The organism is Sinomonas sp. ASV322 (genome assembly GCF_030908245.1).
Classification (GTDB): Bacteria; Actinomycetota; Actinomycetes; order Actinomycetales; family Micrococcaceae; genus Sinomonas.
Window position 1 is genome coordinate 56,434 of record NZ_JAVFJJ010000003.1, and the last position, 56,559, is coordinate 112,992.

The following is a 56,559-nucleotide window of genomic DNA, read 5'->3' on the forward strand; positions in this document are numbered from 1 at the left end:
GCGGTCCGCGAGGACGTCGTCGAAACCCGGACCGAACGGCTCGAGCGGGAGCATCTCGCCAGTGAGCCGGAGGCGGACGGTCACACTCGCACCAGGGTCAATGGACGCGAAGTGCCAGCGGAACGCGGCCTTCGTGCCTGTTTCGGCCGGGTTGAGGAGCGAACGGTCTCCCCGAAGCACGGCGGCGTCGATTCCATCCTTGGGGAACGGCGAGCGGTTTTTGGGCGCCCCGAAGAGTTCGACGTCGTTGCTCTCGTTGTCGCAGAACATCACCTCGGGCGTTCCTCCGCGCAACGAGTCGGTCTGGGCGGCGAGGAGGTAGGTGCCGAGGAAGCCGTGCGTCGCTTCGACGGCGACCACGCCGCCCGGGCGCAGCTCGGGCGGCGGCACCCGCCGGATCTGCGGCACACGGTCGTCGCGGCCCCACGCCCACGTGTTGCGGAACCAGAGCTGCGCGATGAGGTCGAGCGGAGCTGGATCCGGCCCTTGGTTCGTGGCGGTGATCGTCATGCACACGTCGTCGGGGGACGCCTTGGCGTGGACGGTCTCGACGTCGAAGAACCTGTTGTCGCGCAGGGCGCCCGTGTCGGCGAGCTCGTATTCGGGGTCCGCCCTCGACAGCGAGCCGTTGACGCGTACCAGTTCCTCGTAGGGATAGGCGGCCTGCGGATACCGGTAGAGGGTCTTGGCCCAAGAATGCGTCGGCGTCGCGTCAAGCTGCCACCAGTGCTCCTTGACGTCCTCGCCGTGATTGCCTTGGCTGTTGGTGAGACCGAAGTAGCGCTCCTTGAGCCGATCGTCCTGCCCGTTCCACAGCGCGATGCCCAGGTTGAGGAAGCCGAAGCGGTCACACAGGCCCGCGATCCCGTCCTCGCCCCAGCGATAGGCCCGGCGATGGGCGTGATCGAACGGGAAGAAGTTCCACGCGTCGCCGTCGGCCGAATAGTCCTCGCGGACCGTCCCCCATTGGCGTCCGGCGACGTACGGGCCCCAGAGGCGCCAAGGGTCCGAGTCGCCGGGGGATTCTGCGAGGCGGCGGTGCTCGGCGGTGTCGGGTACGAGGGTGTCGGGTTCGAGGGTGTCCGGCATGGCGATAGTCTCCCGTCGGCAGTCAGTGGCCTCCGCATCAGCCGGTTCCCGCGGCTGATCACGCACGACCGCAAGCCTACGATGGAAGTGTGACTTCTCTCGGCTCCCTCGACGCCGCCCGCGAAGTGGTCTCCGGACTGCTTGTGGGCGGCGTCCGTCGTGTTGTCGTCTGCCCCGGCTCCCGCAGCGCGCCGCTTGCCTACGCGCTCGCCGAGGCCGAGGGCCGCGGGCTGCTCGAGCTCGTAGTGCGCATCGACGAGCGCGTGGGCGGCTTCACCGCGCTCGGCGCCGCTCTTTCCTCGGGGCGTCCGACGGCGGTGCTCACCACGAGCGGCACGGCGGTCGGGAATCTTCTGCCCGCCGTCATGGAGGCCAACCACGCCGAGGTTCCTCTCATCGTGCTCTCGGCCGACCGTCCTGAGGAACTGCACGGGACGGGCGCGAACCAGACGACCGAGCAGCTCGACCTCTTCGGCGAGCATGTGCGCTTCGCGACCTCGGTCGCGGCGGGGGAGTCGCCGTCGTCGGCCGTTCGGACCGCGCTCAGCGCAGCGTCGGGGCTCCTCCCGGGAGTCCCGTCAGGGCCCGCGCAGCTCAACGTGTGCTTCCGCGAGCCGCTCGTCCCGGCCGACGGCTGGGCGCCGCCCGCGGGTGCGTGGGAGCAGCCCCCGTCCGAGGGCTTCGCGTACCGGCGGCCGGCGGTCGCTGCGCTGGGCGGGCTCCCGCCGCGCCGCACCGTCGTCATGGCGGGGCACGGGGCCGGTCCGCTCGCCGAGGCGTTCGCGGCGGCGCACGGGCTTCCGCTTTTGGCGGAGCCGTCGTCGAACGCGCGCTTCGGTTCGCATGCGGTCGGGCCGTATCGGGTTCTCCTCGACGCACATCCGGGGGAGGGAATCGAGCGCGTCGTGCTGTTCGGGCGGCCAACGCTGAGCCGGCCCGTGACGGCCCTACTCGCCCGGGCGGACGTCGAGACCGCCCTGTTCCACCCACGGCCCGTCGCGTGGTTCGAGGAGGGGCGACGGCGAGAGCAGCTGATCGCGGACCTCGACGAGCTTTCGGAGTTCGCCGGTCGCGGCGCCGAGGGATGGCTCGACACCTGGCTCCTCGCCGGCGCTGCCGCGCAGGAGGCCATGGACCGCGTCCTCGCGGCCGCACCGCTCTCCGGCCCCCGGCTCGCGCAGCTTGTGTGGCAGAACGCGCACGGCCAACTCGTGCTCGGCTCGTCGAACGGGATCCGCGACGTCGATCTTGCGGCGTCCCCGGCCACGGAGCCCGGGTCGCGGGTCTTCGCGAACCGCGGGCTCGCGGGCATCGACGGCACCGTCTCGACCGCGACGGGACTCTGGCTCGGCAATCGGGTGGACACGACCCTCTTCCTCGGCGACCTCACGTTCCTGCACGACGCCGGGGGACTCCTGCTCGGCACGGGCGAGGCCGAGCCCTCCCTCCGGATCGTCGTGCTCAACGACGCGGGCGGCGCGATCTTCGGGCTCCTCGAGCACGGGCGAGTCGGCGGCGACGGGGCGAGCGCTGGTGCGGCGGCCGCCGTCGAACGCCTCTTCGGCACCCCGCACAAGGCCGACTTGCGGGCGCTCGCCGCGGCCTACGGCGTCCGGCACACGGTCGTGCGGACGACGGCGGAGGCAGCCGCCGCCCTTGCCGCGCCCCGCACGGGCGGCCGGGAGATCATCGAGGCGCGGGTGGACCGGGCCGGGCTGCGCGGTCTGCATGCGCGCGTCCGGGCGGCGGTCGCCGAGTCGGTCGCGCCGCAGCACCGGTTCGGGTACCGGTAGATTCCGGCGTGGCGGACGGCGCCGCGGCGCCGTCTCGCGGAAGCTTGACCCATGAAGCGGAATATCTTCGTGGGGGCACGCTTCTTCTTCGCGGCCCTCACCTTCGCAGCCGTGGGCACGCAGTTAGTCATCGGCGTGCAGCGTGGTGCTGACATCGTCAACTTCTTCAGCTACTTCACGATCCTCTCCAACGTCTTCACAGCCGTGGTGCTCGCGATCAGCGGCTACCGCGTGTTCGTGGGGCGGCGGCCGACCGAGGCCGACGACGTCATCCGGGGAACCGCGACCATCGCCATCGCGATCGTCGGGATCGTGTTCGGGCTCCTCTTGTCGAACCAGGATGTCGGCATCGTGGCGCCCTGGGTGAACGTCGTCACGCACTACGTCATGCCCGTCGTCATGGTGGCCGATTGGCTGTTTCAGCCGCCGTTGGCCCGCCTCGAGCTCCGTCACCTCTGGTGGTGGCTCCTGTACCCAGTGGCCTACCTCGTCTATTCGCTCATCCGCGGTGCCTTCGTCGGGTGGTACCCGTATTGGTTCATTGATCCGGCTCGCGCCGGCGGCTGGGGCGGCGTCGCCGTGTTCGCCCTCGGCATCGCCGTGGGCTTCCTCGTAGTGAGCCTCGCCATGCTCTGGCTCGGCAACAAACTGCATCGCAACGTCGACTACTGAGGCGCGGACCCGGCCAGGTCTTGTTGGATGCCGGTCTAGCCGACAGCGTGAACTTCGGACTCTCTGCACGGCCGCGTGTCGCGGGGACGGGCGAGCGCGGGTGCGGCGGTCGCGAGCCGGTCACGCCGCAGCACCGGTTTGGGTAGCGGTAGGGAGGGGAATGTCCGGGACCCCTTGTGAGCCCCGGACATAGAGAGCGTTATTTAGGTCCGATGAATTAGTGTTGCGATACAGCTATATTCGTCTTGGGAGACTGATTTGGTCTCGATTTCAACACGTTCACCCGCCATCAATGCCCGGTATCCAGATGATTGCTTGATGACCGAAAAGTGCCCGAAGCACTTTGTTCCGTCAGGGAGGATCAGCTCTCCCCAGCCTTCCTCGTCCTTCCAAAAGGAAACTGCGGCCGTGACCCGACCTTCATTCAACGCTTGCTCCCTTGCTTGACATGGTCGGACGGCGCCCAGCGATCAGCGGTGGTCAATGCACCATCGTACGACTGTTGGGCCCAGAATTTTGAGTGTGCATCTTCTGCAAAGTAGGGGCTGCTCGGCGACGGCGTGTTGTTGGAGGCTGCAGCCAGAGAACTGAGTAGAACTGCCGCCCGCATGATGACCACACTTGTGTCGACTGTTCCGAGACGTGGCCACGGGTTGGGCGAGAGGTGGCTACGGGTTTGATGAGAGGTGGCCACGGGTTGGTCGAGAGGTGGCCACGGGTTGGTCGAGAGGTGGCCGGGCGTGCGAAAAGAGGTGGCCACTCGTCGGGGTTCTCCCGACGGGTGGCCACCTCTCGCGTAACGCGTGGCCAGATCCGGTTGGATGCGTGGCCAGGTCTTGCCGTGTCTTCTAAGCCCGCCCTTAGAGCACCTTGCTGAGGAAGCTCTGCGTGCGCTCGTGCTGCGGGTTGGCGATGACCTCGCGCGGGTTGCCGGATTCGACGACGACGCCGCCGTCCATGAAGGTCAAGGTGTCCCCAACCTCGCGGGCGAAGCCGATCTCATGGGTCACGACGATCATGGTCATGCCTGTCCGGGCGAGGTCCTTCATGACGTTGAGGACCTCTCCTACGAGCTCTGGGTCAAGCGCGGAGGTGGGCTCGTCGAAGAGCATGAGCTCTGGGTCCATGGCCAGGGCCCGGGCGATCGCGACGCGCTGCTGCTGGCCGCCCGAGAGCTGGGCAGGGTAGTGATGCATGCGCGAACCCAAGCCCACCATCTCGAGCAGTTCGGTGGCGCGCTTCTTGGCCGCAGCCTTGTCCTCGCCCTTGACTTGAACCGGGGCCTCCATCACGTTCTCGAGGGCGGTCTTGTGCCCGAAGAGGTTGAAGCGCTGGAAGACCATGCCGATGTTGCGGCGTTGGGTTGCGATCTCCTTTGCATGCAGCTCGTGGAGTTTGCCGCTCCTCTCGCGGTAGCCGATGAGCTCGTCGTCGACCCACACGCGGCCAGCGCTGATGGTCTCGAGATGGTTGATGCAGCGCAGGAGCGTGGACTTGCCGGACCCGGATGGGCCGATCAGGACCGCGACCTCGCCCTGCTTCACGGTCATGTCGATCCCGCGCAGCACGTGGTGCTCGCCGAAGTACTTGTGGACGCCCTCGATGCGGACCAGTTCCTTGGCCGTCGGCGCGGGGGCGGCATGCCTGATGGTGGCGGGGGTGCTCATCGGCCACTCTCCTCGATGGTGTCGCCGGCGCCAGTCGGGCCGCCGGGGATGATCTCGGCACCGCCGACGCCCGCGGCCGCGGCCTTCGCCGCAGCGGGGTTGACGACGGCGATGCGCGTCGTGGTGTCGATGCCCTTGCCGTAGTACTTCTCGATGTAGTGCTGGCCGACCATGAGGATGCTCGTGACAAGCAGGTACCAGAACGCGGCCACGATGAGCAGCGGGATCGGCTGGTAGATGCGGTTCGCCAGCGCGTTCGTGGCGAACGTCAGGTCGTAGGTGAACGGGACTGCGAGGACGAGAGAGGTTGTCTTGAGCATGCCAATCGTCTCGTTGCCAGTCGGCGGCACGATCACTCGCATGGCCTGGGGCAGGATGATCCGCCACATGACCTTCGTCCCGCGCATGCCGAGGGCTTCTGCGGCTTCCATCTGACCCCTGTCCACGGACTTCAGGCCGGCGCGGAAGATCTCCGCGAGGTATGCGGATTCGTTGAGGCCCAAACCGAGGACAGCAGGTACGAAGCCCTTCGATGGGTCCGAGAGCACATACGTGAACAGCTCGGGGCCGAACGGGATCCCGAGCGAGATCGCTGGGTACAGGACCATGACGAGGCCCCAGAAGGTGAGCTGGGTGTAGACCGGGGTGCCCCGAAAGAACCACACCCAGAACCACGACGTCCAGCGGAGGATGGGGTTGTCTGACTCGCGCATGAAAGAGAGCACGACCGCGAGGACGATGGCGAGGACCATCGAGAGGACCGTGAGCGCTAGGGTCCACCCTACGCCCTGGATCACGGTGGTATCGCGGATGTACAGCGCGACGGTGCCCCAGCCGAAGCGGGGGTTCGTGGCGAGGCTCTGGATGGCCAGAGCAACGAGGATGAGGATGACGGCGGCCGTCACCCAGCGGCCGGGGTGGCGCACCGGAACAGCCTTGATGAGTTCCGGTGCGCCGCCCTGCTTCGCGGTTTCAGTAGTTTCCGCGCGATGAGTGGTCATGACAGTCACGAGGAGACGGACGGGTTGACTTCAGCCTTGGTGACGGCGCCTTCGGAGTTGTTCCACGTGTCGAGGATCTTCTTGTAGCTGCCGTCGGCGATGAGCTTCGTCACCGTCTTCTGGATGAGGTCGGCGAGAGCCGTGTCACCCTTCGCGATCGCGATGCCTTCCGGGGCGACCTCGGTCGTGTCGCCGATCTTCTCGATCCCGCCGTTCGTCTGGGTGATCGCGTAGCCGACCACGGGCGAGTCAGCGGACATGGCGTCGAGGCCGCCGTTGACGAGGCGCGTGTTGAGGTCGGTCTGCTTGTCGAGCGAGACGATGTCGACGGCCTTCTTGCCGGCCCCGGTGCACTTGTCGCTCAGCGCCTTGACCTCGTCCGCCTCGGTCGTGCCGGTCTGGACACCGATGGACTTGCCGCACACGTCGTCGACCGAGAACTTCTTCGGGTTGCCCTTCTGGACCGCCCACGAGACGCCCGCGTTGAAGTAGCTCACGAAGTTGACCGCGCCGAGGCGCTCCTTGGTGATCGTGAACGAGCTCATGCCCAGGTCGTACTTCGGGCCGAGCGCGGGCAGGATGCCCGTGAACTCCGCCGTCTCGACGTCGACCTTGAGGCCGAGCTTCGCGCCGATCGCCTTCGCGAGGTCTACGTCGTAGCCCATCGGGGTGTGGTTGTCCGAGCCGCCCAGGAACTCGGCCGGCGCGTACGTCGTATCGGAGCCGACCGTGAGAGTCCCCTTCGACTTGAGCGCGGCCGGCACCTGCGAGGCGAGCGAATCGTCCTTCTGGATCGAGCTCGGATCGAAGCTGGTGCCCGCGGAGCCGGAGGCGCTCGGCTTGGCGCCGCCGCCCGTCTCCGAGGCGTTCGTGCAGGCGGTGAGCGCAAGGGCACCGATCGCGAGGACGGCTGCGCCCTTGGCGGCGAGCTTCGCGGAGAAAGTCATATCTCTACCTTTAACTTGGTGGTGCAGGGTCGGGGATGATAAGCGACGCCCAATCTTACCCTTGCCCCCGCCAGGGTGAGATGTGCATCACAGGCAACTTATGTTTCACCATTGGACAACAATGAAGCCTCGGAATCAAGCTCGCTTGGCGATCGAACGTCTGGAATCCCAGACCTCCGGGTGAGGCCCAAGGTGGCCAGATCCCGCATGAGCGTAGCGAGCAATTGTTTCATCTGTGTCTCAAGATCGTTGAGAGTCACGAATTCTGTGGCTTGGATCACTCCGGGGGTGGTGCGATGCCCGCCGCGCTCATGCTCGGCCTGTCGCCGTCTGGCTGGCCGGACCAATCTGGGCCGGTCTGGCGGGTGAGGGTGGATACGGCGTGCTTAGCGCTCGACCCCAAGCGCCTCGAGCATCGGACGGAACTTGGCCCAGGTCTCGGCGAGTTCGGCCTCCGGGGATGACCCGTCCACGATGCCGCAGCCCGCATAGAGGCGCGCCGCCGTCGTTCCTTCGATCACGCCGCCCCTTAGCGCGATGCCGAATTCCCCGTTCCCTGCGCCGTCGAGCCATCCGACCGGCCCCGCGTACGGGCCGCGATCGAGCTCCTCGAGCTCGCGGATGAGCTCGCCCGCGACCTGCGTCGGCGTCCCGCAGACGGCGGCCGTGGGGTGGAGCGCGTTGACGAGCGCGAGCGGCGTGGGCACGTGGCCCTCGATCTCGGCGAGCTCGGCCTTGACGTCCGAGGCGAGATGGAAGACGTTCGGGAGTTCGAGGATGAACGGCTCGTCGTGGGCGTTGAGCGCCTCGGCGAACGGCTCGAGCGCGGTCGTGAGCGATTCGATCGCGATCTGGTGCTCATGCCGTTGCTTCGCCGATCCGCCGAGGACGCGCTGCGCGTAGCCGGGTCCCGCTCCGTCGGCGTCACGGCGGTCGAGCGTTCCCGCGAGCACGCGCGCCTGGGCCGTGCGGCCCTCGACCTGGATGAGCATCTCGGGTGTCGCGCCCACGAGGCCGTCGACCCCGTAGACCCAGCAGTCCCGGTAGGCCGACGCGAGGCGACGCAGCACGAGCGCGCGGGGGATCCCGCCGTCGTCCTCGACCACGATGTCGCGCGCGAGCACGAGCTTCTCGAGCTCGCCCGCGCGGATGTGCCGTACCCCGGACGCCACCGCAGCCATCCAGTGCTGCTCGCCGAGTCTCCCGGGCCGCACGGCGAGCCGGGTCCCGTTGGCTGGTGTGGGATCGCCGGGGGCGGAAAGCGGCTCCGTCCAGCGGTCGACGGCGGCGCGCAGGCTCTCGGGCGTTGGCCGGCTTCCGTCTGCCGTGAGCTGTGAGGCCCACGCGCGCCCCTCCCGGATGCCGACGACGAGCTCGGGCACGACGAGCCGCGATTCGTAGGCCGATGTCCGCGAGAAGGCGAACGAGCCGAAGGCGAGCGGGCCCGTGCCCGGGTGCCGCACCGCGTCGGTGACCTCGGCGTCGAGCGTGAGCTGCTTCCACCACGCGTCGGCTTCGATGAAGCGGTCGGGGCCCTTCGCGGTGAACCGGGCGACCTCCCCGAAGCCCAGGTGGCCCTCGCCCCGCCGGATCCAGCACAGCGTGTCGGGGTGTTCGAGGGCTCCGGTCAGTCCGACTGAGTTGACTGCGCCGCCCGGATCAACTGGGCCCAGATCGAGGGTGAGGGCGCGCAAACGGGAGCTCATGATGGATCAAGAGTACGCGCGCGCGGCACCGCATGCTGTTCAGCACTCTGGACACTGTTCAGCGAGAAATGTTTGAATGGATCAACCCCGTTCTTCAAGGAGGAAGCCCCGTGAGCCTCGCCGTCGTCGTCCATGCAGCCGGTGATCTGCGCCTCGATCCCATCGATCCGGGCGAGTCCCGGGAGCTCGGCCCGCGCGACGCGCTCGTCGCCGTCGAGTACGGCGGTATCTGCGGAAGCGACATCCATTACGCGAAGCACGGGGCCGCCGGCCTGAGCATTCTGCGCGAGCCCATGGTGCTCGGGCACGAGGTGGCCGGGCGCATCGCGGCCCTCGGGTCCGAGGTCGCGGGCTTCGAGGTGGGCCAGGCCGTCACGATCCACCCCGCGACCGTGTGCGGCGAGTGCGAGTTCTGCACGTCGGGCCGCCCCAACCTGTGCGGCTCCGTCCGCTACCTCGGCTCGGCCGCCTATCACCCGCACACAGAGGGCGCGTTCGCGGGCCTCACGGTGATCCCCGCGGGTCAGCTCCGTGCCGTGCCCGATGGCGTGAGCACGCGGCACGCGGCCGTCGCGGAACCGCTCGGCGTCGCGATCCACGCGGTCAATCGCGCTGGTGACCTCGCGGGCAAGACCGTCCTCGTCAACGGCGCCGGCCCCATCGGCGTGCTCGTGGTCGCCGCCGCCCGCAAGGCCGGCGCGGCCCACGTCGTCGCGAGCGACCTGGCCGCCGGATCGCTCGACGTCGCCCGCCGCATGGGCGCGCACGACGTCGTCAACCTCGCCGAGGGCGGCGAGCTGCCCGCGACCGACGTCGTGTTCGAGGCGTCCGGCGCCCCGCCCGCCGTCACGAGCGTCCTGCGCGCCGTCAAGCGCGGCGGCATCGTGGTCCAGGTGGGCAACCTTCCCGCGGGCAAGCTCGAGGTCTCGCTCGCCGAGCTCGTGTTCCGGGAGATCGACTACCGCGGCACGTTCCGCTTCGTCGACGAGATCTCTACCGCGCTCGACTACCTCGCCGACGGCCTCGACGTCGAGCCGATCCTCACGCACGAGTTCCCCGTCGAGGAGGCCGTCGAGGCGTTCCGCGTCGCGGGGGACCGCAGCACGGGCTCGTCGAAGGTGCTCTTGAAGTTCTGAGCCGGTGCGGCGCGAGAGCCTCGAGCGGGCGACGCAAGAAGCGGCGCGGAAGTTTGGCAGAATGGGCAGGGTGACCAGCACAGGCAAGAGGGCATCACTCGACAAGCTCCCCGCGGAAGTCGCGAGCATGTTCGACGACGTCGCGCCTCGCTACGACGTTGTCAACGACATCCTCTCGCTGGGGCAGACGCGCCGCTGGCGCAAGGTGGTGTTCGACGCCGTCGGCGCGAAGCCCGGCCAGCGCGTGCTCGACCTCGCGGCAGGAACGGGTACATCCGCGGAGCCCTACGCGGACGCGGGCATCGAGGTCGTCGCCTGCGACTTCTCGCTCGGCATGCTGCGGGTCGGCAAACGGCGTCGGCCGGACATCGACTTCGTCGCGGGCGACGCGACCAACCTCCCGTTCGCGGACGACGCGTTCGACGCCGCGACGATCTCCTTCGGCCTGCGCAACGTCGCGGACCCGCACGCCGCGCTCCGCGAGATGCTGCGCGTCACGAAGCCCGGCGGCAAGCTCGTCATCGCCGAGTTCTCGTCGCCGGTGAACCCGCTGTGGCGAACGATGTACCTCGAGTACCTCATGCGGGCCCTGCCCGAGGTCGCCCGCCGCGCGTCGTCGAACCCCGATGCGTACATCTACCTCGCCGAGTCGATCCGGGCGTGGCCGGACCAGGACCACCTCGCGGCGTGGATGGGCGGCGCCGGGTGGGACCAGGTCGCCTACCGCAACCTCTCGGGCGGTATCGTCGCCGTCCACCGCGCGACCAAGCCCGGCGCGGCGCCCGTTCCCTCGGGCCCCGACGAGAAGATCCGCCGCGCAGGCCGGGCCGCGGGCTGACGAAGCCTCGATGGATGTCCTGATCGTCGGAGCCGGCCCCGCCGGCTCGACTGCGGCACACTACCTCGCGCGGTCCGGTGTGTCCGTGACCGTGCTCGAGAAGACTCGCTTTCCGCGCGAGAAGGTGTGCGGCGACGGCCTCACGCCGCGTGCCGTCCGCGAAATCCAGCTCCTCGGCCTCCCGCATGCCGAGGCGGACGGCTGGCGTCGCAACCGAGGCCTCCGCCTCATCGCGGGAGGTCGCACGCTTGAGCTTCCGTGGCCCGCGGGCGGGGAATTTCCCGAGTACGGCCTCATCCGCACGCGGCTCGGCTTCGACGAGGCGCTCGCGCGCCACGCTGAGGGCGCCGGGGCGCGGATCCTCGAGGGCCACGGCGTGACGGACGTGCTCACGGACGACGGCGGGCGCGTCGTCGGGGCCCGCGCCCAGCTTCTCGATCGGGAAGGCAGGAAGACGGGGGAGACCCGCGAGTTTCGCGCCGACGTCGTCCTCGCCGCCGACGGCAACTCGACGCGGGCCGCGCTGTCGCGCGGCCTCGCGAAGCGCGACGACCGCCCCCTCGGCGTCGCCTACCGCACCTACTTCCGCAGCCCGCGCCACGAGGACGACTGGATGGAGGGCTGGCTCGAGCTCCCCGGCCGCGACGGCAAGCCGCTGCCCGGGTACGGCTGGGTGTTTGGCGTGGGCGACGGGACCTCGAACGTGGGGCTCGGCATCCTCAACTCGTCGAAGGAGTTCGGCAAGCTCGACTACCGCCAGGTGCTGCGCGATTGGACCGCCGCGATGCCCGAGGAATGGGGCTTCGCCGAGGCCAACCAGGTCGGTCCCGTGCGCGGTGCCGCGCTCCCCATGGGGTTCAACCGCACGCCGCACGTCGTGCCGGGGATGGCGCTCCTCGGCGATGCCGGCGGGATGGTGAGCCCCTTCAATGGCGAGGGGATCAGCTACGCGATGGAGTCCGGGCGCTACGCGGCACAGTTCCTCGTCGACCCCGCAGCGGCCCAGCGCGCGGCGGGTCGCGCGCGGCCGGCGGACGACGACGTCGACCGTCGCCTGCGTGCCTACGCCGACCACGTGCGGCAGCAGTGGGGGAGCCACTTCACGCTCGGCCGGACGTTCGCGGCGCTCATCGGGCGCCCCGCCGTCATGCGTCTCGCGCTCCGCACCGGCATGCCGATCCCGGCGCTCATGCGCGTCGTCGTCCGGCTGCTCGCGAACCTCACCGAGCCGCGCGGAGGCAGCCTCGAGGACCGCGCCATCCGCGTGCTCGAGTCGCTCACGCCGGCGACGTCCAACACAACCCATCCCCGCCCACCCCGGGCCGAAAGCTAGGCTTGACCCGTGACAAACACTGAACACAGCTGGACACGTGCGGGACACGCGAGCGCCGAAGCCGAGCCCGCCCCGACCACGACGGCCATCGCCGCCGGCATCCAGCTGCCCGCGGGCTTTGCCGCGATCGCAAGCGACCCCGAGCTGGGCCCCGCGATCACGACCAACATGGCCCGCGTCGAGAAGCGCCTCCGCGAGGCCATCGCGAACTCCGATCCGCTCGCCGACGCGACGAGCAGGCACCTCGTCGAGGCTGGCGGCAAGCGCATCCGGCCGCTCCTCACGCTCCTGTGCTCGCACCTCGGAGACTGGACGCGGCCCGAAGTCCTGCAGGCCGCAGCCGTCGTCGAGCTCACGCACCTCGCGACCCTCTATCACGACGACGTGATGGACTCGGCGCCGTACCGCCGCGGCGCCCCGACGGCGCACGAGGTGTGGGGCAACACGGTCGCGATCCTCACGGGCGACCTCATCTTCGCGCGCGCCTCGATCCTCGTCTCCGAGCTCGGCGGCCGCGCGCTCTCGATCCAGGCCCGCACGTTCGAGCGGCTATGCCTCGGGCAGCTCCACGAGACCGTGGGGCCCCGCGAGGACGAGGATCCCGTGGAGCACTACCTTTCGGTGCTCGCGGACAAGACCGGCTCGCTCATCGCCGCCTCGGGGCAGATGGGTGCAATCTTCGCGGGTGCACCGGCGGAGTACGAAGACGTTCTGGTCAAGTACGGCGAGTACGTGGGTGTCGCGTTCCAGCTCGCCGACGACGTGATCGACGTGACGGGCGGCAAGGTCACGTCCGGCAAGTCCGCCGGGACGGACCTGCGGGAGGGTGTGCCGACCCTGCCCGTGCTGTTGCTCCGGCGCGCGGCCGCTCGCGGCGATGCCTCCGCCGTCGAAGTTCTCCGGCTCGTCGACGGCGATCTGACGAGCGACGAGGCACTGGCCGAGGCCGTGGCCGCCCTCGCAGCGCACCCCGTCACGGGCGAATCGTGGGCCGTTGCCCGCGAGTGGGCCGATGCGGCCAAGTCCGCCCTCGCGCCGCTCCCGGGCGGCGTCGTCAAGGATTCGCTCTCGGCGTTCGCGGACGCCGTCGTCGACCGCCGCGCGTAGTCGGGGAGGCGCGGCAGCCAGCTCCAGCTGCATTGGCCACCGCGCTATCCACCTCGCATTGCCCCTGCTTAAACGGCTGGGCCCTGGTTTGCGGATTCCGCTCCCCAGGGCCCTCTTCCGTTCGCACCCGGATCCACTGGAGGCTGAAGTGGATCCGTCAACAAGCATATGACAAATCTGTCACATGTCCAGCAATTGCCGTCAACTTTTTTTCGGGAATCTGTTAGACATGTCCAATCTGGGCGACTGGAGCGCGAAACCCGCCAGCAGCAAAGGAAAGTCCCCTTGTCCTTCGGGAAGTTCGCTTGAAGGGGACTTCCCGAAGGACAAGGGGACTTCAACAGTCGCTCAGGTGACGTGGCGCCGTGCGGCCGAGGGCCTAGACGTGCTCTTCGTCCTCCGAGAAGACCCAGTCGAACATGTCGAACGTGAACTCGGAGAACGTGCCGTCCTCCGAGACCCACTCGCCGCGCGCGTTGTTCTTGCGGTAGACGATCGGGTCCGGGACGCGGAGGTCGCCTGAGCGGATGCCCCACGTGAACTGCTCTTCTTCGTCTTCGAGGAACATGAGGAAGCCCTCGTCGTCGACCTCGAGCTCTTCGGGGTCCCAGAAGTAGTGGTATGCCTCCATAAGTTCCGAGCCGCCAAGGGCAAGGTAGAACTCGCGCAGCGCGAGGGGGATCGTGAACGCGTGCTCTTCGAGTGCCTCGTCGAGCTCCTTCTCGGAGATCCCGTCTCCCGGCTGCCAGGATTCGCCAAGGTACTTGGGGACAAGCGCGCGGAACTTCTCCAAGAATATTTCGCTCACACGATTATCCTAGCCAATCGGCACGGCACGGGATCCCCGCCGCCGGTAGGCTCCGACTATGACCCAGCCGATCCTCGTCGCGTGCGCCCACGGAACCAGCAACTCCGAGGGCAAGGCCGCCATCCTGCGCGTCGTCGACGGGCTTCGCGTGGCCCGCCCCGAGGTGACCGTGCTCGACGCCTACGTCGACGTCCACGGCCCCGAGCTGCCCAACGTCGTCGGCGGCCTGCCCGCGGGGGCGCCCGCCGTCGTCGTCCCTTTGCTCCTGAGCGTCGGGTACCACGTCAAGGTAGACATCGGCAGGGCGGTCAAGTCCCGCGAGCGAACGACGGCGGCCGCTCCCCTCGGCCCCGATCCCCGCCTCGCGCGCGTGCTCGCCGAGCGCCTTGCGCAGGCGGGCCTCGCCGCGGAGGACGCGGTTGTGCTCGCCGCGGCGGGCTCCTCGAACCCGGCGGCGGCGGAAGACGTCGAGCGCCTCGCCGACATGCTGCGGCATCTCGTTCCCAACCGCATCCTGGCTGCGTACGGCGCGAGCGCCGAGCCGAGCGTTCCGGACGCGGTCGCCGAGCTCCGGGCCGAAGAAGTCGGCCGGGTTGTGGTCGCGAGCTATCTCCTCGCGCCCGGCTACTTCCACGATCAGCTCGCGAAGGCTGGCGCGGACGTCGTCGCCGCGCCGCTGCTTCCGGCCGCCGAGGTAGCCGAGATCGCGCTCGAGAGGTTCGACGAGGCCCTCGCCCGCCTCTGAGGGGCGTCACGCGCCACGCATTCCCCGTGACGCGAATGCGAAGAAATGTTTCCCCCGGTGACATCCCGTTGCACTCACTCTGGGGACACGCCGATGGCTGTCCGTACCCTCGAAACATGACTGACGCCACCCTCGCGCGCCCCGAACGCGGTGCAACCAAGCCGGCGCGCCCGCGCTCGTCGAAGCCCAACGGGCAGTGGAAGATCGACGGCACGGAGCCGCTCAACGGCAATGAGGCGTGGAAGCAGGAGGACGGCGGGCTCAGTGTTCGCGAGCGGATCGAGACGATCTACGCGAAGGGCGGATTCGACTCGATCGACCCTACCGACCTCCACGGGCGCTTCCGCTGGTGGGGCCTCTACACGCAGCGCAAGCCGGGGATTGACGGCGGCAAGACCGCGACGCTTGAGCCGGAGGAGCTTGAGGACCGCTACTTCATGATGCGCGTGCGCATCGACGGTGGCGCGCTCACGACCGAGCAGCTCCGAGTGATCGGCGGGATTTCGCGCGACTTCGCGCGCGGCACCGCAGACATCACGGACCGCCAGAACATCCAGCTGCACTGGGTCGAGGTCGAGGACGTGCCGGAGATCTGGCGCCGTCTCGAGGCCGTCGGGCTGCACACGACCGAGGCATGCGGCGACGTCCCGCGCGTCATCCTCGGCTCGCCCGTGGCCGGCATCTCCGCGGACGAGATCATCGACCCGACGCCGCAGATCCGCGAGATCGCCGAGCGTTACATCGGCGACGAGAGCTTCGCGAACCTCCCGCGCAAGTTCAAGTCGGCGATCACAGGCCATCCGAGCCAGGACGTGGTCCACGAGATCAACGACATCGCCCTCGTGGGCGTCGTCCACCCCGAGCTCGGCCCGGGCTACGACCTGTGGGTCGGCGGCGGGCTGTCGACGTCGGCGCATCTCGCCGTGCGCCTCGGCACGTTCGTGGAGCCCTCGCGCGCCGCCGAAGTGTGGGCGGGCGTCACGAGCATCTTTCGCGACTACGGCTACCGCCGCCTGCGCAACCGCGCGCGCCTCAAGTACCTCGTGCAGGACTGGGGCGCCGAGAAGTTCCGGCAAGTGCTGGAGACTGAGTACCTTTCGTCTCCGCTGCCTGACGGACCCGCGCCAGAGAAGCCGACGACGCCGGGCGACCACGTGGGCGTGCACGCCCAGAAGGATGGCCGCTTCTACGTCGGCGCGACGCCGACCGTCGGCCGCGTGTCCGGCGACGTGCTCCTCAAGCTCGCCGACCTCATCGAGGCGCACGGCTCGCAGCGGCTCCGCACGACGCCGCACCAGAAGATCGTGGTCCTCGACGTCGAGCAGGAGCGTGTCGAGTCGCTCGTGGCCGGACTCGAGGAGATCGGCCTGTACGCGAACCCGAGCCCGTGGCGGCGATCGACGATCGCGTGCACGGGCATCGAGTACTGCAAGCTCGCGATCGTCGACACGAAGGACACCGCGACCGCGGCCGTGGCAGAGCTCGAGAAGCGCTTCGCACCCGAGAGCAGCGCGGGCACGGGTGCTGAGCAAGGTGCTGAGAACAACAGCGCGAACGCGCTCCTCAAACCCTTGACTCTTCACGTCAACGGCTGCCCGAACTCGTGCGCGCGCATCCAGACGGCGGACATTGGCCTCAAGGGCCAGCTCCTGCCCGACGGCAACGGTGGCCAGACCCCTGGCTTCCAGGTGCACCTCGGCGGCGGCCTCGCGTCCGACATTCGCTCGGAGGCCGGTACCGGGCGCACCGTCCGCGGCCTCAAGGTCACGACGGAGGACCTTCCCGACTACGTCGAGCGGGTCACGCGCAGCTACCTCGCGGGCCGCGCCGACGAGAACCAGAGCTTTGCCGAATGGGCCCTCGCGGCCGAGGAGGAGGCACTCCAATGAGCAGCACCCCGACCGACGTCCAGATCAAGCCAGCCAAGCGCTCGGCGGACGAGCTCCGCGCCCTCGCCGAGGCCGGCGCCGCCGAACTCGGCTGGGACGCGTCCGCCGAGGAGGTCATCGCCTGGGTGGCGAGGAACTTCGCGACGGAGGCCGCCGCCGTCGCCTGTTCGATGGCCGACGCCGTGCTGCCCGCGCTCGTCGCGGACCAGCTGCCCGGCGTCGACGTGCTGTTTCTCGACACGGGGTACCACTTCCCCGAGACGTACCAGACGCGGAACGAGGTCGCGGAGAACCTGCGCGTCAACATCGTGGACGTGCTTCCGAAGCAGACCGTCGCCGAGCAGGACGCCGCCGAGGGCAAGGATCTCTTCTCCCGCGACCCGGCCCGCTGCTGCGCGCTCCGCAAGGTCGAGCCGCTGCACCGCGTGCTTGCCGGCTACGAGCTGTGGTTCACGGGCGTGCGCCGGGACGAGGCGCCGACCCGGACGAACACGCCGCTCGTGACGTTCGACGAGAAGAACGGCCTCGTCAAGGTCAACCCGGTCGCGGCATGGTCCTTCGACGAGCTCGTGCAGTACTCCGAAGACAACATCCTGCCCGTCAACCCCCTCCTGGCTCAGGGGTTCCTCTCGATCGGCTGCGCGCCGTGTACCCGCGCGGTGGCCCCAGGAGAAGACCCCAGAGCCGGCCGATGGTCCGGAACCGACAAGACAGAATGCGGACTTCACGTATGAGCACCTACACCAAAGAGAGCCTCGGCGCGGTCGAGGAGCTGAGCGAGGCTGACGTGACCACCGAGGCTGGAGCGGGCAATGCCGCCCCGGGAGTGGCATCGGGCCTTAACGAGCCGCGCGCTGGGCTGATCGCAGATCAGCCGCGCGGCGAAGGGGCGGGGGCGGCATTGCCCGCGGAAGCCGGAGCCGCGCCGGACGCCGCAGGGCACCTGGGACTCCTCGACGCGCTCGAGGCCGAGTCCATTCACATCATCCGCGAGGTTGTCGCCGAGTTCGAGCGTCCCGCGATGCTGTTCTCCGGCGGCAAGGACTCCGTGGTCATGCTGCACCTCGCGGCCAAGGCGTTCTGGCCCGGGAAGGTCCCGTTTCCCGTGCTGCACGTGGATACTGGCCACAACTTCCCTGAGGTCCTCGACTTCCGCGACCGCACGGTCGCGCGGCTCGGGCTCAAGCTCGTGGTGGGCTCGGTTCAGGAGTACATCGACCGCGGCGAGCTCCAGGAGCGTGCCGACGGGACGCGCAACCCGCTCCAGACCGTGCCGCTGCTCGACACGATCACGGCGAACAAGTTCGACGCCGTGTTCGGCGGCGGCCGCCGAGACGAGGACAAGGCCCGCGCCAAGGAGCGCATCCTCTCGCTGCGCGACGAGTTCGGCCAGTGGGACCCGCGCAACCAGCGGCCCGAACTGTGGAACCTGTACAACGGCCGCCACACCGTAGGCCAGCATGTGCGCGCGTTCCCCATCAGCAACTGGACCGAGCTCGACATCTGGCGCTACATCGAGCGCGAGGGCATCGAGCTGCCGAGCATCTACTACGCCCACGACCGCGAGGTGTTCCAGCGCGACGGCATGTGGCGCGCTGTCGGCGAGGCGAGCCTCCCGCGCGAGGACGAGGACGTCGTCGTGCGCACGGTGCGGTACCGCACGGTGGGCGACATGTCCTGCACGGGCGCCGTGCTCTCGGACGCCTTCACGGTGGCCGATGTGGTGCGCGAGGTCGCGGCCTCGACCCTCACGGAGCGCGGGGCGACCCGCGCCGACGACCGGATCTCCGAGGCGGCGATGGAAGACCGCAAGAAGGACGGGTACTTCTGATGACTGCTTCTCTGGACGCTTCGCTCGACCTGCCGACGCTCGAGCAGGGCACGCTCTTCCGCTTCGCGACCGCGGGCTCGGTCGACGACGGAAAGTCGACCCTCGTGGGCCGTCTTCTGCACGACTCGAAGGCGATCCTCGCCGACCAGCTCGACGCCGTGGCCCGCACGTCCGAGGCGCGTGGCTTCGGCGGCGAGAAGGGCGGGCTCGACCTCGCGCTGCTCACCGACGGCCTGCGCGCCGAGCGCGAGCAGGGCATCACGATCGACGTCGCGTACCGCTACTTCGCGACCGACCGCCGCACGTTCATCCTCGCCGACTGCCCCGGTCACGTGCAGTACACGAAGAACACGGTGACGGGCGCGTCCACGGCCGACGCCGTCGTGCTCCTCATCGACGCCCGCAAGGGCGTGCTCGAGCAGACCCGCCGGCACCTCTCCGTCGCGGCGCTGCTCCGCGTGCCGCACGTCGTCGTCGCCGTCAACAAGATCGACCTCGTCGACTTCTCGGAGGCTGTCTTTTCAACCATTTCCGCGGATGTCGCGCGGGTTGCGGGGGAGCTGGGCCTGCGCGAGGCTGTCGCCGTGCCGGTGTCCGCGCTCGACGGCGACAACGTTGTGGACCGCTCCGACCGCACTCCGTGGTACGAGGGGCCGACGATGCTCGAGCTCCTTGAGACGCTTCCGAACACCGACGAGCTCGATGACGCCCAGGAGGCATTCCGCTTCCCGGTCCAGACCGTGCTCCGCCCGCAGGGCGCGCTCGCGCCGGGCCTCGACGAGGACGAGTTCCGCGACTACCGCGCGTACGCGGGCCAGATCACCGAGGGCATCGTCCGCGTGGGCGACCGCGTCACCGTCGTGACCCCGGGCCAGACCGCGCGGGAGACGATCGTGGCGGGCATCGACGTCGCCGGTCGTTCGCTGCGGGAGGCCGCGGCGCCGCTGTCCGTTGCGCTGCGGCTCGCGGACGAGTTCGACGTCGCCCGCGGGGACACGATCGCGGCCGCCGGGACGCTCCCCGAGAGCACTGCGGACCTTTACGGATCGCTGTGCTGGCTCTCGACCAAGCCCCTGCGCGAGGGCGCGAAGGTCCTCGTGAAGCACGGGACATCGACGGTTCGGGCCCTCGTGCGCTCGGTCTCCGGCCGCCTTGATCTGGACACCTTCCAGGTCACGCCCGCCTCCGGCCTCGAGCTCAACGACATCGGCGAGGCGCAACTCCGGCTCGCCGCGCCGCTCCCGCTCGAGCCCTACGCGGCGCACCGCCGCACGGGTGCGTTCCTCGTGATCGACCCGCAGGACGGCGCTACGCTCGCCGCCGGCATGGTCCGCGAGCATCCCGGCGACTCCGAGGACGAGCGGTACTGGATCTAAGGTCGCCCTCGCTGGGCTCGCCTTCGAGGCGAACGACGACGGCGCCCGTCACCTTCGCGGTGGCGGGCGCCGCCGCGTTCCTGCCCGTTGTTCGGGGCGGCCCGACGCCGGTTCACCGCATTGACGCCGGTTCGCTGCATCGACGGGGGTTGCACCCGGCGAGTGGGCGGAGAGTCGGCGCTGCCGCAGCTATCCGGCGGAACTGCGGCCAACCGGCTCGTCCCGCGAAGCGCCGTCCTCCTGTGTGACGCCGTCGTCCTGTGTGGCGCCGTCTTGTGTGACGCCGTCTTGTGTGACGCCGCGTGACGCACCGTGACTGACCGTGACCGGGACCTTGGGGCGCCCGAAGGCCGTCCTTACGCTGGAATGCATGTCCCGCAGAACCATGACCCGCGCCATGGGGCGAATGCCCCGATGTCGGGCCTGTCGCTAGGCCCCTACAAGACCTTCGACCCTTCGCTGCGAGAACCCCGAGGACTCACCCGATGAGCAAGAGCCCTGCCCCCGACACCGAGACTGAGAGTCAGTCCAAGACCGTCCGCATCACCGCCGATTCCGGCTCGACCCGCACGAAGCGGGGGCGGGGCCTGTGGATCGGACTTGGTGCGGCCGTCGTCGTCCTTCTTGCCGCGGTCGCGGCGTTGGCGACGGCGACCGCGAACCAGACCGCGAGCAAGCCGAGCCAGTCCGCGGCCGCCCAGAACGGGACACCCGCGGCCCAGCTCAAGCTCGGATATTTCGGCAACGTCACGCACGCGCCGGCGCTCATCGGCGTGGGGCAGGGCCTAATCGCCGACGCGCTCAAAGCCGCCGGTACGAACAGCCTCACGACCCAGGTCTTCAACGCCGGCCCGGCCGCGATCGAGGCGCTCAACGCGGGCGCGATCGACGCCGCCTACCTCGGCCCGAACCCCGCGATCAACTCGTTCGTGCAGAGTCACGGCGAGTCGATCTCAGTGATCGCGGGCGCGGCGGCGGGCGGGGCCCAGCTCGTCGTCAAGCCCGGCATCAACTCGGCCGCGGACCTCAAGGGCAAGAAGCTCGCGAGCCCGCAGCTCGGCGGCACCCAGGATGTCGCGCTGCGCGCTTGGCTCGCACACCAGGGCCTCAAGACCACGCCGAACGGCACGGGGGACGTCACGATCAACCCGACGGACAACGCCCAGACCCTCAAGCTGTTCCAGAACGGCCAGCTCGACGGCGCGTGGCTGCCCGAGCCGTGGGCGTCCCGCCTGGTCCTGCAGGCCGGCGGGAAGGTCCTCGTGGACGAGAAGACGCTCTGGGACGGGTCCCAGACCGGCAAGCCAGGCCTCTTCCCGACCACGATCCTCATCGTGAGCAAGAAGTTCGCCGCCGACCACCCGCAGACCGTCGAGGCGCTCCTGAAGGGCGACGTCGCCGCCATCACCTGGCTCAACAAGGCGACCCCGGCGGACAAGGCTCAGGCCGTCAACGCAGGCCTCAAGGCGGCTGCGGGCCAGGAGCTGCCCGCGGATGTCATCAACCGCGCGCTCGAGAACATCACGTTCACCGTGGACCCGCTTGCGGGCGCGTACCCGAAGCTGCTCCAGGACGGGGTCGCGGCGGGCGTCACGAAGACCGCCGACCTCAACGGCCTCTTCGATCTGACCGCGCTCAACCGGGTCTCGGGCCAGCCCAAGGTCAGCGCCGCAGGACTGGGACAGGACTAGGAGCCACGTATGACCGTACTGCTCGAGAACCTCGGCAAGCGCTTCGGCGACGGCGCGCCCGTGCTCGACGGCGTGAACGCCACCATCCACACGGGCGAGTTCGTGGCCCTTCTGGGCGCGTCCGGCTGCGGCAAGTCGACGCTGCTCAACATCATCGCGGGTCTCGAGCGGCCATCGGCTGGCGCACTTGAGGTGCCCGCGGACGGCGCCGCGTTCATGTTCCAGGACGCCGCGCTCTATCCGTGGCTCACGGCCCGGGGCAACGTCGAGCTTGCGCTCAAGCTGCGCGGCGTCGACAAGGCGGAGCGGCGCTCCCGCGCGACCGAACTCCTCGACCTCGTCCACCTGGGCGAGGCCGCGGACAAGCGCCCCCACGAGCTCTCGGGCGGCATGCGCCAGCGCGTCGCCCTGGCCCGCGCGCTGAGCCAGGACCGCGAGGTCCTCCTCATGGACGAGCCGTTCGCAGCGCTCGACGCCATCACACGCGACCTCCTGCACGAAGAGCTCACGCGCATCTGGCGCGAGACAGGCCGCACCATTATTTTTGTCACCCACAATGTGCGCGAGGCCGTGCGCCTCGGGCAGCGCGTCCTCCTGCTCTCGTCCCGCCCGGGACGCGTTGTGAGCGAGTGGGATGTGCCCGACGTCGTCAAGGACGACGCCGCAGCTGTCGCCGCCCTGACGGCGGACATCACGACCCGCCTGCGCGAGGAGATCCGACGCCATGGCAAGTAATGTGACCGAACTCGACCGTCCGCAGCGGGCGGCGGGAATAGACGGTGCCCCCGCGCCCGAGGAGGTGGCCGTGCCGATCGAGGCATCCGCCGACGAGCTCCGCGCCCTCGAGGCCGGCCTCGACGAGCTTCAGTCCGAACGCTCCCTCCGCCAGCGTGACTGGAGCCGCGTCCTGCTCCCGGTGGGCGCCGTCGTCGTCCTCGCGCTCGTCTGGCAGATCGTCGCGTCCCTCGGCCTCAAGCGGCATGACCTCGTGCCGGGCCCCCTCGATGTCGCGGCGGCTCTCGGCCAGCTGTGGAACGAGGGTCAGGTGCAGCAGGCCATCGCCACCTCGCTCGGCCGCGGCCTCCTCGGCTTCGTCGTCTCGGTGCTCGTCGGCACGCCGCTCGGCCTCCTGCTCGCGCAGGTCCGGCCCCTCCGCCGTGCGTTCGGCCCGCTCGTCTCCGGCCTCCAGGTCCTGCCGTCTGTCGCGTGGGTCCCCGCCGCGATCATCTGGTTCGGGCTCACGGACGCGACTGTGTACTTCGTGGTGCTCATGGGCGCCATCCCGTCGATCGTGAACGGCCTCATCGCCGGGGTGGACCAGATTCCGCCGCATTACCGCTCGGTCGCGAAGGTCCTCGGTGCCTCACGGCTCGAGCTCGCGCTCCAGGTGATCCTCCCGGCGTCGTTGCCCGGCTACGTCGCGGGCCTCAAGCAGGGCTGGGCGTTCTCGTGGCGCTCGCTCATGGCGGCGGAGATCATCGCCGTCGGCGGCTCGCTCGGCTTCGGGCTCGGCTCGCTCCTCGACCAGGGGCGTACGTTGAGCGACATGGGCATCGTCATGGGCGCGATCCTCGCGATCCTCGCCGTCGGGATCCTCGTCGAGCTGCTCGTGTTCGGTCCGGTCGAGCGCAGGCTGTTGGCCCGGCGTGGACTTCTTGCGGGAGGCTCGCGATGAGCGGCCGCGATCTCTTCCCGACCTCGCTCCGGCTCCTCGGGAAGCCGGTCGTCGTCGTCGGCGCGGGCCGTGTGGCGGGCCGACGCGTGCGCGCGCTCCTCGACGCGGGCGCCGTCGTCACCGTCGTCGCACCGGAGGCGGGCGACGACGTCGCTCGGCTCGCCGCAGCCGGCCTCCTCACGTGGGTGCGCCGGGGTTACGAGAGCTCGGACCTCGACGGCGCATGGTTCGCGCAGACGGCGACGGGCGTGCCCGAGGTCGACGCGCGGGTCGCGGCGGATGCCGAGGCGCGCCGCGTGTGGTGCGTCAACGCCTCGGACCACGAGACCTCGACGGCATGGACTCCCGCGTCGGCGCGCGTCGACGACGTCACGATCGCCGTCAACGCCGGGGGAGACCCGCGCCGGGCCAAGGCGCTCAAGGACGCGATCGTGCTTGCGCTCAAAACCGGGCTGCTCCCGCTGCGCCGGCACCGGCGCGGCCCGCACTACGGCCCAGGCCGCGTCGCGCTCGTCGGGGGTGGGCCGGGGGATCCCGGGCTCATCACCGTTCGCGGCCGGCAGCTGCTCGCGGAGGCGGACGTCGTCGTCGCCGACCGGCTCGGGCCGCGCGGGCTGCTCGAGGAACTCGGGCAGGGCGTGCGAGTCATCGAGGTTGGCAAGGCCCCGGGCGCGCATACCGCCACTCAGGAGGAGATCAACCGCATCCTCGTCGACGAGGCGCTTGCCGGGAACGTCGTCGTGCGGCTCAAGGGCGGCGACCCGTACGTCCTGGGCCGCGGTGGCGAGGAGGCCGAGTTCTGCCGTGAGCACGGCGTCGACGTCGAGGTGGTCCCCGGGGTCACGAGCGCGATCTCGGTACCGGCCGCCGCCGGGATTCCCGTCACGCACCGCGGCTTGGCGACGGGATTCAGCGTCGTGACCGGGCACGAGGAACTCGCTGAGCTGCCCGCGCGGCCCGACCACACGATCGTGCTCCTCATGGGAGTGCGGCGTCTCGAGCATTCCGTCAAGCAGCTGCGCCATCGCGGGCTCTCTGCCGAGACCCCCGTCGCGATCGTCGAGAGGGGCTGGACGCCGCAGCAGCGTGTCACGATTGGCACGCTCGGAGGAATCGCGGACCAAGCGGCCCGCGTGGGCGTGGCCAACCCGGCCGTGATCGTGATCGGCGACGTCGTGCGCGTGAGTCCGTTCGCGCCGGCGCATTTTCGTCTAACCCACCCCGCCGCCCTAACCCACCCCGCCGCCCATATCCTCTAACACCCCCCCCGCGATTGTCGGGTTGTGCAGGGTGTCGAGCCCCGCAACCCTGCACAACCCGACAATTGCCGAGATCGAAGGAACACCGCAGTGTCGAACACCAACCCCGCCCCCGCCCGAGGCACGGCCGAGCGCGGTTCCGTGCAACGCGGTTCTTCGCAGCGCGGTTCTGTGCAACGCGGTTCTGTGCAGCGTCCGCTGCGAATCGCCGTCGTCGGCTCCGGCCCGGCCGGCGTCTACGCCGCGGACCTGCTGACCAAGAGCGCGCCCGTCGCGTCCGGCGAGCTCACGCTCAGCATCGACCTCTTCGACCGCTACCCGGCGCCGTACGGCCTCATCCGCTACGGCGTCGCACCGGACCACCCGCGCATCAAGGGCATCGTCAACGCCCTGCACAAGGTCCTGGACCGCGGCGATATCCGGTTCTTCGGCAACGTCGACTACGGCACGGACCTCTCGCTCGAGGACTTCCGCCGCCACTACGATGCCGTCATCTTCGCGACCGGCGCGATCAAGGACGCGGACCTCAACATTCCTGGCATCGAGCTCGAGGGCTCGTTCGGCGCTGCGGACTTCGTTTCGTGGTACGACGGCCACCCCGACGTCTCGCGCGAGTGGCCCCTCGACGCGAAGGAGATCGCGGTGATCGGCAACGGCAACGTGGCCCTTGACGTCGCACGCGTGCTCTCGAAGCACGCCGACGAGCTCCTCGTGACCGAGATCCCCGACAACGTCTACCGGATCCTCAAGGAGTCCCCGGTCACGGACGTGCACGTCTTCGGCCGCCGCGGGCCCGCGCAGGTCAAGTTCACGCCGCTCGAGCTCCGCGAGCTCTCCCACTCGCATGACGTCGACATCGTGCTCTACCCCGAGGACTTCGAGTTCGACGAGGCCTCCGACCGCGAGATCCAGACGAACAACCAGGTCAAGACCATGGTCGGCACGCTGACCAACTGGATCGCCGAGCAGCCCGAGGAGCCTTCGGAGCTCACGGCGTCGCGCCGCCTGCACCTGCACTTCCTGCACAGCCCGGTCGAGATCGTGGACTCCGCCGAAACGCCGGGCCGCGTGGCAGGGATCCGCTTCGAGCGGACCGAGCTCGACGGCACGGGCAATGTGCGCGGCACGGGGGAGACCCAAGAGTACCCGGTCCAGGCCGTGTACCGCGCGATCGGCTACTTTGGCTCGACTCTTCCCGACGTCGAGTTCGACCACCGCCGAGGGGTCATCCCGAACGACGGCGGGCGTGTGCTCGACGCCGACGGCGCCTTCGTGCCGGGCGTCTACGCGACGGGCTGGATCAAGCGCGGTCCCGTAGGCCTCATCGGCCACACGAAGGGCGACGCGCTTGAGACCATCGGCCACCTCCTCGACGTTCGCGAGGAGCTGCCTGCCGCCATCGAGCCGGCGGAGGACGCCGTCGTCGCGCTCCTCGCCGGCCGTGGAGTCGACTACACGACGTGGGAGGGCTGGCTCGCCCTCGACGCACACGAGAAGGCGCTCGGCGCCGCCGCCGAGCCCGCCCCGACCCACAAGGGGTCCGTCGCGCGCGAACGCGTCAAGGTCGTCTCGCGCGAGGAGATGGTCGCGATCTCGAACGAGGGCGCGGCCGTCACGGCGGGCTGACGCCCGTTCGTTCGGGGCGCTGCCCCTCCGTTCAGGGGTCACCTCTTGTGGGTGTTTTCCCGTCCAAGGGTCACGTTCCGTCGGTTCAACCCGCAGGACGTGACCCTTGGACGTTGGTGCACCCGCAGGAGGTGACCCCTGAACGCGGGGGCTACGCCGCCGAGCCGCCAAGGTACGCGCGATGCAGGAGCTCGGAGTCGTCCCGAAGCGCCGAGGCAGGACCGTGATAGCCCACCTTGCCGCCGGCCACGACGAGCGCCTCCCGGGCGATGCCGAGCGCGAGGTGCGTGAACTGCTCGACGAGCAGGACTCCGGCGCCCGACTGGGCAAGCTCCTCGACGTACGGCAGGAGGCGCATGAACACGACGGGGGCGAGGCCGAGCGACATCTCGTCGATGAGCAGGAACCTCGGCTTTGCAGCGAAGGCACGGGCGAGCACGACCATCTGCTGCTCGCCGCCCGAGAGGAGCGCGGCGGGCGAGTTGATCCGCTTCTCAAGCTCGGGGAAGCGCCCGATCGCGGCATCCATGTCCGCACCCGTCCGCGCGGTGAGCGAGAGGTTCTCGCGGACCGTGAGGGAGGGGAATACCGCCCGGCCCTGTTCGATGTGCAGGAGGCCGCGCTTGACCCGGGCCACGCGTGAGAGCTTCTCGATCGGGTCTCCGTCGAGGACGATGCGCCCGCCGGAGACCCCGACGACGCCCGAGATCCCGTCGAGCAGGCTCGTCTTGCCAGCCCCGTTGGGGCCCACGAGGGCGGTCACCTCGCCGGGCGTGACGGTCAGCGAGACGTTGGCGATGACGGGGCCGGCCCCGCGGCTCACCGTGACGTTGTCGACGACGAGAGAACTCACAGCATCTCCGTTTCGCCCATGTAGGCCTTGATGACGGCGGGATTGGCGAGGACCTCGTCCTGCGGGCCGCTCGCGAGCACCTTGCCGAAGTCGAGCACGGTCAGCTGGCTGCACACGGCGCGGACAAGGTCGAGGTCGTGTTCGATGAGCACGACGGACATTCCGTAGGTCGAGGGCAGCGTCCGCAGCCGCTCCCCGAGGGCCACGTGCTCCTCATGTGAGAGGCCGGCGGCCGGCTCGTCGAGAACGAGCACGCTCGGCTTCGCGGCGACGTTGGCGGCGACTTCGATCAGCCGACGCGTCCCGATGTCCGCGGTCGAGAGTCGGGTCCCCGCCGAAGGGCAGCCGAAGAAGCCGAGGACGTCGGCGAGCTCGGCATCGCTCACATGCCGGCGCGCGACAAAACGCACGTACGCCCCGACCGTGAGCGACGGCGGCACACGGTCCTGCTGGAACGTGCGCCGCAGGCCGAGGCGCGCCCGGTGGGTGGGGGAGAGACCCTTGAGGGGCGTTCCGCCGAGGCTCATCGTGCCAGTCGCCTGGGGCAGGAACCCGGAGATCGCGTCGACGAACGTCGACTTGCCCGCACCGTTCGGGCCGATGAGGCCCATGACGGTGCCCGCGGGCACCTCGACGTTGACGTCGTCGAGCGCTTTGAGGGCGCCGAACTGGACGGTGAGATGGTCGACGGCGAGCGCGAGCCCGTGCGCCGGACGTCCGCTCCCCGCGGTGCCCGCAGCCAAGGGCGACGACGGCGACGGCGCAGCGGCGGGCGACGACCCGCCGTCGTGCGTGCCCCCGCGATCATCGAGGCCCCGGGCGCCGGGACCCGCGGAGGCGGGCGCGGCCTCGACCGGTGCCGTCGTGCCGCTGCGGGGGGCGACCCGGCCGCGGCGCTTCCACCACGCGTTGCGGATCTCCTCGCCGAGGTTGGTGCCGCTCGTGAGCGCCTGGACGCCGAGCGCGCCGAAGATCACGAACCCCCAGTCCTGCGGGATGCCGAAGCGCTTGAGGAGCTCGGGCACGAGAACCCACATGATGCCGCCGAAGACCGCCATGTCGATGAGCTGGGTGCCGCTCATCACGGCGAGCACGTACAGCGCGAGCGACTGGATCGGCGTGAAGCTCGAGGGGAACGGAAGCTGCACCTGCCCGGCAAGGAGGCCGCCGGAGACGCCGCCGAGCGCCGCGGAGACCGCGAACGCGGTGAGCTTGGCCGTACGGACACTCTGCCCGACGGCGGCGGTCCCGCGCTCGGAGAACGCGACGGACTTCCAGCTCGCGCCCCAGCGGCTGCGCTGGAGCCAGAAGACGCCAAGCGCGCACACCACGAGCACGATGACGCTGAAGAAGAAGAACTGACGGTCGTCCGAGAAGGCGTCGGGGCGTTCGACGGGGATCCCGTCCTTCGAGCCGGGGAACTGGATCTGCTGGAGGGTCACGTCGGCCGCCGCGGCGAAGCCGAGCGTGACGACGGCGAGGTTGACGCCGCGCAGGCGCAGCGCGGGCAGGCCGACGAGAATCCCCGCGGCTCCCGCCGCGATCCCGCCCGCGACGAGCCACACGATGAAGCCGCCCGGCGCCTCCATCACATTGAGAAGCGAGACGACCCACGCGCCGACGGCGGCGAACGTGAGCTGGCACAGGGCGATCATGCCGGCCGAGCCGGTCACGATGCCGAGGCCGAGGAGGGCGATCGCGGCCGTGACGGCCGAGACGGCGAAGAAGACGAAATAGCCCGAGAGCGAGATGCTCAGGACATACCCCACGACGAGGGCGGCGACGGCGGCCAGCAGGGGCCAGCCGCGGACGAGGCTGGTATTAGCGCGCAGAGTCCCACACCTCCTTTCGCTGCGTCCAGAGCAGCAGCACGACGATGAACAGGAAGGGGAGGAAGTTGCGGATGAGCGCGACCTCCTCGATCTGGGCGACGAGACCCGAGAGCACCCCGAGCGCAAGTCCGCCGACGACGGCGAGGCCCGGCCGCGTGAAGCCGCCGAGGAGCGCCGCGGCCGAGGCGGGGACGATGAGCATCGCGAGGCTCGTCGCGTCGTTCGACTGCGAGGGGGCCACGATGACGATCGCGATCGCACTGATCACGCCGGTGGCGGCCCACACGGCGATCGAGAGGGGCTTGGACGGGATGCCGAGCAGTTCGGCCGTGGTCGGCCGCTCGGAGAGGGCGCGCAGCTGCGTTCCGACGGCCGTCTTCGTGAGGATGAGCTGCACCGCGACGGCGACGACGACCGCGAGCAGGACCATGACCACGGTCACCTGGCTCACGACGACGCCCCCGAATTCGAAGGCGGGGCCCCCGAGGATCGGGCTGAACGGCTGCGGCTTGTTCCCGAAGAGGATGAAGGAGAGCGAGATGAGCAGCAGGAGAGGCCCGACGGTCATCGCCGAGCGCGCCGTCGTGCTCGCTTCGGAGAGCCACGTCGCGGCGATCCAGCCGATCGCCGCGGAGAGCGCACCCGCGAGGAGGATCCCGAGCACGGAGCCCAGCCAGATCGGGAGGCCCGCGGCCGTGACAAGCCAGACGGCGACGAACGCACCGAACATGCCCGTCGCGGCCTGCGAGAAATTCACGACCCGCACGAGCCGGGACATGAGCGTGAGGCACACGGCGAGCGCGGCGTAGAGTCCCCCGGCGGCGAGGCCGGCGAGCGCGCCTTGCAGCATGGACTTTCCTTCTTTCGATTCAGGAACGGCGAACGGTGAAGCGTGAGGGGCGAGCCGTCGTCGAACGTCGGCCCACCCCCCACGGCGCTGTGCTGTGCTGTTATTGGGGCAGCTTGATCCAGTCGGATCCGCTCGACTGCCACGCGTTCGTGCCGCTCGCGAGCTTGATCGGCCAGGCGGCCGTGTTGTTCGCGTGGGTCGAGGCGGTGCCGAACGTGTACGGCGTGCCGACCATCGGGTTCTGGATGGGCTGCAGCTCGTGGAGGGCCTTCGTCACGGATTCACGGGTGACGTCGCCCTTGATGCCCTGGAGGGCCTGGATGAGGTACTTCGCGGAGAGGAACCCACCCTGGCTGAACGAGGTCAGCGGGATGTTGTTCTTCGTCATGAGGTCGCGCCATTCCTTGTTGATCTGGTTGGACGCATCCGTGAACGGGTAGAACTCGGCCGGCACGTAGATGCCCGATCCGGCGTTCGAGACGGCCTTCGCAAAGTTGTCGCTGTAGACGCTCGTCAGGTAGAGCCACGTCACGTCGTTCCAGCCCTGCGCGTTGGCGGCCTTGACCTGGGCGACGGCGTCGGGCTCGATCGCGTTGATTGCGACGGACTTGCAGCCCGCGTTCTTGGCCTTGACGATGTACGGCGTGAAGTCGGACGCCCCGACCTGGACCGTGTCGTCGATGTAGAACGGCTTCTTGCCGGTGGCCTTCGACCAGGTGTCGATCGCGCCTTGGTACGCGGGGCGGGTCGATCCGGCGATTTCGAGGAGCACGCAGATCTTGTCGAGGTTCAGCTTCTCGGAACCGTAGAAGAGCGTGAGCGCCATGTCGTTGTACGGGCCGAGGTTGGCGGGGGAGATATTCGGGCTGTTGAAGCATCCTGGGTCGACCCCGATGCCGGGAATCGAGAGGATCTTCTGCTGCTCGTAGTACTTCTGGTTGACCTGGCACTCGAGGAGGCTGGCCGAGCCGGCGAGCGCGACCGCGTTGTCGCTGCCCACCAGTTCGCGGGCGCTCGCTGAGGCGGTCGCGGGGTCGCCCTTGTCGTCGAACGTCTTGTAGTCGATCTTCCGGCCGTTGAGTCCGCCGGCCTGGTTGAACGCGTCGAAGACCGCGGCGGCGGCCTGGCTCGCCTCGGGGAACGTTGCCGGACCGCTGCGGGTGTTGATCGAGCCCACGACGATGGGGGAGTTCGAGGAGCTGCTGCTGCTCGCTCCGCCGCAGCCGCTCAGCACCAGGGCTGCCGCGGCGAGAGCCGCGACGCCGATCACGCGTCGATTCATCGAATATCTGCCTCTCGATTGCCGCTTTTCAGGGGGATGCGGCGTCGTTCGTCACCCGCTCTTGCAGGGTGCCGTTGATGCGATGTGATGCAGTTTCCATCGCACGGGAGGCGGGGGACATGTCGTTGAGTGCATGACGCTTGTCTGTCCGGGCACGCATGTGTCGCGGGTCACCGGCGGAAGGTGACCCCTGGGTGGAGCGGAACCCGCGGAAGGTGACCCCTGGGTGGAGCGGAACCCGCGGAAGGTGACCCCTGGATTAGGATTTCGCGACGCGCCGGACCGCGATGGCCAGGAACAGCTGGACCCTGTCGGCAGTCACGGCCGGATCGTAGCCCGTGAGCTCGGCGATCTGCGCGAGCCGGTACCGCACGGTGTTCCGGTGCAGGTTCAGCTCGTCGGCAACCGCCGCGACCGATCCGTTGAGGTTGAGGTACGCCTCGAGCGTGTGGACGAGCTCGGAGCCGTGCTGTTTGTCGAAGCGGACGAGCGGCCCGATGGCCTCCCCGGCCATGTCCGCGAGCGGGACGTCCTCGCTCGAGAGGAGGAGCGAGGTCAGGCTCAGGCGCTCGGGTTCGTTGACCTCAAGCCCCCGTGCGGCAGCCTCCTTGGCCTCGAAGTAGCTCCAGCGGAGCCCGTTGGGCTTCGTGTAGCTGCCGCCGATCCCGATCGTCGCGTGGATGCCAGCCTCGACCAGATGGTCCGCCAGGTTCCGTGCGAGCTTGGGGGCGCGGCCGCCGTCGTCCTCGATGACGACCACCAGGTCGTGGTCCACGATCGCGCTCACGGCGCCGTCGATCGCTGCGGGCAGCGTCGTGCCGCGGAGATTCTTGTGGTGCGCCGCCGATTCGGCGAGCAGCACGACGTTGCGCTTCGTCGAATTGACGCCCACCCCAGCGAGGCGGCGGGACGCCTCGTCGGTGTCCAGGGCGCCGCGGACGACGTCGGCCATCACCTGCCCTGCGAGCGCTCGCTGGGCCTGACGCTGCTTCGTGAGGTTGTTGAGCTCGATGCTGATGAGGTTCTGGGCGTAGCCGACGATCCCCGAATCGTCGAACGGCTTCTTGGCCCACAAGGTGCACGCGTCGCGGCGGCCGGTCGGCACGGGGAACGGGACCCAGCGGTCCATCGTCGGGGCTCCGGCGTCCTTGCTGCTCGAGTACAGCTCAGCGGTGAACTGCGTGAGGACGAGCTCGGTGCCGAGCATTTCCCCGAGGTGCTTGAGCAGCTCGGGGAGGCCGCCGCCAGTGAGAAGGGATCGGGCCAGGACCTGGTGGTCGGCGATGAGCTTCTCGAGCTTCGCGAAGTGGTCCGCCGAGTGGGAGTCCGCCACGAGCTTCCCGAGCGCGATGAAGGGCGTCTGATACGGGACCTCGATGACGGGCAGCCCCCAGCGGTTGGCCTCCGCTACGAGTGCGGGAGGGACGACCTCGTGCCCGAGCCCCACACCGAAGCCGATCCCGACGGCGCCCGACCGCTGCAGGATGCGGACGAACCGCCGCTGCTCCTCCGCAGTCCGCTGGCGCACGCCGGTCGTAAGGACGAGCTCGCCGCCGCTGAGGAACGTCGCAGGGTTTTCCTGTTCGGTGACCGCGACCCACGCGATCTCGCGGCCGAGTGTCGAGGTCGCGGAGCCCGCGAGAGAGAGCCCGAGGCCAGGGGCATTGAGCAGCGCGGAGAGGGTGAGAGCCATGCGTGGATTATAGATTGAACGCGTTAGTCGATCGCACGATAAGTCATTCCTGGCCCAGTGCATTCGGCCATACTGGTTGTGGCGTGGGTCGCCTAGTCTCGTGGAGGGCCGAATGGCCGGACAGACTAGCTCACCCAGCCAACAAGGAAATGACACCGTGGTCCAGACCCTGCAGAACTTCATCGACGGCGAGTTCGTGACCCCCGTCGGTGCCGAGGTCCTCGACGTCGTCAACCCGACGAACGGCGAGGTCGTCGCGAAGGCACCGATCTCCGTGCTCGACGACGTCGACGCCGCGATGGCCGCCGCCGAATCCGCCTTCGCGACGTGGAAGCACGTGACGCCGGGCGAGCGGCAGCGCCTCCTCCTCAAGCTCGCGGACGCGATCGAGGCGGCAAGCGACGAGCTCGTCGAGGCTCAGCACCGCAACACGGGCCAGGTCCGCTCGCTCATCGCCTCTGAGGAAGTCGCGGCCGGCGCCGACCAGCTCCGTTTCTTCGCGGGCGCCGCGCGCCTGCTCGAGGGGAAGTCGGCCGGCGAGTACTTCGAGGGCCACACGTCGTTCGTGCGCCGCGAGCCGATCGGCGTCGTCGCGCAGGTCGCCCCGTGGAACTACCCGTTCCTCATGGCGATCTGGAAGATCGGCCCCGCGCTCGCGGCCGGCAACACGGTTGTCCTCAAGCCTTCGGACACGACGCCCGAATCGACCCTCGTCCTCGCCCGCCTCATCAAGGACATCTTCCCGGCCGGCGTCGTCAACGTCGTCCTCGGGAACGCAGTGACGGGCTCGCTCATGGTCGGGCATCCGATTCCGGGCCTCGTCTCGATCACGGGCTCGGTCCGCGCCGGCATCGCCGTCGCGACCGGCGCCGCGAAGGGCCTCAAGCGCTCGCACCTCGAGCTCGGCGGCAAGGCCCCCGCCGTCGTCTTCGCAGACGCCGACCTCAAGAAGTCCGCCGCGGCGATCGCGGAGTTCGCGTTCTTCAACGCGGGCCAGGACTGCACGGCGATCACGCGCGTCCTCGTGGAGGAGCAGGCCCACGACGAGTTCGTCCGCCTCATGGTCGAGCACACGAAGACGCTCGAGACCGGCCACGCGAACGACGAAGAGAACTACTTCGGCCCGCTCAACAACGTGAACCACTTCAACGCCGTCAACCACGTGATCGAGTCGCTCCCGCAGTACGCGACCGTCGAAACCGGCGGACACCGCGCGGGGGAGAAGGGCTTCTTCTTCGAGCCCACGATCATCACGGGCGTCCACCAGGACGACGACGTCGTCCAGAAGGAGACGTTCGGGCCCGTCGCCACGGTCCAGAAGTTCGCAACCGAGGCCGAGGCCGTCCAGCTCGCGAACGACGTTGAGTACGCGCTCGCCTCGAGCGTGTGGACGTCGAACCACGGCCGTGCGATGCGGCTCGCCCGCGACCTCGACTTCGGGGCCGTCTGGATCAACACCCACATCCTGCTCACCGCGGAGATGCCGCACGGAGGCTTCAAGCAGTCCGGCTACGGCAAGGACCTCTCGATGTATTCGGTCGAGGACTACACGCGCGTCAAGCACGTCATGAGCAACCTCGACGCGTGAGCTCGAGCCCCTCCGGCACACGCGCAGCGCCGGGCACACGCCTTTGGCGCCCTAGAAAGGAGAACCAACACCCATGGACATCACGTACCGCCTCGAGCAGAAGCGCCAGGTCCTCAAGGACTTCCCCGGCCCCAAGTCTCTCGAGCTCGCCGCCCGCCGCGCCGCGAGCGTCGCGAAGGGCGTCGCCTCGACCGTTCCGGTCTACGTCGCGGACGCCGACGGCGGCGTCATCCACGACGTCGACGGCAACTCGTTCATCGACTTCGGCTCGGGCATCGCGGTGACGACCGTGGGCGCCTCGGACGCAGCCGTCGTCGGCGCCGTCAAGGAGCAGGTCGAGCACTTCACGCACACGTGCTTCATGGTCTCCCCGTACGAGGGCTACGTCGCCGTCGCCGAGAAGCTCAACCAGCTCACGCCGGGCGAGCACGAGAAGCGCACCGTCCTGTTCAACTCGGGCGCCGAGGCGGTCGAGAACGCGGTCAAGATCGCGCGCGTCGCGACGGGCCGCAACGCCGTCGTCGCGTTCGACCACGCCTACCATGGCCGCACGAACCTCACGATGGGCCTCACTGCGAAGGCCATGCCGTACAAGTACGGCTTCGGCCCGTTCGCGAGCGAGATCTACCGCGTGCCGATGAGCTACCCGTTCCGCGAGGAGAACGCCCAGATCACGGGCAAGGAGGCCGCCGAGCGCGCGATCCTGGCGATCCAGAAGCAGATCGGATCCGACCAGGTCGCGGCGATCATCATCGAGCCGGTGCAGGGCGAGGGCGGCTTCATCGTCCCGGCCGACGGCTTCCTTCCGCGCATCGCCGAGTTCGCGAAGGAGAACGGGATCGTCTTCATCGCCGACGAGATCCAGTCCGGCTTCTGCCGCACGGGCGAGTGGTTCGCGGTCCAGCACGAGGGCGTCGTTCCGGACCTCATCACGACGGCGAAGGGCATCGCGGGCGGCCTGCCGCTCTCCGCGGTCACGGGACGCGCGGAGCTGCTCGACGCCGTCCACGGCGGCGGCCTCGGCGGCACGTACGGCGGAAACCCGGTCGCGTGCGCAGCGGCCATCGCCGCGATCGAGACGATGGAGACGCAGGACCTCCGCGGCCGCGCCCGCGAGATCGAGGCGATCGTCAAGGGCCGCCTCGGCGCGCTCCGCGACGAGCTCGGCGACGGCATCATCGGCGACATCCGCGGCCGCGGCGGCATGCTCGCGATCGAGTTCGTCAAGGCCGGCAGCGCGACGACGACGAAGCAGCCGGACGCCGAGGTCACGAAGAAGATCGCCGACTACTGCCTCAAGGAGGGCGTCATCATCCTCACGTGTGGCACGTACGGCAACGTGATCCGGCTGCTCCCGCCGCTCGTGATCGGCGACGAGCTCCTGGCCGACGGTCTCGACGTCCTCGAGGCAGCTATCCGCGCCAACTCCTGACGTCCGCGCACGGACCCGACACCGGCGCGCCCTCACCAAGGGCGCGCCGGTGTCGTAGAGTCTGCACATGCGGTACGTCGTGGGCTACCAGCCAGATGAGCGCGGCGCGGACGCCGTCGCCCTTGGCATCGCGATCGCCCGAGCCCAGGGCGCCAAGCTCGAACTCATGCTCGTGCTCGGCGAGAACGCCCCGTACGTCGCGGCGAACCCAGAAGGGGCCCGTGTCAACGCGGAGGAACAGCAGGTCCTCACGGCCCAGCGGACGGCGCTCGGCATGGTCCCGCACGATGTCTCGGCCGAATTCCATGTGCGCCAGGGCAGCTCGTTCGCGGCGGTCCTTATCGAAGCCGCCGTCGAGTTCGAGGCCGCCCTCATCATCGTCGGGGCCGCGAGCAATGGACTCTTCAAGCGCTACACCGTGGGAAGCGTTGCGAATTCGCTCCTGCACGCGTCGCCGATTCCCGTCGCCCTCGCCCCCCGCGGCTATCACCGCACCGCGCCCATCGAGCGGCTCACGGCCTTCATCGGCCGCCGCCCCGGCGCGGACGCCGCCGTCGACGTCGCCCTTGTCGCGGCGAGCCGACGCAATGTGCCGCTTCGCTTCGTCTCCCTCGTCGAACTGGACGAACGCGGCGAGCACGGCGAGAACATCAACGCGGCGCACCGGCACGCGAACACTGTCCTCGAAAGCGCGGCGCACCGCCTGCCGCGCGGGCATGAGGCGAGCGTCGCCGTCGCGCACGGCCGGACCCTCGAGGCCGCCGTCGACAGCCTCGACTGGCGCGACGGCGAGCTCGTGATCATCGGCTCGAGCCGGCTTGCGCAGAAGCGTCGAATCTTCATCGGCTCGACGGCCAACAAGATCCTGCGCGCGTTGCCCGTTCCGCTCGTCGTGGTCCCGCTCGAATACGAGGGCGCCGAGTCCCGTCCGCTCGGCTGAGGCGGGCCCGCTCATGGGGGAGACCCAGGATCTGGGCAAGCTCCGCATAGAGCAGCATCATGGTCGCATGGATTTCGCGTACGTCCCGCGGAGTGGCGCGCTGGGCGAGTTCGCCGTGGTCGCAGAGCGGACGACGACGGCTGGCGGCTCCGCGTGAGCGCCGAGTTTCACGCGCTGCCGCCTCGGGCGTTCCCCGACGACGCTGCGCGGGCGGAAGGCGTGGCTGAGGCGCCCCCGGACGGCCGGGGGGTGGGCGAAGCGGATGGACCGCCCCCGCGCGGCGCGCCGCCCGCCGTCGTCGTCCAAATTCTCGCGACCGAACATTGGAGCCTCCTCGCGACGCGCAGCATGCTGTGGAACGAGCTCATGAGCCGCATCTCGATCCACCTCACCATCTCGTCGGCCGCGCTCGTGGTGCTCGCCCTCGTCGGGCAGGCCACCGGCTTCGGACCGGGGTTCTGGGTCATGGCGGTGGGGCTCTCCTCGGCGCTGCTCATCCTCGGAACGCTCACGCTGCTCCGCGTTGCCCTCGGAAGCTTCGAGGATTTTCGGCTCGTCGTCGGGATGAATCGCCTGCGGGGCGCGTACGCCGAAATTGAGCCGGCCGTCCTCGATCACTTCGTCACGTCCGCGCGCGACGACTTTCCGGGAGTTTCGGCGACCTACACGCTCGGAATGCGGCGCCCGACGTTCGTGCAGGCCTATTCGAGCACAGTGTTCTTCCTCGCCTGTTTCAACGCGATCGTGGCTGGGACCCTTGCGGCGGTCGTCGCCTTCGTGGCTGGGGGGCCGACGGCCCTTGTCGCGACGCTTGGCTCTGCGGTTCTCGTGGCCTACCTCGCCGTGCACCGGTGGCTCACGCGCCGGATCTTCAAGGGTATGGGGGCGGCCTTCTTTCACGGCGCGTACGGGAGTGACGGTTCGTGAGCGGCATAGCCGTCCCCTCCGCCGCATGACCGTCTGTGCGCGGCATGACCGTCGGTGCGCGGCATAACCGTCCCTTATTTCGCGACGCAAGGGACGGTTATGGCGCTCAGAGACGGTTATCCCGGCGGAGGCGGGTTGCCCCGCGAGAGCGCATGCGTGTGGCCCCTCCGGACGTTATCCACATAGCGCCGTTGGGCCGCGCATGGAGAGCATCTGATGGGCGAGACTGCGCTCATGGCATCCCACGAGCTCACGACATTGCTTGACACACGATGGCCCGCGCTTCGAGTGGCCTCCTCGGAACAGCTCAGAGTCGCCGGCCTCGACAGCCGCGCGCTGGCCGCGGCCGTGCGGGACCGGATCCTGGTCCGCATCCGGCGGGGTGTCTACGTTCGCCGGCCTCTTTGGCAATCGCTGGCCCCGTGGGAGCGCGACCAGTTGCGCGTCGAGGCGCATTGGCTCGCGACAGGCGGCTCGTCCGTCTACAGCCACGTCTCGGCGGCGCGGCTGCTGGGGTGCTCAACGTGGGAGAGCGGTCCGGCGATCCATGTCACCGTGCCGTATTCGGTGTCCCGCGCGAGCCACGGCGGAGACGTGGCTCCCCATCGGTTCGCTGTGGGGGACGACGACGTCGTCGAGGTCCCGCTCGGATGGGGGCAGATCGCCCGGGCCACGTCCCTCGACCGCACGGTGGCAGACTGCGCGAGGTCGCTCGACATCGAGCGGGCGGCGGTCGTGGGCGATCACGCGCTACGGCTCGGAGCGAGCCTCGACGGCATCCGCGCCGCGGCTGACCGTACCGGCGCCATCCGAGGCGCCCGCCGCGTCGAGCGGCTCGTTGGCCTGCTCGACGGTCGGTCGGAGTCGCCCGGAGAAACCCGCACCCGGTTGGCACTCCTGGCCGCGGGCCTCCCCGCGCCTGAACTTCAGTTCGAGATTTCCACCGGGGAGGGCCGCTTCCGGGCCGACTTCGCCTGGCCCGATGTGCTCGTGATCCTCGAGTTCGACGGCGAGGCCAAATACTTCGACTATCGCCCGACCGATGTTGCACTTCGGGCAGAGCGGAGGCGGGAGAATGCGATCGTCGACGAGGGCTGGACCCTCGTCCGCGCCAGGTGGGCCGATCTATCGATTCCCGGCGCGATCCCGGCCAAGGTTCTCGCCGCGTTCGAACGGGCCCGGCGGCTCGCTGGCTCCCGTCCTCCCGGCCTCCGTGGCAGCATGACCGTCGGATAAGGCCATAACCGTCGGTTGGCGGCATAACCGTCCCCTGGTCCGCGGCGCAAGGGACGGTTATGCCGCTCAGGGACGGCTGTGCCGCTTGCCCGTGGCCGAACCGCGAGGCGGTCATGTGGCGCGAGGCGGAGAAGCGGCTGCGCGAGGCCCGCAGGAAGGAGCACGAGCGGTTGCGGGATGCGCGCGGGAAGGAGCGCGAGCGGTTGCGGGACGCGCGCGGGAAGCCGGCCAAGGCCAACCGCCGAACGGGGCCCACGCTGCCGTGGCCCTCGCGCCCGCGCCCACGCCGCCGCGGCCCTCGCGCCCGCGCCTACACGCCCGCGCTGCCGTGGCTCTCGCGCCGTGGCCCTCGCGCCTGGGCCTACGCCGCGGCGGAAGCCGCCTCGGCGCGCGCCTGCGCCGCGCGGAGGGCCGTGCGGCGGCGGCTCGTTGCGAGCAGCATGTCCGCCGTGAGCACGACGAGCGCGAGCCACACGATCCCGAAGCCGACCCACCGCTCGGGGCCCATGTGCTCGCCGAGCACGGTCGTCGCGAGGATGAACTGGAGCAGCGGCGCCATGTACTGCAGCAGGCCGATCGTCGTCATCGGCAGGCGCCGGGCTGCCGCGCCGAAGAAGAGCAGCGGAACGGCCGTGACGACGCCGCTCGCCGCGAGCAGTCCGAAATGGCCCGCGCCGTGGCCGAACAGCGTGAGGGATCCCGCGGCCGCGAGCCAGCCGATCGCCGCGAGGGCGACCGGCGCGAGCACGACGGTCTCGACCGTGAGGCTCGTGACCGCCGTGACCGTCGCCCCGACGCGGTTCTTGACGAGCCCGTAGAAGCCGAAGCTGAACGCGAGGATGAGGGCGATCCACGGCATCCGGCCGTACGCGAGCGCGAGTACGAGGACGGCGACGAAGCCGATCGCGACGGCCGCCCATTGGAGCGGCCGGAGGCGTTCCTTCAGCACGAGCACGCCGAGAAGCACGCTCACGAGCGGGTTGATGAAGTACCCCAGCGAGGCCTCGATGGCCTGCCCGCTCAGGACGCCATACGTGTACGTGAGCCAGTTGACGGCAATGAGGGCGGCCGCGAGCGAGAGGGCGCCGAACGTCCGGCCCGAGCGGAGAGCCGCCCCGAGCGCGCCCCACGAGCGTGTCGCGGCGATGAGCACGAGGCACACGACGACGGAGAACACGACCCGGTCCGAAACGATCTCCACCGGTCCTGCCGGCACGAGCGTCATGAAGTACAGCGGAAGCAGCCCCCACAGCCCATAGGCCCCGATCCCGTAGAGCAGGCCGGCGGTCGCCGACGAGGCCGCGCGGTTCGGCCCCTCGGCGCTCGGGCCGGCTGGTGGGGCCGTTGTCGGATCGGAGGGGGCGTCGGGCTTCACGGTCACGACCGTACAACGGGAATGCCCCTGTCAGGTATTCCAGGGCCCTCGTCTTCCAGAAGCTCAGGCGGTCCGGTGGGCCCAGCGCCCGGACGCGCACAGGCGGAGCGCGACGGCTGCCGCGATCGCCGAGACCGCGACGAGCGAGACGAGCACGACGAGCTGGACGATCGCGGCGTCGACCGGGCTCGCCCCGCCGAGCACCATCCCTACGAAGGCACCCGGCAGGGTGACCGTTCCGACCGTGCGCGTCTGGTCCAGGGAGGGGATGAGCGCCTCGCGTGCCGTGTGGCGTGCCACGAGGAGGCGAGCGGGACGCCATTCGAAGCCGAGGGCGACGGCGGCCTCGACCTCGCCGCGCCGCAGCTCGAGCTCGGCGAGGACGCGACGGGCGGCGAGGCTCGTCGTCGTCATCGCTCCGCCGACCTGCTGGCCGATGAGCGCGATGAGCGCGAGCCCGTCGAACGGCAGGACGCCCGTCGCGAGCAGGATGAGCACGGCCGGCGCGACCCCCGCCGCGATCGGTGCGGCGGCCCACCACCAGCGCGTGCGGTCGGCGCGGCGACCCGCCGTGACGACGGCGACGGCGAACATCGCGAGCGTGAACAGGAGTGCGAGCCACGGGCTTTTCCCGAGCTGGGAGACGAGGAGGGCGACGACGGCGAGCTGGCCCACGGCGCGAAGGCTCGCCGTGACGGGCGGCCGCCACCCGCCGTCGAGCGCCCCGCGGTGGACGGCGGCGGCGAGCGCGGTCAGGAGGACGACGGCGACGACGACGCCGGGCCCGAGTCCCAAGAGCGTCGAACTCTGCACGCGAACTACAATATGAGGTTGCGTGCTGATTCAGCGCGCGGAGCTGCCGGAAGGATCATCCCGTGACCAACGCCCCTGCTGCACGACCGCTGCGCGTCGCCATCATCGGCGCCGGGCCCGCCGGGGTCTACGCGGCAGACATCCTGACCAAGTCGAACGAGGTCAAGGACGGAGATTTCGAGGTCAGCATCGACCTCTTCGACCAGTACCCCGCGCCGTACGGGCTCATCCGCTACGGGGTGGCCCCGGATCACCCACGCATCAAGGGCATCGTCAACGCGCTCCACAAGGTGCTCGACCGCGGCGACATCCGCTTCATCGGCAACGTCACGTATGGGCGCGACGTCACGCTGAGCGACTTCCGCCACTTCTACGACGCCGTCATTTTCGCGACGGGCGCGATCAAGGACGCGAAGCTCGACATCCCGGGTTCAGACCTCGAGGGCTCGTTCGGCGGCGCGGACTTCGTGTCGTGGTACGACGGCCACCCGGACGTCGCGCGCGACTGGCCGCTCGACGCGAAGGAAGTCGCGGTCATCGGCAACGGCAACGTCGCCCTCGACGTCGCCCGGATGCTGTCCAAGCACGCCGACGACCTTCTCGTCACCGAGATCCCCGACAACGTGTACCGCGTCCTCAAGGGCAGCCCGGTCACGGACGTCCACGTCTTCGGGCGCCGCGGCCCCGCACAGGTGAAGTTCACGCCGCTCGAGCTCCGCGAGCTCTCGCACTCGCGCGACGTCGACATCGTGCTGTACCCCGAGGACTTCGAGTTCGACGAGGCCTCGGATGAGGCGATCCGAACGAACAACCAGGTCAAGACGATGGTCAACACGCTCGCGAACTGGATCGCGGAGGACCAGGACACGGGCGCGTCCCGCCGTCTGCACCTGCACTTCCTGCACAGCCCCGTCGAGATCTACGACGCCCCGGAGGCCCGGGGCAAGGTTGCCGGCATCCGCTTCGAGCGCATGGAGCTCGACGGCACGGGCAACGTGCGCGGCACCGGCGAGTTCGAGGACTACCCCGTCCAGGCCGTCTACCGCGCGATCGGCTACCACGGTTCCGAGCTCGCCGAGCTCGAGTTCGACGCGCACCGCGGCGTCATCCCGAACGACGGCGGCCGCGTCCTCGACGAGGAAGGCGCGCCCGTGCCGGGCGTCTACACGACGGGTTGGATCAAGCGTGGCCCCGTGGGCCTCATCGGCCACACCAAGGGTGACGCGCTCGAGACGATCGGGTGCCTCCTCGAAGACCGCGACACGCTCCCGCCGGCCCAGAACCCCGACGAGCACGCGATCATGAGGCTCCTCGAGGAGCGCGGGGTCGAGTTCACGACGTGGGAGGGCTGGAACGAGCTCGACGCCCACGAGAAGTCGCTCGGCGAGAAGTTCACGGCGGAATCCGCGGAACAGGGCGCGCCCGTCGAGCGCGAGCGGGTCAAGGTCGTGCCGCGCGACGAAATGGTGCGTATCTCCCGCAAGCACAAGCGCTGAGCCCCACCGTTTGGGGGTCACCTACGGTGGGTGGCGCGTCGTTTGGGGGTCACCTACGGTGGGTGCGGGGTCGTTTGGGGGTCACCTACGGTGGGTGCGGGGTCGTTTGGGGGTCACCTACGGTGGGTGCGGGGTCGTTTGGGGGTCACCTCCCGTGGGTTGAACCCGCGGGAGGTGACCTCTGAACGGGCGAGGACCTGCGGGAGGTGACCTCTGAACGGGCGAGGTTCTAGCGGCGGAGGCTCTCGAGCAGGAGCGCGACCCCGTCGGCGGTCGCAGGCAGTGGCTCGACGTCGAGTCGGCAGCCGTGGCCCTTCTCGGGGTGGAAGAGCCGATCGAGGCGTGCCGCGGCGTCGTGCAGCCGTGAGAACGCGCCTTTCGCACGGGGCATGAGCGACGCGATCGTTGCGCCCGTGTGGCTCAGGACCGCTGCCGATCCGGCGAACGCATCGAGGACCTCGCGCCCGAGCGTCACCTGCACCTCCCACGGGAGCGATGCGACGCTTGCCGTCCCCTCGGGGAGTCGCAGGACGGCGACGAGTCGCGCGCACGCGGCATCGCCGTCGTCCTCCGTCCCCTTTTCTGAATAAAGTTCGTAGATGCGGGCGCGGAAGTGGGCCCACGTCGAGAGGCCCGTGGCGGGATCAACGCATGAGATGCCGGGACCGCAGCCGTCCGCGAACTCGGCCCACGTCTCGGCGAACGCCGCGACGAGCTGCGCTGGCGCGGCCATGCCAAGCGCGCCGAAGAACGCGAAGAGGTCCATGACGGCCTCAGCAGGGCCAACGCCGTGCTCCGCGCGGGCCCGCCCGAGGGCCCGCACAGAAGGCTCGAGGCACGCCGACGACGTCGACCGGGACGCGGAGCGGACCAGATCGAGCACCTCGGGACACAGCCAGTCGCTCGCAACGCGCCACGAACCAGAGAGCGCGTCGTGACGCCAAGAACGGAGGAGCTGGTCGTGTCCCTTCGGCCGACTCCCCGGTGTCACAAGGTGGGTCATATGTGCTGAGAGGCGGGAACCTTGCACCTATGACGCGATATTCGTTCGGAAACTCGCGTCATAGAATCGATGCCTGGGACTCACGTAAGCGTGACCGTCAACAGCGGGAAGGAACAATCCATGACCGCAAGTGCCGATCCCGCAACCGCGGCACCTGCTGCCCCGAGCGACGCCCAGCTGATCGCTGAGGTCCGCGCCGGGGACACCGAAGCCTACGCGCGCCTCTTCGAGCGCCACCACTCCGCCGCCGTCGGCCTCGCGCGCCGCTACGCGCGCAATGCGAGCGACGCCGAGGACCTCGCCGCCGAGGGGTTCGCGAACGTCCTCACGGCCCTCCGGAGCGGCTCAGGCCCGGACGCCTTCTTCCGGGCCTACCTCTTCACGTCCATTTCGCGCCTCGCCGCGCGGGGGAACATCAAGGCCAACCGCCAGACCCTCAGCGACGAGATGGAGCGCTACGAGGGCGAGCAGCCGTACGACGACCCCGTGCTCGCCGGCTTCGAGTCGGATACCGTGGCCTCCGCCTTCCGATCGCTCCCCGAACGCTGGCAGGCCGTGCTCTGGTATACCGAGGTGGACGGCATGCAGCCCGCCGCGGTCGCGCCGCTCCTCGGGCTCTCGCCCAATGCGGTCTCGGCGCTCGCCCTTCGCGCTCGCGAGGGCCTCCGGCAGGCGTACCTCCAGGCCCACGTCTCCGCGTCCGCGGTCGACGAGGCGTGCACCGCGTTCGTGGACAAGCTCGGCGCCTACGCCCGCAAGGGCTTGAGCCCGCGCAACGAAGCCAAGGTGAGCGAGCACCTGCACGACTGCCCGCGGTGCACGGCCGCGCTGCTCCAGCTCCAAGACGTGGGCCACGGCATGCGTGGCATCGTCTTCCCGCTCGTCACGGCGCTTCCGTTCGTTGTGCCCGCGGCTGGGAAGCTCGTGGGCGGCGGCCTGTTCGTGGGCTTCCTCGCGTGGCTCCGGCAGATTTTCGACAAGCTCGGGCCGCGGAACGTCGCCATCGCCGGGGCGGTCGCCGCTGCGGCCGTGATCGGTGGGATCGCCTTCGCCACCGTGATGTCGACGACGCCGGAGCCCCCTCCCGCTGCCCCCTCGGCGGTCGCGGCGGCTCCCGACACCGGTTCCTCCGCGTCGGGTGGGGGAGCGGGCTCGGCCGCGGCACCTGCGCCTGCGCCTGCGCCCGCTCCGGCTCCGGCTCCGGCTCCGGTGGAGGAGCCCGCGCCCGCGCCGGAACCCGCCCCCGCGCCCGTCCCAGAGCCCGCGCCTGCGCCGGCTCCCGTGGCGGCTGCACCGGCTCCCGCGCCAGCCGCGGCTCCCGCCCCGGCACCTGCGCCTGCGCCTGCTCCCTCGGCGCCGCCGTCGACCACCCCCAGCCCGACGCCGACGTCGCAGTACCCGTACAGCCTCGCACTCGTCTCGTGGAGTCAGACGCCGGAGTCGCTGCTGTTTCTTGAGTCGTTCCAGACCGACATCCTCAACCTCGCGGCGACCCCGACCGGGACCTCGACGCCGCCTTCGTCCTCGGTGAACGTGACCATCACGTATCCCTCGTCGCCCGGAACGCTGTCGTCCAGCTCGCCGGCATGGAACTGCAGCGGTCCGACCGGCTCGGGGCCTGTAACCGTCTCGTGCAAGCTGAATCACTATTCCGGCGGGAGCATTCCGGAGCTCAAGCTGGTGTGGACCGTTCTCCTCCCACTTGGCTCGACCATGACGGTGACTCCCGGCAGCGGAACCGCCGTGATCATGCACGGCAGCGCTCCGGTCTCGAACAAGGCCACGTTCGCGAGCTAGCGGCAGGCAGCGAGCCGCCGCTGGGCGAAGTCCGCCCTTGTTGCTTACCCAGGTCCCCTTATCGCTCGTGAAGTCACCTTCACGGTGACTTCACGAGCGATAAGGGGACTACTACCTGCGGGAAGGTGACATCCCGCAGGGCCCCGCGGGTCCGACTGTCCGCATAGCGAGACGATTTGAGCGTCCCATGTGGTGGACACCTAAGGTTAACGGGTTTGTCCTGGCCGACGGGTTTCTGGCCCTTGGCCGTCCCCGACCCTCAGGTAGACGATGAAGATCCTCCGCACCAAGCCCATCGAGCAGTCGCTCGCCGACTCGAACGAGCCCGGCAGGCGCCTCAAGCGCTCCCTCAGCACGTGGGACCTCATGATCATGGGCATCGCGGTCGCCGTCGGCGCCGGCATCTTCTCGGTCGGCGCCAAGGCGGCGGCGAACTTCGCGGGGCCCGCCGTGACGGTCTCGTTCGCGGTCGCCGCGATCGCATGCGCGCTCGCGATCATGTGCTACGCGGAATTCGCGACGGCGATCCCTGTCGCCGGCTCGGCCTACGTCTTCACGTACGCCACGATGGGCGAACTGCTCGCGTGGATCATCGGCTGGAACCTCATCCTCGAGCTCTTCACGGCGGCCGCGGTCGTCGCGAAGTACTGGGGCCTCTACCTCAGCAAGGTCTTCTCCCTCGTGGGCCTCACCATCCCGCCGAGCATCCACCTCGGCGGACTCGAGCTCGTGTGGGGGCCGTTCCTCATCGTTTCGATCTTCACCGTTCTGCTCGTCCTCGGCACGAAGCTCTCCGCGCGGGTCGGCAACTTTTTCACGATCATCAAGATCGCCGTCGTCCTCTTCGTCATCGTCGTGGGCTTCATGTACCTCAAGGCGGAGAACTACGCGCCGTTCATCCCGGCGGAGGTCCCCTCGCACGCCGCGGACGCCACCGCCGTCCTCAAGCAGTCCCTCTTCGCGTTCGCGACCGGTGCCGCCCCGGCCCAGTATGGGCTCTTCGGCGTCTTCGCGGGCGCAGCGCTCGTGTTCTTCGCGTTCATCGGCTTCGACGTCGTCGCGACGAGCGCGGAGGAGGTCAAGAACCCCCAGAAGACGCTCCCGCGCGGCATCTTCGCGGGCCTCGGCGCCGTGACGATCCTCTACATCCTCGTCTCGCTCGCGCTCACGGGCATGGTCCCGTACACGACGCTAGCGGCCGCCGAGCAGCCTACCCTCACGACCGCGTTCGAGGCCGTAGGCAACACGGATGCGGCGAAGGTCATCGCGTTCGGCTCGCTCGTGGGCCTCACGACGGTCATCATGGTCCTGCTTATGGGCTTCGCGCGCGTCGTGCTCGCGATGAGCCGCGATGGCCTCCTGCCCCGCGCGCTCTCGGTCACCTCGGACAAGCGGTCGACGCCGGCCCGCCTCCAGATCCTGTGCGGCGTCCTTGTCGCCTTGGTGGCTGGCCTCACTCAGGTGGACGTGCTCGAGGAGATGATCAACATCGGCACTCTCTCGGCGTTCGTCGTCGTGAGCCTCGGCGTGATCGTGCTGCGCCGCCGTCGTCCGGATCTCAAGCCCTCATTCCGTGTCCCGTTCGGGAAAGTGCTCCCGATCGTCTCGGCGCTCCTGTGCCTCTACCTCATGACGAATCTGGCGGTCGAGACGTGGATCTACTTCGCCGGTTGGCTTGTTGTGGGCCTCGTGATTTATTTTGCATATGGACAGCGGAATTCCCGCCTCAACGATCGTTTCGCGGAAGCTCGCGCTGCCGTGGCCGCGAACGATCCAGTGAGCGTCGCGAGCCGCGAATCCTGAACCGCCCTGTAGGATCACAGGCGGGGAATGTGAGGCACTACACGGCCAATCACGCGGGTGACGGTCGAAGCGAGGACATCGGTTTATGGCTAGACCGCCACGGCCTGAGCGCAAGTCGGAGCTGCTCGAGCAGATTCTGGACTTCCTCTTGGACAAGACGCTTGCGGACCTCACCTTCCGCAGCCTCGCCGATGGTCTCGGCATCAGCAGCTACGTTCTCGTGTACCACTTCGGGAACCGCGAAGCGCTCGTCTCCGAGATCATCCGCGGGATCGAGTCTCGTTTCGACCCGTATGGGCCCGGGGCGGATCGTCTTTCGGTAGACGGGCTCATCCTGTGGGCGCGCGCCGTGTTCGAGCATTCGCTCGACCACCGGGGACGCCATCTCCAGCGCCTCGAGTTCGAGGCCGCCGTGCAGGACGTCGTGGCTCCGCAGCCGCGCGGGAACAGCGCGACAGGCTATCTCGCGTGGTGCCGCTTCCTCACGGTCTGGCTTGAGCACGAGGGCGTCCCCGCCGACGAAGCCGCGGTGCTGGGGCGGACGTTCGTCGCAGCGCTCACCGGGGTTCTCTACGACTACGTGATCTTTGGCGACCGTCCGGCCGTGACGGCTTCGTTCGAGAAGCTCGTCGATGCATTCATCCGCGAGCTGTCGGCAAGCCGAGCGCCGCTCGGCTGATCCTCGCCGCGTGGCCCGCGGTCAACGCGACGTGGGCCGGGCCTCGAGGATTTCTCGGATGTGCTGAGCCTCGAGCGGCAGCCGGTTGGCGAGGGCGTTCCAGAGGATGTCGCAGTCCACTTGGTCGTGGTTGTGCGCAACGAGATTCCGGGTTGCCTTCATGGCCCGCCACGAGACGTGGGGGTTGGCCAGGATGAATTCCCCGGGCAGCCGAGCGACGGCTTCCCCGATCTTGTGAAGGATCGACTCGGCTGCGAGACGCAGGGCGATGTCGGCGTCGTACGCCTCCTTTCCCCGTGCGACGATGGCGTTGGCCGCCGTGTCACTCAACCGCAGAAGGTCGCGGAGGCTGCCGTCGATGCGTGACCGATCGAGACCCGTCATAGGGCAATCGCTTCGTCGCGGATGGGGTTGGGACCGGGCCGCAGCCCGCCCTCGGACACGACGTCAACGTGCAGGCCGGTGACGTCCTCGAGGGCAGTCGTGAGATCGGCGAGATCGAACATCGTTGCGTCAGGTGCCAGCCGTGACACAATGCGGCGGTGAGAACTCCGTTCACCGACCTCGTCGGCTGCAAACTGCCCCTGCAGCTGGCGGCCCTCGGTGGCGTCGGAACCGCGGATCTGGCACAGGCGGTCGCGGGCGCAGGCGGTCTCGGCATGCTGCCGATGGGGCTCGGCCTGCCGTCTCATCCGGCGGGCGCACTGGGCATGGGGTTCCTGCTTCCCTACCTTCCGACGTTCGAGGGCATAGCCCTGCAGGCACGCGGGGCACGGGTAGTCGAATTCTTCTGGGGCGAGCCCGCGGCGGTGGCCGTGTCAGCCGGCCACGACGCCGGGGCGCTCGTCTCGTGGCAGGTCGGTTCCGCCGCGGAGGCCGCTCTGGCGGAGCAGGCGGGGTGCGATCTCGTGGCGGGTTCGTGACCTGATCGACGCGGGCGCGCACGCGGTGCGCATCGGCACGCGATTCCTCGCCGCGCGGGAGGCGGGGGTGCATCCCGAATACTTGGCGGCGCTGATCGCCGGAAGTGCCCGCGACACCGTGCTCACCGATCACTTCGATGACGACGGCGACTGGCCCGCAACCGTGCGCGTCATCAGGACCTCACTCGAGGGCGCTCGGTCCGTCGGCAACCGAAGCACCATGCCGGCGGCCAGGGGCTCCGACCACCCCGGGGCGATGCCGTGGTACGCGGGTCTTTCGATCGACCATGTGCACAGGTCTCAGCCCGCGGCCGAGATCGTCGCCGAGCTGACGTCGCTGCTGGCCTGAGGTCCGGCAGGCTGGCGACTAGAGTCCTGTCTGTCATGAGGGCGCGGCCGCAGGCCGGCCCTTAGCTGGCGTGCCGGTGCTTGGCGAGGAGGAGGTGGATGGCCTCGCGCACGAGTTCGCTCTGGGAGCGCCCTGTTTCCCTGCGCAGGTGCTCGAACTGCTCGAACTCGCCCCGGGGGATCGCGCCACGCACGACGGGGGACTTCTCGCCCTTCTCGGCCCCGACGTGGGGTCGGCCCATCCGGATGGCCTTCTGGATGGCGCGCTCGCTGCCGTATTCGGCCAGCAGGAACGCGAGGCCGTCGGCTGCGGCCTCCGCCCCGATCTTGACGCGGCCAGCGGACTTCACCGGCATGGACTCGTCGGTCAGGCGGGCGGCGAGGTCTTCGTAGTACTGATCGCTCATTGCGGGTTCTCCTCTCGGTATCTGCGGTATTTAGGTCCGAGTTCCATTACGTGGAACACGATCGCCTCGCGGCCGTCGTCGAAGTGCTGGACCAGGATCTCGAGTTCGCGGCGGCTCTGCGGGTGAGGGCGGCCGATGTACAGCTTGATGTACCCCTCGGGCGTTGCGTCGTCCAGGGCGTCGGTGTAGCTCGCGTTCAGGATTGCGCTGATCGCCTCTGCGCGGGGGATGCCGTGCTTATCCGTCGACGGTTTCCAGATTGGGGCCACGTGACCACACTAGTTAAGGAAGGCGCTAAAGTATAGCCGTTTAGGTTGGCTCCCCTGGCGCGCCCCGATCGCGCAGGCGAACCAGTCATCGTGATGCGCATTTCGGAATCGGGAGAGAGAGACCGTGCCGTGCGCTACGATCTTGGGTGCTCGGCCGACGCCGCGGCCAATGAGTCGAATTGCCGAGTCGTCTGGCGCGCCCCTTCGTTGCGGAGCAAGGGGCGCCGGGTCACATGACAGGCCGTCGGAACTCTTGACAATGCGTTTAGCACTTGCTTCGTAATCTGGGTGGCGGTGCCTGCCGCTCGGGAGTTGGGGGATGCAATGGGCGCGAATGGCCAGCGCAAGGTGCTGCGAGCACAGTCCAGCCGCAGTTCCGCGAGCTTTGTCTGGGTGGCGTGCTGTGCTTTTGTCGGTGTCTCGATCGTCTCGGGCGGCGACAGTCGACTGCTGCGGTTCGGGCACTGGGTGGGCCTGGCTGCGTGGGCCGCGTTTGCGGTCCTGTGGCGGCCTTGCATCATCGTGGACGCCGATGACCTGACGATGATCAATGTTCTGAAGACACACCGGATCCCCTTTGCCCGAATCACCGATCTGAAAGTGGGCATGACAGTGTCGGTAGAGGCAGGTGGCAGACGATACTCGAGCTGGGGCGCCCCCATGCCCCGGAGCGCCTACAGCGCGGGGCTGGATCTCGGGGAGCGGAGCCAGATCCAAGTCATGACACCGACCAATGAAAGGCTGAGGGCCACAAGCGCTGCCGACCCCGCCCGAGACTCGATCCGCCGGGCATGGGAGGATGCGAAGCGTAGCCCGTCGACCCACGACGACGAATCCCTGACATCATCGACATGGAATGCCGCGAGCCTTGTCGTCGGCGCCGTCTGCCTGCTGCTGATCGGGGTCACCACGGTCCTCTGAGAGATCGGCTATTCGGACAGGGGAGGCGAGCGGTCTCGCCTTTCTGGGGGCGCCGCGGCTCACAGCTTCGTGAGATCGGGTCAATGCTCGCTGCCTTCGCCTCGTGTGGCTTCGACGTTGAACAAATCGTCGAGCCCGATCCGCTCCCCTCCATGGCGGAAATCGACCCCCAAAGCTACACGCAGCTCACCCGCTGCCCCGCGTTCATCCTCTTCTCACTGAAGAAGCGCCAGGGCGCCTAAAGCAGCCGGTCCGCCAAAGAAGCGGCGACCGATCCCAGCCCTAGACCGCAGTCCGCTTCGCCGACCACGCCGCATTGCGGATCCGCTTGCGGACGCGACGCCTACGAGGTCGCGGTCTCTCCTTCTAGACGTCGACGCGATAGTTCAGCGCGAGGTCGGCAGCGTTTTGGCCACGGATGCCCCAATTGAGCTTTGGCGTCTCGGTGATGGTGATCTCTAGGCTGTGGGGGCTGACGCCGGCCTTTGCCTCAACCCGAGCGAAGAGCTCGGCGATGAGAGCCCGTTTGGCCGCGTCAGTTCGACCTTCGAACATCGAGATTTCGATGATCGTGTACTCCTCGCCCCTGTCATCCGGGTAGATGAAATCGAACGCATCCAGGGCGATGAAGCGCTGGAATTTCTTCTCGGGCGGGTATTCCAGCGCGACCATGATCGCCTCGTGGATCGCCTCGGACAAAGCTAAACGGCGCTGCTCGAGCGAGCCGCGCCTCCCGTACACGACAACCTGAGCCACGCAGCCAGACTACCGGCGCACATGCGTCGAGCTCGAGCCGGCAAGCTCGCCGTCCACGGCGCCGCCCGCCTGGGCGGGGCGGACATCACCGCTCACAGAGCGCCGCCACGGGACGATCACATCCCTACAAGCAGCGAAAGGGCCCGACCGGGAACCGGTCGAGCCCTTTCGCTGGTGAGCGCGGCGACCGCGCTCAGTGCGCAGGAACGTCGTCGAGCGCGATTACTCCGTCACGGCGAGCGCGTCGATCTCGACGAGCATGACCTCGTGCGGGAGGTCGACGAAGACGGTCGTGCGGCTCGGGAGCTGCCCGCTCGGGACGTTCTCGGCGATGAACTCGGCGTAGACCTCGTTCATCGCGGGGAAGTCATCGCGCTTCGTGAGGTACACGCGGAACATCATGACGTCCTCGACCGAGGAGCCGCCCGCCTCCAGGATCGCCTTGACGTTCTCGAGTGTGCGGCGAGTCTGGACCTTGACGTCGCCCTCGCCGATGTACTGGTTCGTCGCGGGATCCATGGGGCCCTGGCCCGAGACCTGGAACAGGCCCCCCTTCTTGACGCCCTGCGAGAAGGTGTGTGCGGGGGCCGGGGCGTTCTCGGTGAGGACGATTGACTTGCTCATGATGGGTTCCTTTCGGGGTTGATCCAGCCGAGGTCCTGTGAGATGGCCTCGGTGCAGGCGGTCAGCGGGGGGACGAGGGCGAGGAGGCCCTCGTGGTCAAGGAGGACCATGGGAACGGAGCACGACGCCGCCGCGACGACGTGGCCGCTCGCGTCACGGATGGGCGCCGCGACGCAGTGCACGAATTCCTCGTGCTCGGAGTCGTCGATGGCCCATCCTTGCGCGGCCACGCGGTCGAGCTCGGCGAGGAGGGCGTCGGGCGTCATGATCGTGCGTTCGGTGAACTTCCGGTAGTCGATCGATGCGGCGATGGCCTCGCGCCTCGCGGGCGGCAGGTCGGCGAGGAGGACCTTCGACACGGCCGCCGCGTTGAGCGCCGCCGTGAGCCCGATCCGCGAGTACATGCGCACCGGCTGCCGCGATTCGAGCTTGTCGATGTATGTCACGTCCGAGCCCTCGAAGGCCGCAAGGTGGATCGTGTGGCCCGTGAGCTCGTTGAGCTTGGCGAGGTGCGGCCGCGCCGCGGCGCGGACGTCGCGCTGTTCGAGGGCGAGCGAGGAGAGCTCGAAGAGCTTGGGCCCGAGGCGGTAGCGCTGCTGCGCGTCGCGGACCACGAAGCGCTTCTCCTCGAGGCTGTGCAGGAGGCGCATGACGGTCGTCTTGTGGACGGTCGCGCGGGACGCGAGCTCGTCGAGGCTCGCGGGCCCGGCTGCGAGTTCGCCCAGGAGGTCGAGCGCGCGGAGGAGGCTCTGGCTCATAGCGGCACCTAGCCGTCGTGCCGAGCGCCCTGAGCCGCACCCTGCCGCGCGCCGCCGATGGCAAAGCCCGCCCGGGAGACCGTCGTCGTCGCCCATTCGTCCTCGGAGCAGCCCAGGACGCGCTCGAGCGTCGCTGCGTCGGGGAGCGGCCCACGATCCCCGCCCACGGTGAGGGTGCATGCGGCGGCAACGTGGCCGCGGCGGAGGCTTTCCCGCTGTCCGAGCCCGAACAGGACGCCGCTCAAGTACCCCGCGGCGAAGGAATCCCCCGCGCCGACGGGCTCGACGACGTCGACCGCGAGGGCCGGGACTTCCGCGCGTCGCCCGCCGCGCTCGAGCGCGATCGCGCTTGTGGCCTCGTTCTTGACGACGACGACGTCGGGTCCCGGGAGGAGCCGCCGCAGCTCGGCCTCGTCCCCGGTCCCGAACGCGTGCTCGGCCTCGTCCCGGCCGACGAGCACGATGTCCGCGAGGTTCGCGAGGCGCCGCAGGGCGCCCGAGTCCCGCCCGGCCCACAGGGGGGCCCGCCAGTTGACGTCGAAGCTCACGCGAGCTGAGCTTCGGGGCCGGGTGAGGAGCGCTTCGAGGAGCGCGAGGCAATCGTCGGAGAGAGCGGCCGTGATGCCGCTCACGTGAATGAGCGACGCGCGGTCGAGCAGCTCGGCGACGCGAGGATCCGCGAGCAGTTCGGGACCCATCGCCGAGGCGGCGGATCCCCGGCGGTAGTAGATGACGGAGGCGGGAGCCTCGTCGGTCGCCGGGACCTTGACATAGAGGCCCGTGGGCCGCGACGCGTCGACTTCGACGCCCGCGACCCCGACACCGTGCTCCGAGAGCTCCGCGAGGATGCGGCTGCCGAATCCGTCCCGGCCGACTCGGCTGATCCACTGCACGTCAAGGCCCATCGCGGCGAGGCCCAGGGCGACGTTGGATTCGGCGCCGCCATTGCTGAGCCGAAGGCTCTCGGCGCGCTCGAGGGACGTGCCGGCTTCGGGGGTCAGCATGGCCATGGTCTCGCCTATGCACACGGCTGTCAGCATCCGGACTCTGCGCTCCTCGTCGGCTCGATGGGGGAACAGCGCAACCTTGACGCCGATTCCGATCCGATGCTAAACAAGATAGCGCGCCCTTTGCAACTATGATTGCAAATTATGCAACGATGCTGACGGAAGGATCCAGCGTGACGACGTCCCCCACGACCGCCGGCCCCACGGCGAGCGGCCCCACACCGATCGACGCCCGTGCGGTCGCGGCCCTCGGCTCCGAGGTGCTCGACTGGCGGCACAAGTCCGTTCCCGCAGCCTTCCACGGCCAGACGGCCGCCGCATTCGCGGCGTCACGCGAGCCCCTTGGGGCGCTCCAGACGCCCCTCCTCACTCTCGACTCCTCGGCCCTCGAGGGCAACCTCGCGCGCTTCGCGAGGTGGTGCCGCGAGCACGGCGTGCTCGTGGCCCCGCACGGCAAGACCACGATGTCGCCCCAGCTCTGGGCGCGTCAGCTCGAGCTCGGCGCGTGGGGCATCACGCTAGCCAACGCGGCGCAACTCCGCGTCGCGCGCCACTTCGGCGTCCAGCGCCTCATGCTCGCCAACAGCCTGACCGACCCGCAAGCCATCCGCTGGGCCGCGGGCGAGGTCCGCGCTGGAGCCGAGATCATCTCGTGGGTCGACTCGACGCGCACGGTCGAGCTCCTCGAATCCGTGCTCGCAGACGCAAGCCCAGCGGCACGAACAGTTCTCGACGTCGTCGTCGAACTCGGCGGAGCCAGCGGGCGCACGGGCGCGCGCACGGCCGAGGAAGCGCTCGACGTCGCCCGCGCGGCCGCCGCGGCGCCGCATCTGCGCGTCGTGGGCGTGGGCGGCTACGAGGGCGCGCTCGCCCACACCGCGGACGACGCCGGCCTTGCCGCCGTCCGCGCCTACCTCGCCTCCGTGCGGTCCCTCCATGAGAAGCTCCTCGCCGAGGGACTGTACGGCTCGGACTCGGTCATCGTGACGGCGGGCGGCAGCGCCTACTTCGACGACGTCGTCGAGATCCTCGCGCCGTGCAGCACCGCGGGCGACGGCGGTGCGGGCGACGGCGGGGCGCACCACCGGGCGGCGCCGCGCGTGGACGTGGCCGATTCCCTCGCGACCGATGGCGGGGCGCACCACCGGGCGGCGCCGCGCGTAGATGTTGTGCTTCGCAGCGGCGCCTACCTCATCCATGACGACGGCTTCTACCGCGGCATCTCGCCGTTCTCGCGCACCGATCCGGACGCCGAGACGGCGTTCCACTCGGCCATGCACGCGTGGGCGCGCGTCGTCTCCCAGCCGGAGCCGGGCCTCGCGATCCTCGACGCCGGCAAGCGCGATCTGTCCGTCGATGAGGGACTCCCTGTTCCCCAGCTCATCGGCGCCGGCCTCGGCACAGCGATGCGGACGCTCGACGGCGCGTGGATCACCGCCGTCAACGACCAGCACGCGTTCATGTCCTTCGATCCCGCCGAGTCGGTCCGCCCCGGCGACGTCGTGCGGCTCGGCCTGTCGCATCCGTGCACGGCGCTCGACAAGTGGACCCTCATCCCCGTCATCGACTCGGCCGCCTCGCCGCAGGACGCCGTCGTCGTGGGTACCGTCCGGACCTTCTTCTAAAGGCACTCCCATGCAGACCCTCATTGCGAACGCGACCGTCGTCGACGGCTCCGGCGCGCCGCGATATCGCGCGGACGTCCTGATCGACGGCGCCGTCATCGCCGCGATCGCGGAGCCGGGAACGCTCCCCGCGGCCGGCGACGTCGTCGACCGGGTCATCGAGGCCGAGGGCCTCGTGCTCAGCCCCGGCTTCATCGACATGCACGCCCACTCGGACCTGCAACTCCTTCTCAACCCGGGCCATTTCGCGAAGCTCAGCCAGGGCGTCACCACCGAACTGCTCGGCCAGGACGGGCTCTCCTACGCGCCCGTCGACGACGCGACGCTCGCCGCCGTCCGCGTCAAGATCGCGGGCTGGAACGACAATCCCGAGGACTTCGACTGGGACTGGCGCACCGTGGGCGAGTACCTCGACCGGCTCGACCGCGCGGAAGGCCGCGGGGCCGAAGGCGAAAGCGGGGCCGAGAGCGGGACCGGGGGCGAAAGCGGCGCAGGGCCCGACGGCGGTGCCGCTCGCATCGCCGTCAACGCCGCGTATCTCGTGCCACAGGGCACCGTGCGCGCCCTCGTCATGGGCTTCGAGGACCGTGCCGCGAGCGCCGAGGACGTCGCCCGCATGCAGGAGGTCGTCCGCACCGCGATGGAGGAAGGCGCCGTCGGCATGTCCTCGGGCCTGACCTACACACCCGGCATGTACGCGACGACGGAAGAGCTCGCAGCGCTGTGCCGCACGGTCGGGGAGCTCGGCGGGTTCTACGCGCCGCACCACCGCTCGTACGGCAAGAACGCGCTCGGCGCCTACGCCGAGATGATCGGCCTGAGCCGCGAGGCGGGCTGCCCCCTGCACCTTTCGCACGCGACCATGAACTTCCCCGAGAACAAAGGCCGCGCGGGCGAGCTCCTCGCGCTCATCGACGAGGCGCTCGACGCCGATGCCGACATCACGCTCGACACCTATCCCTACCTCCCCGGCTCGACGACGCTCTCGGCGATCCTCCCAAGCTGGGCCTCCTCGGGCGGGACGGACGCGACCCTCGCCCGGCTCGAAGACCCTGAGACCCGCGCCCTCATCCGCGAGACCGTCGAGGTGTACGGCTCCGACGGCTGCCACGGCGTCGTCGCGGACTGGAACA

Annotated in this window: 54 protein-coding genes (2 of these 54 cut by a window edge); 32 read left to right on the forward strand and 22 right to left on the reverse strand. The window is 69.4% G+C overall.

Going from position 1 to position 56,559, the window contains the following annotated elements; translation table 11 throughout:
• Positions 1–1,089 carry the start of a glucosidase gene (locus RBS12_RS04995; RefSeq protein WP_307964976.1) on the reverse strand. Its footprint begins 1,629 nt before the window's first position, so only the first 1,089 of its 2,718 coding nucleotides appear in the window; its start codon is at positions 1,087–1,089; its stop codon lies off the left edge, out of view.
• Between the two features lie 89 nt (positions 1,090–1,178).
• Between RBS12_RS04995 and menD the strand changes: the two genes are divergently transcribed.
• Together menD and RBS12_RS05005 are read left to right on the forward strand one after the other, a co-directional pair.
• Complete coding sequence (menD, locus tag RBS12_RS05000) at positions 1,179–2,882, forward strand: 2-succinyl-5-enolpyruvyl-6-hydroxy-3-cyclohexene-1-carboxylic-acid synthase (protein WP_307964977.1); 1,704 nt, start codon at positions 1,179–1,181, stop codon at positions 2,880–2,882.
• A 51-nt stretch (positions 2,883–2,933) separates the two neighbouring features.
• Positions 2,934–3,554 carry a Pr6Pr family membrane protein gene (locus tag RBS12_RS05005; protein WP_307964978.1) on the forward strand — a complete coding sequence of 207 codons (621 nt, stop codon included), beginning with the start codon at positions 2,934–2,936 and terminating at the stop codon, positions 3,552–3,554.
• Between the two features lie 860 nt (positions 3,555–4,414).
• On the opposite strand, the gene RBS12_RS05010 is transcribed toward RBS12_RS05005, so the two are convergent.
• The 4 genes from RBS12_RS05010 to RBS12_RS05025 all read right to left on the reverse strand — a co-directional run bounded on the left by RBS12_RS05010 (position 4,415) and on the right by RBS12_RS05025 (position 8,875).
• Complete coding sequence (locus tag RBS12_RS05010) at positions 4,415–5,221, reverse strand: amino acid ABC transporter ATP-binding protein (RefSeq protein ID WP_307964979.1); 807 nt, start codon at positions 5,219–5,221, stop codon at positions 4,415–4,417.
• On the reverse strand, positions 5,218–6,222 hold the full coding sequence (locus tag RBS12_RS05015) for an amino acid ABC transporter permease (protein ID WP_307964980.1): 1,005 nt from the start codon (positions 6,220–6,222) through the stop codon (positions 5,218–5,220). The genes RBS12_RS05010 and RBS12_RS05015 overlap by 4 nt, the downstream gene beginning before the upstream one ends.
• A gap of 5 nt (positions 6,223–6,227) precedes the next feature.
• Positions 6,228–7,169 carry an ABC transporter substrate-binding protein gene (locus tag RBS12_RS05020; RefSeq protein ID WP_307964981.1) on the reverse strand — a complete coding sequence of 314 codons (942 nt, stop codon included), beginning with the start codon at positions 7,167–7,169 and terminating at the stop codon, positions 6,228–6,230.
• Positions 7,170–7,555: 386 nt separating this feature from the next.
• Positions 7,556–8,875 carry an isochorismate synthase gene (locus tag RBS12_RS05025; RefSeq protein ID WP_307964982.1) on the reverse strand — a complete coding sequence of 440 codons (1,320 nt, stop codon included), beginning with the start codon at positions 8,873–8,875 and terminating at the stop codon, positions 7,556–7,558.
• A gap of 110 nt (positions 8,876–8,985) precedes the next feature.
• Here RBS12_RS05025 and RBS12_RS05030 point away from each other — a divergent pair, with 110 nt between their 5' ends.
• From RBS12_RS05030 to RBS12_RS05045, 4 genes are all read left to right on the forward strand, one after another.
• Positions 8,986–10,011 carry an L-idonate 5-dehydrogenase gene (locus RBS12_RS05030; RefSeq protein ID WP_307964983.1) on the forward strand — a complete coding sequence of 342 codons (1,026 nt, stop codon included), beginning with the start codon at positions 8,986–8,988 and terminating at the stop codon, positions 10,009–10,011.
• Between the two features lie 70 nt (positions 10,012–10,081).
• Positions 10,082–10,849, forward strand: a complete 768-nt coding sequence (locus RBS12_RS05035) for a demethylmenaquinone methyltransferase (protein WP_307964984.1) — start codon at positions 10,082–10,084, stop codon at positions 10,847–10,849.
• Positions 10,850–10,859: 10 nt separating this feature from the next.
• Entirely contained in the window at positions 10,860–12,182 is a 1,323-nt protein-coding gene (locus RBS12_RS05040; protein ID WP_307964985.1) for a geranylgeranyl reductase family protein, read from the forward strand.
• Positions 12,183–12,191: 9 nt separating this feature from the next.
• Positions 12,192–13,289, forward strand: a complete 1,098-nt coding sequence (locus RBS12_RS05045; protein ID WP_307964986.1) for a polyprenyl synthetase family protein — start codon at positions 12,192–12,194, stop codon at positions 13,287–13,289.
• Between the two features lie 379 nt (positions 13,290–13,668).
• Here RBS12_RS05045 and RBS12_RS05050 read toward each other — a convergent pair whose 3' ends face one another.
• The gene (locus tag RBS12_RS05050; protein ID WP_307964987.1) at positions 13,669–14,097 is read right to left on the reverse strand and encodes a hypothetical protein; all 429 of its coding nucleotides are present in this window, start codon (positions 14,095–14,097) and stop codon (positions 13,669–13,671) included.
• Positions 14,098–14,155: 58 nt separating this feature from the next.
• Between RBS12_RS05050 and RBS12_RS05055 the strand changes: the two genes are divergently transcribed.
• The 10 genes from RBS12_RS05055 (at position 14,156) to RBS12_RS05100 (ending at position 26,189) form a co-directional block, all read left to right on the forward strand.
• Complete coding sequence (locus tag RBS12_RS05055) at positions 14,156–14,842, forward strand: CbiX/SirB N-terminal domain-containing protein (RefSeq protein WP_307964988.1); 687 nt, start codon at positions 14,156–14,158, stop codon at positions 14,840–14,842.
• A gap of 116 nt (positions 14,843–14,958) precedes the next feature.
• On the forward strand, positions 14,959–16,731 hold the full coding sequence (locus RBS12_RS05060) for a nitrite/sulfite reductase (RefSeq protein WP_307964989.1): 1,773 nt from the start codon (positions 14,959–14,961) through the stop codon (positions 16,729–16,731).
• Positions 16,728–17,465 carry a phosphoadenylyl-sulfate reductase gene (locus RBS12_RS05065; RefSeq protein ID WP_307964990.1) on the forward strand — a complete coding sequence of 246 codons (738 nt, stop codon included), beginning with the start codon at positions 16,728–16,730 and terminating at the stop codon, positions 17,463–17,465. Before RBS12_RS05060 ends, RBS12_RS05065 begins: the two co-directional genes overlap by 4 nt.
• The gene (cysD, locus tag RBS12_RS05070; protein ID WP_307964991.1) at positions 17,462–18,562 is read left to right on the forward strand and encodes a sulfate adenylyltransferase subunit CysD; all 1,101 of its coding nucleotides are present in this window, start codon (positions 17,462–17,464) and stop codon (positions 18,560–18,562) included. The genes RBS12_RS05065 and cysD overlap by 4 nt, the downstream gene beginning before the upstream one ends.
• A complete protein-coding gene (locus RBS12_RS05075) occupies positions 18,562–19,938 on the forward strand; it encodes a GTP-binding protein (protein ID WP_307964992.1) in 1,377 nt (458 codons plus the stop codon). The genes cysD and RBS12_RS05075 overlap by 1 nt, the downstream gene beginning before the upstream one ends.
• A 485-nt stretch (positions 19,939–20,423) precedes the next feature.
• The gene (locus tag RBS12_RS05080) at positions 20,424–21,629 is read left to right on the forward strand and encodes an ABC transporter substrate-binding protein (RefSeq protein ID WP_307964993.1); all 1,206 of its coding nucleotides are present in this window, start codon (positions 20,424–20,426) and stop codon (positions 21,627–21,629) included.
• A gap of 9 nt (positions 21,630–21,638) precedes the next feature.
• Positions 21,639–22,364 carry an ABC transporter ATP-binding protein gene (locus tag RBS12_RS05085; protein WP_307964994.1) on the forward strand — a complete coding sequence of 242 codons (726 nt, stop codon included), beginning with the start codon at positions 21,639–21,641 and terminating at the stop codon, positions 22,362–22,364.
• Positions 22,354–23,304, forward strand: a complete 951-nt coding sequence (locus RBS12_RS05090) for an ABC transporter permease (protein ID WP_307964995.1) — start codon at positions 22,354–22,356, stop codon at positions 23,302–23,304. The genes RBS12_RS05085 and RBS12_RS05090 overlap by 11 nt, the downstream gene beginning before the upstream one ends.
• The gene (gene cobA, locus RBS12_RS05095; protein WP_307964996.1) at positions 23,301–24,563 is read left to right on the forward strand and encodes a uroporphyrinogen-III C-methyltransferase; all 1,263 of its coding nucleotides are present in this window, start codon (positions 23,301–23,303) and stop codon (positions 24,561–24,563) included. Before RBS12_RS05090 ends, cobA begins: the two co-directional genes overlap by 4 nt.
• Before the next feature lie 171 nt (positions 24,564–24,734).
• Positions 24,735–26,189, forward strand: coding sequence for an FAD-dependent oxidoreductase (locus tag RBS12_RS05100; RefSeq protein ID WP_373886490.1), 1,455 nt, complete (start codon positions 24,735–24,737; stop codon positions 26,187–26,189).
• A gap of 151 nt (positions 26,190–26,340) precedes the next feature.
• Here RBS12_RS05100 and RBS12_RS05105 read toward each other — a convergent pair whose 3' ends face one another.
• The 5 genes from RBS12_RS05105 to RBS12_RS05125 all read right to left on the reverse strand — a co-directional run bounded on the left by RBS12_RS05105 (position 26,341) and on the right by RBS12_RS05125 (position 32,699).
• Complete coding sequence (locus tag RBS12_RS05105; protein ID WP_307964998.1) at positions 26,341–27,042, reverse strand: ATP-binding cassette domain-containing protein; 702 nt, start codon at positions 27,040–27,042, stop codon at positions 26,341–26,343.
• The gene (locus RBS12_RS05110; RefSeq protein WP_307964999.1) at positions 27,039–28,811 is read right to left on the reverse strand and encodes an ATP-binding cassette domain-containing protein; all 1,773 of its coding nucleotides are present in this window, start codon (positions 28,809–28,811) and stop codon (positions 27,039–27,041) included. The genes RBS12_RS05105 and RBS12_RS05110 overlap by 4 nt, the downstream gene beginning before the upstream one ends.
• A gap of 52 nt (positions 28,812–28,863) precedes the next feature.
• Complete coding sequence (locus RBS12_RS05115) at positions 28,864–29,724, reverse strand: branched-chain amino acid ABC transporter permease (protein ID WP_307965000.1); 861 nt, start codon at positions 29,722–29,724, stop codon at positions 28,864–28,866.
• Between the two features lie 100 nt (positions 29,725–29,824).
• Complete coding sequence (locus tag RBS12_RS05120; protein WP_307965001.1) at positions 29,825–31,006, reverse strand: ABC transporter substrate-binding protein; 1,182 nt, start codon at positions 31,004–31,006, stop codon at positions 29,825–29,827.
• A gap of 259 nt (positions 31,007–31,265) precedes the next feature.
• Positions 31,266–32,699: a PucR family transcriptional regulator ligand-binding domain-containing protein gene (locus RBS12_RS05125; protein ID WP_307965002.1), complete on the reverse strand. Its 1,434-nt coding sequence runs from the start codon at positions 32,697–32,699 to the stop codon at positions 31,266–31,268.
• 157 nt (positions 32,700–32,856) lie between these two features.
• Here RBS12_RS05125 and RBS12_RS05130 point away from each other — a divergent pair, with 157 nt between their 5' ends.
• The 6 genes from RBS12_RS05130 to RBS12_RS05155 all read left to right on the forward strand — a co-directional run bounded on the left by RBS12_RS05130 (position 32,857) and on the right by RBS12_RS05155 (position 38,822).
• Positions 32,857–34,287 (forward strand): aminobutyraldehyde dehydrogenase, encoded by a 1,431-nt coding sequence (locus tag RBS12_RS05130; protein WP_307965003.1) that lies wholly within the window; start codon positions 32,857–32,859, stop codon positions 34,285–34,287.
• Between the two features lie 73 nt (positions 34,288–34,360).
• Positions 34,361–35,719 carry a 4-aminobutyrate--2-oxoglutarate transaminase gene (gene gabT, locus RBS12_RS05135; protein WP_307965004.1) on the forward strand — a complete coding sequence of 453 codons (1,359 nt, stop codon included), beginning with the start codon at positions 34,361–34,363 and terminating at the stop codon, positions 35,717–35,719.
• 67 nt (positions 35,720–35,786) lie between these two features.
• Positions 35,787–36,659, forward strand: a complete 873-nt coding sequence (locus RBS12_RS05140; RefSeq protein WP_307965005.1) for a universal stress protein — start codon at positions 35,787–35,789, stop codon at positions 36,657–36,659.
• Between the two features lie 13 nt (positions 36,660–36,672).
• Positions 36,673–36,816, forward strand: coding sequence for a hypothetical protein (locus tag RBS12_RS05145; RefSeq protein ID WP_307965006.1), 144 nt, complete (start codon positions 36,673–36,675; stop codon positions 36,814–36,816).
• Positions 36,813–37,586 carry a hypothetical protein gene (locus RBS12_RS05150; RefSeq protein WP_307965007.1) on the forward strand — a complete coding sequence of 258 codons (774 nt, stop codon included), beginning with the start codon at positions 36,813–36,815 and terminating at the stop codon, positions 37,584–37,586. Before RBS12_RS05145 ends, RBS12_RS05150 begins: the two co-directional genes overlap by 4 nt.
• Before the next feature lie 216 nt (positions 37,587–37,802).
• Positions 37,803–38,822 carry a type IV toxin-antitoxin system AbiEi family antitoxin domain-containing protein gene (locus RBS12_RS05155; protein ID WP_307965008.1) on the forward strand — a complete coding sequence of 340 codons (1,020 nt, stop codon included), beginning with the start codon at positions 37,803–37,805 and terminating at the stop codon, positions 38,820–38,822.
• A 361-nt stretch (positions 38,823–39,183) separates the two neighbouring features.
• Here RBS12_RS05155 and rarD read toward each other — a convergent pair whose 3' ends face one another.
• Both rarD and RBS12_RS05165 read right to left on the reverse strand, forming a co-directional pair.
• Positions 39,184–40,197 carry an EamA family transporter RarD gene (gene rarD / locus RBS12_RS05160; protein ID WP_373886478.1) on the reverse strand — a complete coding sequence of 338 codons (1,014 nt, stop codon included), beginning with the start codon at positions 40,195–40,197 and terminating at the stop codon, positions 39,184–39,186.
• A 63-nt stretch (positions 40,198–40,260) separates the two neighbouring features.
• On the reverse strand, positions 40,261–41,010 hold the full coding sequence (locus tag RBS12_RS05165) for an ABC transporter permease (RefSeq protein ID WP_307965009.1): 750 nt from the start codon (positions 41,008–41,010) through the stop codon (positions 40,261–40,263).
• Positions 41,011–41,072: 62 nt separating this feature from the next.
• Between RBS12_RS05165 and RBS12_RS05170 the strand changes: the two genes are divergently transcribed.
• Positions 41,073–42,506 (forward strand): FAD-dependent oxidoreductase, encoded by a 1,434-nt coding sequence (locus RBS12_RS05170; protein ID WP_307965010.1) that lies wholly within the window; start codon positions 41,073–41,075, stop codon positions 42,504–42,506.
• A gap of 229 nt (positions 42,507–42,735) precedes the next feature.
• Here the strand turns inward: RBS12_RS05170 and RBS12_RS05175 are convergent, their stop codons facing one another.
• Positions 42,736–43,509 (reverse strand): hypothetical protein, encoded by a 774-nt coding sequence (locus RBS12_RS05175; RefSeq protein ID WP_307965011.1) that lies wholly within the window; start codon positions 43,507–43,509, stop codon positions 42,736–42,738.
• Between the two features lie 120 nt (positions 43,510–43,629).
• Between RBS12_RS05175 and RBS12_RS05180 the strand changes: the two genes are divergently transcribed.
• The 3 genes from RBS12_RS05180 to RBS12_RS05190 all read left to right on the forward strand — a co-directional run bounded on the left by RBS12_RS05180 (position 43,630) and on the right by RBS12_RS05190 (position 47,788).
• Positions 43,630–45,306 carry a sigma-70 family RNA polymerase sigma factor gene (locus RBS12_RS05180; RefSeq protein ID WP_307965012.1) on the forward strand — a complete coding sequence of 559 codons (1,677 nt, stop codon included), beginning with the start codon at positions 43,630–43,632 and terminating at the stop codon, positions 45,304–45,306.
• Between the two features lie 270 nt (positions 45,307–45,576).
• Positions 45,577–47,109, forward strand: coding sequence for an amino acid permease (locus RBS12_RS05185; protein ID WP_307965013.1), 1,533 nt, complete (start codon positions 45,577–45,579; stop codon positions 47,107–47,109).
• 85 nt (positions 47,110–47,194) lie between these two features.
• Positions 47,195–47,788 (forward strand): TetR/AcrR family transcriptional regulator, encoded by a 594-nt coding sequence (locus RBS12_RS05190; protein ID WP_307965014.1) that lies wholly within the window; start codon positions 47,195–47,197, stop codon positions 47,786–47,788.
• 21 nt (positions 47,789–47,809) lie between these two features.
• Here RBS12_RS05190 and RBS12_RS05195 read toward each other — a convergent pair whose 3' ends face one another.
• Entirely contained in the window at positions 47,810–48,172 is a 363-nt protein-coding gene (locus RBS12_RS05195; RefSeq protein ID WP_307965015.1) for a HepT-like ribonuclease domain-containing protein, read from the reverse strand.
• Positions 48,169–48,294 carry a hypothetical protein gene (locus tag RBS12_RS05200; protein ID WP_307965016.1) on the reverse strand — a complete coding sequence of 42 codons (126 nt, stop codon included), beginning with the start codon at positions 48,292–48,294 and terminating at the stop codon, positions 48,169–48,171. The genes RBS12_RS05195 and RBS12_RS05200 overlap by 4 nt, the downstream gene beginning before the upstream one ends.
• A 36-nt stretch (positions 48,295–48,330) precedes the next feature.
• Between RBS12_RS05200 and RBS12_RS05205 the strand changes: the two genes are divergently transcribed.
• On the forward strand, positions 48,331–48,711 hold the full coding sequence (locus tag RBS12_RS05205; RefSeq protein ID WP_307965017.1) for a hypothetical protein: 381 nt from the start codon (positions 48,331–48,333) through the stop codon (positions 48,709–48,711).
• Between the two features lie 25 nt (positions 48,712–48,736).
• A complete protein-coding gene (locus RBS12_RS05210; RefSeq protein WP_307965018.1) occupies positions 48,737–49,060 on the forward strand; it encodes a hypothetical protein in 324 nt (107 codons plus the stop codon).
• 61 nt (positions 49,061–49,121) lie between these two features.
• On the opposite strand, the gene RBS12_RS05215 is transcribed toward RBS12_RS05210, so the two are convergent.
• Positions 49,122–49,466, reverse strand: a complete 345-nt coding sequence (locus RBS12_RS05215; protein ID WP_307965019.1) for a ribbon-helix-helix protein, CopG family — start codon at positions 49,464–49,466, stop codon at positions 49,122–49,124.
• A complete protein-coding gene (locus RBS12_RS05220; RefSeq protein ID WP_307965020.1) occupies positions 49,463–49,735 on the reverse strand; it encodes a hypothetical protein in 273 nt (90 codons plus the stop codon). The genes RBS12_RS05215 and RBS12_RS05220 overlap by 4 nt, the downstream gene beginning before the upstream one ends.
• Before the next feature lie 324 nt (positions 49,736–50,059).
• On the opposite strand from RBS12_RS05220, the gene RBS12_RS05225 reads away from it, so the two are divergent.
• Together RBS12_RS05225 and RBS12_RS05230 are read left to right on the forward strand one after the other, a co-directional pair.
• Positions 50,060–50,656 (forward strand): hypothetical protein, encoded by a 597-nt coding sequence (locus tag RBS12_RS05225; protein WP_307965021.1) that lies wholly within the window; start codon positions 50,060–50,062, stop codon positions 50,654–50,656.
• 83 nt (positions 50,657–50,739) lie between these two features.
• The gene (locus RBS12_RS05230; protein WP_307965022.1) at positions 50,740–50,898 is read left to right on the forward strand and encodes a hypothetical protein; all 159 of its coding nucleotides are present in this window, start codon (positions 50,740–50,742) and stop codon (positions 50,896–50,898) included.
• A 124-nt stretch (positions 50,899–51,022) separates the two neighbouring features.
• Here the strand turns inward: RBS12_RS05230 and RBS12_RS05235 are convergent, their stop codons facing one another.
• From RBS12_RS05235 to RBS12_RS05250, 4 genes are all read right to left on the reverse strand, one after another.
• Complete coding sequence (locus RBS12_RS05235; RefSeq protein WP_307965023.1) at positions 51,023–51,412, reverse strand: tautomerase family protein; 390 nt, start codon at positions 51,410–51,412, stop codon at positions 51,023–51,025.
• Positions 51,413–51,634: 222 nt separating this feature from the next.
• Positions 51,635–52,036, reverse strand: coding sequence for a RidA family protein (locus RBS12_RS05240; RefSeq protein WP_373886479.1), 402 nt, complete (start codon positions 52,034–52,036; stop codon positions 51,635–51,637).
• The gene (locus RBS12_RS05245; RefSeq protein ID WP_307965024.1) at positions 52,033–52,794 is read right to left on the reverse strand and encodes an IclR family transcriptional regulator; all 762 of its coding nucleotides are present in this window, start codon (positions 52,792–52,794) and stop codon (positions 52,033–52,035) included. The genes RBS12_RS05240 and RBS12_RS05245 overlap by 4 nt, the downstream gene beginning before the upstream one ends.
• Before the next feature lie 8 nt (positions 52,795–52,802).
• Entirely contained in the window at positions 52,803–53,834 is a 1,032-nt protein-coding gene (locus RBS12_RS05250) for a sugar kinase (RefSeq protein WP_307965025.1), read from the reverse strand.
• Between the two features lie 140 nt (positions 53,835–53,974).
• On the opposite strand from RBS12_RS05250, the gene RBS12_RS05255 reads away from it, so the two are divergent.
• Positions 53,975–55,426, forward strand: coding sequence for an alanine racemase (locus RBS12_RS05255; protein ID WP_307965026.1), 1,452 nt, complete (start codon positions 53,975–53,977; stop codon positions 55,424–55,426).
• Positions 55,427–55,436: 10 nt separating this feature from the next.
• Positions 55,437–56,559, forward strand: partial view of a D-aminoacylase gene (locus tag RBS12_RS05260; RefSeq protein WP_307965027.1) — the 5' portion only. It continues 590 nt past the right edge of the window; only the first 1,123 of its 1,713 coding nucleotides appear in the window; it begins with the start codon at positions 55,437–55,439; its stop codon lies beyond the right edge, outside the window.

Bases quoted from the DNA above. Each gene is read 5' to 3' on its own strand.
- RBS12_RS05005 (WP_307964978.1), top strand. From the start codon at position 2,934: ATGAAGCGGAATATCTTCGTGGGGGCACGCTTCTTCTTCGCGGCCCTC.
- RBS12_RS05010 (WP_307964979.1), bottom strand. From the start codon at position 5,221: ATGAGCACCCCCGCCACCATCAGGCATGCCGCCCCCGCGCCGACGGCC.
- RBS12_RS05015 (WP_307964980.1), bottom strand. From the start codon at position 6,222: ATGACCACTCATCGCGCGGAAACTACTGAAACCGCGAAGCAGGGCGGC.
- RBS12_RS05020 (WP_307964981.1), bottom strand. From the start codon at position 7,169: ATGACTTTCTCCGCGAAGCTCGCCGCCAAGGGCGCAGCCGTCCTCGCG.
- RBS12_RS05025 (WP_307964982.1), bottom strand. From the start codon at position 8,875: ATGAGCTCCCGTTTGCGCGCCCTCACCCTCGATCTGGGCCCAGTTGAT.
- RBS12_RS05040 (WP_307964985.1), top strand. From the start codon at position 10,860: ATGGATGTCCTGATCGTCGGAGCCGGCCCCGCCGGCTCGACTGCGGCA.
- RBS12_RS05055 (WP_307964988.1), top strand. From the start codon at position 14,156: ATGACCCAGCCGATCCTCGTCGCGTGCGCCCACGGAACCAGCAACTCC.
- RBS12_RS05060 (WP_307964989.1), top strand. From the start codon at position 14,959: ATGACTGACGCCACCCTCGCGCGCCCCGAACGCGGTGCAACCAAGCCG.
- RBS12_RS05065 (WP_307964990.1), top strand. From the start codon at position 16,728: ATGAGCAGCACCCCGACCGACGTCCAGATCAAGCCAGCCAAGCGCTCG.
- cysD (WP_307964991.1), top strand. From the start codon at position 17,462: ATGAGCACCTACACCAAAGAGAGCCTCGGCGCGGTCGAGGAGCTGAGC.
- RBS12_RS05075 (WP_307964992.1), top strand. From the start codon at position 18,562: ATGACTGCTTCTCTGGACGCTTCGCTCGACCTGCCGACGCTCGAGCAG.
- RBS12_RS05080 (WP_307964993.1), top strand. From the start codon at position 20,424: ATGAGCAAGAGCCCTGCCCCCGACACCGAGACTGAGAGTCAGTCCAAG.
- RBS12_RS05085 (WP_307964994.1), top strand. From the start codon at position 21,639: ATGACCGTACTGCTCGAGAACCTCGGCAAGCGCTTCGGCGACGGCGCG.
- RBS12_RS05090 (WP_307964995.1), top strand. From the start codon at position 22,354: ATGGCAAGTAATGTGACCGAACTCGACCGTCCGCAGCGGGCGGCGGGA.
- cobA (WP_307964996.1), top strand. From the start codon at position 23,301: ATGAGCGGCCGCGATCTCTTCCCGACCTCGCTCCGGCTCCTCGGGAAG.
- RBS12_RS05115 (WP_307965000.1), bottom strand. From the start codon at position 29,724: ATGCTGCAAGGCGCGCTCGCCGGCCTCGCCGCCGGGGGACTCTACGCC.
- RBS12_RS05120 (WP_307965001.1), bottom strand. From the start codon at position 31,006: ATGAATCGACGCGTGATCGGCGTCGCGGCTCTCGCCGCGGCAGCCCTG.
- RBS12_RS05125 (WP_307965002.1), bottom strand. From the start codon at position 32,699: ATGGCTCTCACCCTCTCCGCGCTGCTCAATGCCCCTGGCCTCGGGCTC.
- gabT (WP_307965004.1), top strand. From the start codon at position 34,361: ATGGACATCACGTACCGCCTCGAGCAGAAGCGCCAGGTCCTCAAGGAC.
- RBS12_RS05140 (WP_307965005.1), top strand. From the start codon at position 35,787: ATGCGGTACGTCGTGGGCTACCAGCCAGATGAGCGCGGCGCGGACGCC.
- RBS12_RS05145 (WP_307965006.1), top strand. From the start codon at position 36,673: ATGGGGGAGACCCAGGATCTGGGCAAGCTCCGCATAGAGCAGCATCAT.
- RBS12_RS05155 (WP_307965008.1), top strand. From the start codon at position 37,803: ATGGGCGAGACTGCGCTCATGGCATCCCACGAGCTCACGACATTGCTT.
- RBS12_RS05175 (WP_307965011.1), bottom strand. From the start codon at position 43,509: ATGACCCACCTTGTGACACCGGGGAGTCGGCCGAAGGGACACGACCAG.
- RBS12_RS05180 (WP_307965012.1), top strand. From the start codon at position 43,630: ATGACCGCAAGTGCCGATCCCGCAACCGCGGCACCTGCTGCCCCGAGC.
- RBS12_RS05185 (WP_307965013.1), top strand. From the start codon at position 45,577: ATGAAGATCCTCCGCACCAAGCCCATCGAGCAGTCGCTCGCCGACTCG.
- RBS12_RS05190 (WP_307965014.1), top strand. From the start codon at position 47,195: ATGGCTAGACCGCCACGGCCTGAGCGCAAGTCGGAGCTGCTCGAGCAG.
- RBS12_RS05195 (WP_307965015.1), bottom strand. From the start codon at position 48,172: ATGACGGGTCTCGATCGGTCACGCATCGACGGCAGCCTCCGCGACCTT.
- RBS12_RS05200 (WP_307965016.1), bottom strand. From the start codon at position 48,294: ATGTTCGATCTCGCCGATCTCACGACTGCCCTCGAGGACGTCACCGGC.
- RBS12_RS05215 (WP_307965019.1), bottom strand. From the start codon at position 49,466: ATGAGCGATCAGTACTACGAAGACCTCGCCGCCCGCCTGACCGACGAG.
- RBS12_RS05225 (WP_307965021.1), top strand. From the start codon at position 50,060: ATGGGCGCGAATGGCCAGCGCAAGGTGCTGCGAGCACAGTCCAGCCGC.
- RBS12_RS05230 (WP_307965022.1), top strand. From the start codon at position 50,740: ATGCTCGCTGCCTTCGCCTCGTGTGGCTTCGACGTTGAACAAATCGTC.
- RBS12_RS05240 (WP_373886479.1), bottom strand. From the start codon at position 52,036: ATGAGCAAGTCAATCGTCCTCACCGAGAACGCCCCGGCCCCCGCACAC.
- RBS12_RS05245 (WP_307965024.1), bottom strand. From the start codon at position 52,794: ATGAGCCAGAGCCTCCTCCGCGCGCTCGACCTCCTGGGCGAACTCGCA.
- RBS12_RS05250 (WP_307965025.1), bottom strand. From the start codon at position 53,834: ATGCTGACAGCCGTGTGCATAGGCGAGACCATGGCCATGCTGACCCCC.